Genomic DNA, 55005 nt, shown 5'->3' with positions numbered 1-55005 from the left:
AGGACGACGGATGCCGCGCGCGGCCAGGCCGCGGACGTCGAGCTGTTCACGGCCGCCCGTCAGCAGCTCGTCGAGCGCGAAGAGGCCGCGGAGCCCGAGACCGCCGCTCCCTCCGAAGCCGCCGAGGAGCGCTCGACCTTCGAGATCGCCGTCGAGCGGATGATGGGCCGCGGGCCCGCCGCGCACCAGGTGTGGCTGCCGCCGCTGTCCGACCCCGCGACCCTCGATCAGCTCATGCCCGACCTGGTCGTCGACCCACAGCTGGGGCTGGTCTCGCCCGGGTGGCGGGCGGCGGGCGCCCTCACCGTGCCGCTCGGCATCGTCGACGTCCCACTCGAGCAGCGACGCGAGCGGCTCACCGTGTCGCTCGGCGGTGCGGCAGGACACGTCGCGATCGTGGGCGGACCGCTGAGCGGCAAGTCGACGATGGCGCGCACGCTGGTGTCGGCCCTGGCGCTGACGGGCACGCCGCGCGAGCTGCAGTTCTTCGTGCTCGACTTCGGCGGCGGCAGCTTCATCGGCATGCAGAAGCACCCGCACCTGTCCGGTATCGCGATGCGCACCGAAGCCGAGTCCGTGCGACGCACCGTCGCCGAGGTCGAGTCCGTCCTGGACGCCCGCGAGCAGTACTTCCGCCAGAACGGCGTGGACTCGATCGACACGTACCGCGCTCGTCGCGCGCAGGGCCTCGTCGACGACGGCTACGGCGACGTGTTCCTGGTCGTGGACGGCTGGGCGACGCTCCGGGCCGAGTACGAGGCGCTGGAGACGCGGGTGCAGACGATCGCCGCGCGCGGCCTGAGCTTCGGCGTGCACGTCGTGATCACCGCGAACCGCTGGCTCGAGATCCGGGCGAGCCTGAAGGACCTCGTGCAGACCCGCCTCGAGCTGCGGCTCGGCGATCCGAGCGACTCCGAGATCGACCGCAAGCAGGCCGTCAACGTCGCCGCGAACGCGCCGGGCCGCGGCCTCAGCCCGAAGCGTCTGCAGATGCTCTCCGCGCTTCCGCGCATCGACGGGACGGGCGACGCCGCGGGTCTCGTCGACGGAGTCGACTCCATGATCGCCCGCGTGAGCGAGGCGTGGCAGGGGCCTGCAGGACCCAAGCTGCGCCTGCTGCCCGAGCTGCTGCCGCTCGAAGACCTGCGGGCAGCGGCCGGGGACGCGGCATCCGACCGCCTTCTCCTCGGAGTGGACGAGGCTCAGCTGGCGCCGTTCGGCATCCATCCGCGACAGGAGCCGCACCTGTTCCTGTACGGCGATGCGGGCATGGGCAAGTCGTCGTTCCTGCGCGGGATCGTGCAGGAGATCACACGGCTCTACACCCCGACCGAAGCGAAGATCTTCGTGGTCGACTACCGCCGGTCGTTGCTCGGAGAGATCCCGAGCGACTACCTGGGGGCCTATCTCACGTCGCACGAACCCGCCACGAACGGGCTGGCCGAGCTGGCGGCCTTCTTCTCCGGACGCATCCCCGGTCCCGACGTCACGCCCGAGCAGCTGCGGCAGCGCAGTTGGTGGAAGGGCGCCGAGGGGTTCATCATCGTCGACGACTACGACCTCGTCGCCACCAGCCAGGGCAATCCGCTCGCGGTGATCCAGCCGCTGCTGGCGCAGGCCGCCGACCTGGGGCTGCACGTCATCCTCACCCGCCGCACCGGCGGCGCGAGCCGTGCCGCCTACGACCCGATCATCCAGCGGTTCACCGACCTGGGCGTGACCGGCATCCTGCTGGGGGGCAACCCCGAGGAGGGCGCGCTGATCGGGCGGGTCAAGCCCGTGCCGTCGGTGCCGGGTCGGGCTCAGGTCGTCAGTCGTGAGCGCGGCCTCGTCGCCGCTCAGCTCGCCTACGCCGCGCCGATCCCGCACTGACCCCGGAGGTACGAATGTCCGACCAGCTCCCCGAGGACGACGGCCCCGATTTCGTCTCGATCATCCGCGAGGCCGTCACCGCCGATCCGCAGAACCTCGGGCTGCGCGTGGATCTGGTCGAGCTGCTCCTCGAGTCTCAGCCCGAGGTCGCGGCCGTCGAGATCGAGACGCTCAGTCATTACGGCGCCAATCAGCAGACGGTCATGGTGCTGCGGGCGCGCGCCGCGGCGGCTCTGCTGCGGCGCCGGAACGCCTCACCCGGGGCGGACGCGGGGGGAGGGGCGGTCCCGACGCCGGATGCCCCGCCCGCCGCCCCCGCGCCTCCCACGGCTCCGCCGCCGTCGTCCACGCCCGAAGCCCCGTCCGGCGCGCCCGCGGCCGCCGGCCCGCCCGCGCTCGGCGGTCCGTCGGCCGCCGAGGATCCGCGCGCCCGCATCGGCGGTGCGGTTCCCGGCGCGGAGGAGCAGCCGGTCTGGGACGTCGAACGGCCGACGATCCGGCTCGCGGACGTCGCCGGAATGGCCGAAGTGAAGCAGCATCTCGATGCGTCGTTCCTCGCCCCGATGCGCAATCCCGAGCTCGCGCGCATGTTCGGCAAGCAGCCTCGCGGCAGCCTGCTCATGTACGGCCCGCCCGGCTGCGGTAAGACGTTCATCGCCCGCGCGATCGCCGGTGAGCTCGGCGCGAGCTTCGTGCACGCGACTCTCGCCGACATCATGGGCGAGTACCGCGGGCAGGCCGAGAAGGCGATCCAGCAGCTCTTCGCGACGGCTCGGGCCGCGCGGCCGTGCGTCATCTTCTTCGACGAGTTCGACGCGATCGGCGGTCGGCGGACGTCGGGCAATTCCTTCGCGCAGGGTCTGCGGATGATCACGAGCCAGCTCCTCGAGGAGTTCGACGGTGTGGATGCCTCGAACGACGGCGTCTACGTGCTGGCGGCCACGAATCGCCCCTGGGACATCGACACGGCGCTCCGCCGCCCCGGGCGGCTCGATCGCACCGTGCTCATCCTTCCGCCGGACGCGCCCGCGCGCGAAGCGATCGTGCAGACGGGCCTGCGCGACAAGCCCGCGGCAGCCATCGACGCCGCGAGCATCGCGCAGCGGACCGAGGAGTTCTCCGGCGCCGATCTGTCGTACGTCGTCGAGACGGCCATCGAGCAGGCGTTCATGGAATCCCTGCAGTCGGGGGTGCCGCGCATGATCCGCACGTACGACCTCGAGGCCGCGGCATCCCGGATCGTCCCCTCGACGCGATCGTGGTTCGAGCAGATCAAGCCCGTGCTGGAGTACGGGGTCGACGACGGCACCTTCTCGCAGCTGCGCACGTATCTGAAGAAGCACCGGATCTGACGTGGTCGACAGCGCGGCGCACGAGCGGGCGGAGGCGTACATCGCCGCCCGACAGCTCGATCGTGCGCGCGACGAGCTGAACGCCGCGCTCCGGCAGGATCCGAACGACGGCGATGCGCTGATCATGCTGTCGCAGGTCGCGACGTTCTCGGGCGACCTCGCGGGGGCGGAGGAGATGGCGCGCCTGGCCTGCGCGATCCCCGAGCACCGCGCGTACGGCCTCGTCGCCTTCGCCCGCGTGGTCGGTGTTCGCGGCCCCGAGCGGGCACCCGAGGCGCTCGCGGCCGCCACCGAGGCGGTGAACCTCGAGCCGCAGATCTGGCAGATGCGGGTGGCGCTGGCCAGCGCGCTCGCCGACACCCGCGACTACGAGAACGCGCGGGTGCAGGCCGAAGCGGCCGTGCAGCTGGCCGGGGCCGACCCGGGGGAGCGCGCCGGGGCGCTCGTCGGGCTCGCCCGTGTGTTCGCGGCCACGCCGGGCGGCCAGCCGCGCGCGTACGCCGTGGCGACCGAAGCAGCGGCGCTGGATCCCACGAACCCGCGCATCCAGCAGCTGCTCACCGAGACCGAGTTCGGTTCGGGCAAACGCGCGGACGCCCTCGCCTCGGCGCTCGCGATCCTGCGCCAGAGCCCGACCGCCGTGCTCCCGCCGGTCATCGCGCAGTTCTCGCTCTATCTGCTGATCCGTCGTGCGGTGGGGTTCCTGCTGCTCACGTCGATCGGGGTCGCGATCGTGTTCCTCGGCTTCTTCGGCGAGGCGCTCGGCCAGTCCGCCGCCGCCCGGCTCGGCGGCGGTGCCGGTCTCGCCGCGTACGTGGCCGTGCTGCTGACGACGCTCGGTCCCCTCACCGATCCGAGCATCCGGCGGCCGGTCTGGCGCTTCGGCAAGAGACGCGCGAGCGTGTGGATCGCGCTGGTGCTCGTGGTGTCCGCGCTGCTCTGCTACGGCGTGCTGGCGCTGATTCTCGGCTCGTTCGCGGGGGTCGCGTTCCCGTTCGCCCTCATGCTGATCGCCTGGATCGCGCACCTCTTCGCCGCGTTCGGGCTGAGCGTGCCCGACCTCGAGAGCGTGCTCAGGCGGAGCTGACGGCGTCGCGGTCCCGAGCTAGGCCTTCGAGGCCTTGGCGGCCGCCTTCATCGCCTGCTTGTGCTCGCGCACCTTGAGCAGCGAATCCGGCGAAACGATGTCGGCGACGGATCGGAAGGATCCTTCTTCGCCGTAGGGGGCGGATGCCTCACGCCACCCCTCGCCGGTGAATCCGCACTGCTTGCCGAGAAGCGCGAGGAAGATCTTCGCCTTCTGCTCCCCGAACCCGGGGAGTGCCATGAGACGCTTGCGCACCTCCGCGCCGGTGGGGTCGCCCGAGGTCCACAGGGCCGCGGCATCCGACCCCCAGTCCTTCTCGATCGCGGCGCTCAGCGCCTGGACGCGCCCGGCCATCGACGAGGGATACCGGTGCACCGCCGGCGTCTCGGAGAACACCGTCGAGAGCGCGTCGGGATCGTAGCCGGCGAGGGTGGCGGCGTCGATCGCGCCCACCCGCTCGCGGATCTTCAGAGGTCCGGCGAATGCCGTCTCCATCGCCACCTGCTGATCCAGCAGCATGCCGATCAGAAGCGCCAGAGGATCCTCGGTGAGCAGTTCGTCGGCCGCTTCGTCGCCGGTGATGTGCAGGCTCATAGCTCCATCGTCGCACTTCGGCGTCGACACGGCAGGCCGACGGCCGGCCCCGGGTCAGACGGCGCGCTGGTCCACGACAGCCGCCGCCGCACGCGCGGCGTCAGCGTCGACATCGAGCCCGAACAGCGCCGAGATCGCCGCGAACACGTCATCGCCGCGTCCCTCTTCGGCCAGCTGATGCGCACGGACCGTCGGGGTGTGCATGAGCACGCCCGCGAGATGGCGGAGCGCCTGCTCCACGCTGCCGTCGTCGCCCCGCCCGCGGGCGCGGGCGATCTCGGCTTCGAGCACCGTGGACACGTGAGCGCGCAGGGCCACCACCGCGGGGGCGACGCTGCGCCGCTCGCCGGTCACGGCGAAGCGCGCGGCGGCGTCGGCCACGACGCGACGCGCGTCATCCGTCGCCTGTAGCTCCTCGACGGGCGCGTGGAGTCGGATCGTCTCGAGGTCGAGCAGGTCTGTGTCGGGGAGGCCGGCGACGTCGGGGTCGACGTTGCGGGGCAGTCCGAGGTCGATCACCAGACGGCGGCCGGCGCGCGTGGCTCCGGCGATCGCGAGCGGGGGGTCGGGTGCGCCGCCGGCCTGGAGGACCGCGGCCGAGAGCACGGGCCGTTCGACACTGGTGCACGTGATCACGAGGTCGGCGAGCGAAGCAGCGTCGGCGTAGTCGGCAGCGGCCACCGGGCGCAGTCCGTGGCGGGCGGCGAAGGCCGCCTCGCGGCCGGAGGGGGAGGCCACCGAGATGTCGGCGGCGCCGTGGTCGCGGAGCGCCGCCACGGTGGCGGCGGCGTAAGAACCGGTGCCGACGAGAAGCACCCTCAGCGTCGACCAGTCGGTGATGCGGCTGTCGGCCAGGTCGAGCGCGAGCCGCACGAGCGACCGCCCCGCCCGGGTGAGCGCCGTGGAGTTCTTCACGCCGCGCTGCGTCTCGGAGGCGCGCTGGAACAGTCGCTCGAGCTCGCGGGACGTCGTGCCCTGGGCGCGGGCCTCGAGCAGCGCCCGGCGAACTTGACCGGCGATCTCGCCCTCGCCCACGACGACGGACTCGAGACCGGATGCCACGGCGAACAGGTGCTCGGCCACCGCGCCACCCTCGATCACCTCGTACGACCCGTCGAGGTCGGTGGCGCTCACTCCCGTGGCCGACGTGATCGCGAGCAGGGTCGCCTCGACGCCGACCGCGCCCGCAGCGGTGACCGGCTCGTCCATCTCGACGTAGGCCTCGAACCGGTTGCACGTCGCCACGACGACGGCACCCTGCACGCAGTCGTCGTGCGCGGAGATGAGCGGGGCGATCGAAGCGGTGCGGGTGCTGAGCCGTTCGAGAAGCTCGAAGGAGGCGGTCTTGTGACTCGCCGTGACGCAGATCAGCACTGTGCAAGGATATCCCGCTGCGGCGCGGCCCCGCCCGAGGTCGCTTCACGTCGTGATTGTTCGCCGCGGCGGGTGGGAGAATGGACGGATGCCTGGTCCCGCCGATTCCCCGTTGATCCGCGCGCTGCGCGGCGAGCGTCAGGACCGACCTCCCGTCTGGTTCATGAGGCAGGCCGGACGATCGCTCCCGGAGTACCGCGAGCTGCGCGTCGGCACGCGCATGCTGGACGCGTGCCTGGACCCCGCGCTTGCGGCCGAGATCACGCTCCAGCCCGTGCGCCGCCACCACGTCGACGCCGCGGTGTTCTTCAGCGACATCGTCGTGCCGCTGAAGCTGGCGGGCGTCGCGGTCGAGATCGAGCCCGGCCGCGGACCCGTGTTCGCCGATCCGATCCGCACGGCCTCCGACGTGAAGCGACTCATCCGCACGCCTCCGGCGGCGATCACCGACGCGTCCGGGCCGATCCGCGAGGCCGTCGGCATCGTCGCCGCCGAACTCGGCGACACCCCGATCATCGGCTTCGCGGGTGCGCCGTTCACCCTCGCGGCCTACCTCATCGAGGGTGGACCGTCCAAGGAGCACCTCCGCGCCCGAGCGATGATGCACGCCGATCCGGCGTCCTGGCATCTGCTCGCGACGTGGCTGGCCGAGGTCGCCGAGGTCTTCCTCGACGCGCAGGTGACGGGCGGAGCATCCGCGGTGCAGCTCTTCGATTCCTGGGCTGGGTCGCTCTCGCCCGCCGACTACCGCGAATTCGTCGCGCCGCACTCCCGGCAGGCGCTCGGCGCACGCACCGGCGACGGGTCGAGCGAACTCACGGTGCCGCGCATCCATTTCGGCATCGGCACGGGTCCGATCCTCGACGACATGCGCCTGGACGGCTTGGCCGACGCGGTCGGCGTCGACTGGCGACTGCCGCTCGATGAGGCAGCGGCCGTCCTCGGCCCCGACACGACCGTGCAGGGCAACATCGATCCTGCTCTGCTGCAGGCGCCGTGGCCGGTCCTCGCCGCGCACGTGACCGACGTCATCGAGCGCGGGCGGGCGGCGCGGGCGCACATCCTCAACCTCGGCCACGGGGTCCCCCCTGAGACCGACCCCGAGGTGCTGACGCGCATCGTGGCGCTCGCGCACGGGGAGGACGTGGCGTGACGTCCGAAAGCGCGGCGGGGGCTTCGCCTCAGCCCCGGTCGATCAGCGACCTCGCCGCCCAGGCGCGCGACAGCCACGTCGTCGTGGTCGGGGGCGGAATGGCGGGCCTCGTCGTTGCGATGGAGTGCGCGAAGGTCGGAATTCCGGTGACCGTACTCGAAGCATCTGATCGCGTCGGGGGGGTGCTGCGCACGGCTGAGGTCGCCGGCATCCTGGTCGACGCCGGCGCCGAGAGCTACGCCACCCGTGGCGGAACGGTCCGCGCATTGGTCGGGGAGCTCGGCATGGCCGACGCCGTCGTCGCTCCGAACGCCGGGCGGGCCTGGGTCGCGGGTGTGCCGGGAGTGGGCGCCGCGCCGCTGCCGGCCGGGGGTGTGCTCGGCATCCCCGAGAATCCGTTCGCGCCGGACGTCCGTCGCGTGATCGGGTGGAGCGGCGCGTGGCGCGCCTACGTCGACCGTCTGCGACCGCCCCTGACGATCGGTCGCGAGCAGAGTCTGGGTGCGCTGGTGCGCTCCCGCATGGGCGTCCGGGTCGTCGATCGTCTCGTGGCCCCCGTCACCGCCGGGGTGTACTCGTCGCGTCCCGACGAGATCGACGTCGACCTCGCGGCCCCGGGTCTGAGCGCGGCCCTCACCCGCACCGGCTCGCTCTCTGGCGCGGTCGCCCAGCTCACGGCAGCCCGTGTGTCGCCGGCGACCGATGCCGCGCAGCCCGCGGTGATCACCGGCCCGGATGCCGCGAAGGCGCCGGGTGGCGCCGTCGAGGGCATCGCGGGGGGGATGGCGAGGCTTCCCGCCGCGATCCGCGCGCGCATCGAAGAACTCGGCGGACGTGTCGAGACCCGCAGCCCGGTCTCGGCGATCACGCGCGCGGACGGCGGGTGGGCGATCACGGTCAGGACGGCCGCCGCCGACGTGGCCGACGCGTCCGGCCCGGCCGATGAGTCCGGAGCCGCAGGGCCGGGCGACCGCGTCCTCACCGCGACGGCGGTCGTGGTCGCCGCACCGGAGCGCGTGGCGCGCGACCTCCTGGCTCCGCTCGTGCCCGGGCTCGAGCCCGGCGGGACCGGAGCCGACGAACCCACCGACGCCCCGGTGATCGAGCTGATCACGCTCGTGCTCGACGCCCCGGCGCTGGACGCACGGCCCCGCGGCACCGGCGTGCTCACGGTGCCCGGCTCGTTCCGGGCGAAGGCGCTGACGCACTCCACGGCGAAGTGGGCATGGGTGGCCGAGGCGGCGCACGGCGCGCACATCGTGCGCGTCTCCTTCGGCACGCAGGGGGAGCGGCCCGCGACCTCGGGGATGGACGACGCGGATGCCGCGGCTCTCGCGCTGGCCGAGGCATCCGCTCTGCTGGGTGTCCCCCTCACCAGGGCGCAGCTGCGCGGTGCGCACCGCGAGCGGTACACGCAGTCGCAGCCGGCGTCGGTGATCGGACGTGCCGCACGCAGCGCCGCCGCCCGGTCCGCGATCCACGGGGTGCCGGGGCTTGCCGCCACCGGGGCGTGGCTCGCCGGGACGGGACTGGCGCAGGTCGTGCCCGACGCCGTCCGCGAGGCGGAGCGCGTGCGCCGCGGAGCGCTGTTCGGCGCCGTCCCGGCGGAGGACTGACCGCTGCCACCCCGGTTGTCAAGCGCGGATGCCCGATTCGGCATACAGGGCTACCCTGGGGAGCAGACCAGCAGTGTCATCCAGCGTGAGGAGACCCCATGAGGGGCAAACTAGGACTCGTCGTCGGTATCGGTGTGGGCTACGTGCTCGGCACCCGGGCCGGTCGTGAGCGGTACGAGCAGATCAAGACCCAGGCGGAGAAGGTCTGGAACCTCGAGCCCGTCCAGAAGCAGGTCGGCAAGGCGACGGACTTCGCGAAGTCGAGCGTCATGGCCCTCCCGAGCACGATCTGGGACAGCGCCGTCAAGGTGACCAACGCCGTCAAGGGCAAGGACACAGCCGGTGAGAAGCTCGATGCGGCGATCCGCACGGGCAAGAGCTCGGTCAACCGCGTCTCGAAGGCCGCCGACACGTCGGCAGGAGCGGTGAAGGATGCCGCGGACCACGCCATCGACGACATCGCCGACGCCGCCGGGCGAAACGGGAAGTGACATGACGACGCCTCGTGGATTCCGCGATCGCGCCGACGACAGCCTGCTGACCCTGGTCGGGGAGATCCCCGAGCTGGTCCGCAACCTGATCGTCGCCGAGATCGACGGGGCGAAAGGGTGGCTCAAGCGCACCGCGAAGGACGCCGGGATCGGTGCCGGGTGGTTCGTCGGCGCCTTGTTCGTGCTGTTCTGGTCGATCCCGGTGCTGCTGGCGTTCATCATCGCCGGGCTCTCATCGTGGTGGCCGGTGTGGCTGTCGGCGGTCGTGGTCTTCGGCGTCATGATCCTCGTCGTGGCGGTGCTCGCCCTGCTCGGCCTTCTGCGGTTCCGCAAGGTGGGCAAGGACAAGAACCCGGTCGAATCGATCAGCGAAGACATCAGAGAGGTGCGCAATGAGCTCGTCTAACGCCCCGGTGCCCGTGCCGCGCACGGCCGTCGCGCTGGGGATCGCAGATCCCGTCGAGCAGGCGCGTGCCGAGCTGAAGGCGGCGCTGGCCGCGATCGAGGTCAAGGCGAACGTGCCGCAGCGCGTCGCCGACGTCGCCGACCTGCGCATCGGCCAGGCCCGCGACTTCTCCCGCAAGAACCCCACGGCCACGGCCGCGATCGTCGTCGCCGGTGCCGCAGCGGTCGGCACGATCGTCTGGGCCCTCGTGCGCGCGTACACGCGCTGAATCCGAGTTCATCCACGAATCCACGTCGTCCGAGGACGGCGTGCGAGCCGCGCCCGACGTGGCGGGGGAGACTGTATTCATGGCTTCCGACGCAGAGATGACCTCGACCGCTTACACGCTGTGGGCGGTGTTCCGCAGAGACCCCGCCCGGGCAGTCGGCGAATCCGACGAGACCGAACTCGCCGACATCGTCCGGCTGATCGAGGACGGCGGCGTCACGGTACGCGGGTTCTACGACGTCAGCGGCCTTCGCGCCGACGCCGACCTCATGGTCTGGCTGTACGGCGCGAACGCCGACGATCTGCAGCGCGACCTTCGGCGTCTGCGCCGCACCGAGCTCCTGCGGCATCTCCTGCCGGTCTGGAACGCGATGGGCGTCCACCGCGACGCGGAGTTCAACCGCTCCCACGTGCCGGGTTTCCTGCGCGGCATCGCACCCAAGACGTGGCTGTGCGTGTACCCGTTCGTGCGCAGCTACGAGTGGTACCTCCTTCCCGAGGAGGAGCGTCGCCGCATGCTCGCCGAGCACGGGCGTCAGGGTGCGGCCTTCACCGGGGTGACGGCCAACACCGTCGCGAGTTTCGCGCTCGGCGACTACGAATGGATCCTTCCGCTCGAGTCCGAGGACCTCACCGACCTCGTCGACATGATGCGCGACCTGCGCTACACCGACGCGCGTCGTCATGTGCGCGAAGAGGTCCCGTTCTACACCGGCCGCCGCCTGGAGCTCCGCGAGGTCGCCGAGGTGCTGCAGTGATGGACGCGGGGGTCACCGCATCCCTCGCCGCGGCACCCCGTCCAGGGACGGACGCGCCCCGCGCGGTGCGCTCATGACCGGCGTCGCGCTCCGGCTCGGCACCCGGCGCAGCGCCCTCGCCCTGGCGCAGTCGCAGCAGGTGGCCGACGCGCTGGCCGCGGCATCCGGTCGTCCGGTGCACCTGGTCCCGATCGTCTCGGAGGGTGACGTCACCCGTGCCTCGCTCGCGTCGCTGGGCGGCACCGGGGTGTTCGCCACTCGACTCCGCGAAGCACTGCTGGCGGGGGAGTGCGATCTGCTCGTGCACTCGCTCAAAGACCTGCCGACCGCACAGCCCGATGGTCTGGTGATCGCCGCGACCCCGGTGCGCGCCGACGCTCGCGACGTCGTCGTGACGAAGAACGGCACGCCGCTGCAGTCGCTCTCGTCGGGCGCGACGGTGGGAACCGGCTCTCCGCGCCGTGTGGCGCAGGTGCGACGACGGAACCCGCGCGTGGACGTGCGCGACCTGCGCGGCAACGTGGATTCCCGCCTGGGGCGCGTGCGCGACGGTGAGCTCGACGCCGTGGTGCTGGCCGCGGCGGGCCTGGCCCGTCTCGACCCCGACGACGGCGGACTGCAGCGCGAGGCGCTGGGCCTGACGGAGTGGCCGACGGCCCCCGGCCAGGGCGCGCTCGCGATCGAGACGCGCGAGGACGCGGAGGCCGACCTCCGCGCCGCGATCGCGCTGCTGGAGGACGACGCCACGCGCATCGCGGTCACCGCCGAACGGGCGGTTCTCGCGACGCTCGAGGCCGGATGCCACGCGCCGGTCGGGGTCTACGCCGACATCGCCGACGGCGACCTGCGCATCCGTGCCGTCGTCTACGAACTCGACGGTTCGCACCGCATCGCGCTGGACCGAACGATCCGATTGACGCCGGGGTATGCTCGAGACAAGGGCAGCGGCAATGGTGCGGATGCTGCCGACGACGCGAACCCGATCGCTCGTGCTGCGCGCGCCGGGTCTGAAGTCGCTCGTCGGCTGCTCGAACGCGGGGCGGCCGACGTGGTAACACGAGAGTCGACCCAATGAACACTTCCCCTATCGCCACGACACCCAAGCCGCTCGCCGGCTGGCGGGTGCTTGTGCCGCGCGGCGGTCCATGGGGCGACAGCGTCGCCGCCACCCTCCGATCCCGGGGCGCCACCCCGGTGGTCGCCCCTCTCATCAACTTCGCCCCCACGAACGACCAGGCCGCCCTCGACGAGGCGCTGGCCGATCTCGCGGCCGGGGCGTTCCAGTGGCTCACCGTCACGAGCGCCACGACCGCTGACGTCCTGTACGCCTACCGGGCGACCGTCCCCCCGCACACGCGGCTCGCGGCGGTCGGCGAGACCACGGCCGCCGCCCTGCAGTCGATGGGCTACCGGGTCGATCTGATCCCCGAGCAGGACAACTCCGCGGCGGGCATGGCGGAACAGCTCATCGCCATCGAGCCCGAGCCGCGCGACATCCTGACGCTCCGCAGCGAGATCGCCAAGCCGGTGCTCACGCGCATGCTGATCGAGGCGGGGCACCGCGTGCGCAGCGTCGTGGCGTACCGGACCGTCGGGGTGCCGGTCACCGACAAGATCGCCGAGGACGTGCGCAGCGGCCGCATCAACGCGATCCTCGTGACGAGCGGATCGGTCGCGGAGCAGGTGCAGGAGCAGTTCCCCGAGATCCCCGAGTCGACCGTGATCGCGGCCATCGGCCCGCGCACCGCGAAAGACGCCAAGCGCGCGGGTCTGCCGGTCGATGTGGTGGCCGACCGCCAGACCGTCGACTCGCTCATCGAAGCCGTGTCGCACTTCGCGCTGCCCCACGCGTCCGACGAGTTCTCCCGGTGAGCTTCCCCGTCCACCGGCCGCGTCGGCTTCGGCAGACCCCTGCGCTGCGCGCGCTCATGCGTGAGACGCGCATCGCCCCCGCCCAGCTCGTCCTGCCCCTGTTCGTCCGCGAGGGGATCTCCGATCCGGCGCCGATCTCGTCGATGCCCGGCGTCGTGCAGCACACGGTCGACTCGCTCAAGGCTGCGGTGACGGACGCCGCGGCCGCCGGAATCTGCGGGGTCATGCTGTTCGGCGTGCCCGCCGTGCGCGACGCCCGGGGATCGGGGGCGGACGATCCCCGCGGCATCCTGAACATCGCGACGCGGGCCGTGGCCGACGAGATCGGCGACGCGCTCGTGGTGCAGACCGACCTCTGCCTCGACGAGTTCACCGATCACGGTCACTGCGGCGTGCTCACGGCCGGCGGCGCGGTCGACAACGACGCGACCCTCGAGCGCTATGCGGCGATGGCGCTCGCGCAGGCCAGGGCGGGCTCGGCGATGCTCGGGCTCTCCGGCATGATGGACGGCCAGACCGGGCACGTGCGGGCGGCGCTCGATGCCGAAGGCTTCAGCGACACGATGATCCTGGCCTACTCGGCGAAATACGCGGGGGCGTTCTACGGCCCCTTCCGCGAAGCCGTCGACTCCCAGCTCCAGGGCGATCGCCGCACGTATCAGCTCGACCCCGGCAACGCGCGCGAAGGTCTCCGCGAGGCGCTCCTCGATGTCGAGGAGGGCGCCGACGTCGTCATGGTCAAGCCGGCGCTGCCGTACCTCGATGTGCTGGCCGATGTGCGCGCCGCCGTCGACGTCCCGGTCTGGGCCTACCAGGTGTCGGGAGAGTTCGCGATGGTGGAAGCGGCTGCGGCGAACGGATGGATCGATCGCCGCGGCGCGATCCTCGAGTCGCTTCTGGCGATCCGCCGTGCCGGTGCCGACGCCGTGCTGAGCTACTGGGCGGTCGAGGCCGCCGGCTGGCTGCGCGAGTAGCAGACGCGGACGATGCCGATCTTCTGCCGCGGTGGGCAGAGGCGCAGACTGAATCCCGAACATCGAAGGAGCCGAGCCACGTGACCGATCGCAACGACGAACTGTTCGCCGAAGCGCGCGGGGTGATCCCCGGCGGCGTCAACTCGCCCGTGCGCGCCTACGGGTCGGTGGGCGGGTCGCCGCGGTTCCTCGCCTCCGCGCGCGGACCGTACGTGACCGATGTCGCGGGCCGGGAGTACGTCGACCTCGTCGCCTCGTGGGGCCCTGCGCTGCTCGGGCACGCGCGCCCCGAGATCGTCGCGGCCGTGCAGGACGCGGCATCCCGCGGCCTGTCCTTCGGCGCCCCGACCGAGGGTGAAGTGCAGCTGGCCGAGCTCATCGCCGGCCGGGTGGCCGTGGGCGAAGCGCGGCCGATCGAACGCGTCCGGCTGGTGTCGACCGGCACGGAGGCGACGATGACCGCGATCCGCCTCGCACGCGGCTTCACCGGCCGCGACCTGCTGGTCAAATTCGCCGGGCACTACCATGGACACTCCGACGGCCTGCTGGCGGCCGCCGGCTCGGGCGTCGCGACGCTCGCACTGCCCGACTCCGCGGGTGTGCCCGCACCGGTCGCCGCTCAGACGCTGGTCATCGGGTACAACGACCTCGACGCCGTCCGTGAGGTCTTCGCGGTGCACGGCGACCGCATCGCCGCGGTCATCACCGAGGCCGCCGCCGCGAACATGGGTGTCGTGGCGCCGCTCCCCGGCTTCAACGCCGCGCTCGCCGACATCGCGCACGAGCACGGTGCCCTCCTGATCAGTGATGAGGTGCTCACGGGGTTCCGCGTGCACCCGGCCGGCTACTGGGGCCTCCAGCACGAGGCGGGGGAGCGCTACACCCCCGACCTGTTCACGTTCGGCAAGGTCGTCGGCGGCGGAATGCCGCTGGCAGCCCTCGGTGGTCGCGGCGACGTCATGGACTTCCTCGCCCCGGTGGGGCCGGTCTATCAGGCCGGCACGCTGTCGGGCAATCCGCTCTCGGTCGCGGCCGGTCTGGCCACTCTCCGGCTTGCGACGCCCGAGGTGTACGCGAAAGTGGATGCCGCGGCATCCGTCGTCGCCTCCGCACTGTCGGACGCGCTGTCGGCGGAGGGCGTCGTGCATTCGGTCCCCCGTGCCGGCTCGCTGTTCGGGGTGGCGTTCCTGCCGTCATCGCCGCGCACGTACGCTGAGGCCCTGACGCAGGAGTCGTGGCGGTATCCGCCGTTCTTCCACGCGATGCTCGACGCGGGGGTCTCGCTGCCGCCGAGCGTGTTCGAGGCGTGGTTCCTGACGGCCGCGCACGACGAGCGGGCTCTGTCTCGGGTGCTGGACGCGCTTCCCGCCGCGGCTCGCGCCGCAGCGGCTGCCGTCGCTCCCTGACCGTCCCGGGAGCGCCCTCCCGACGGACCGCAGCGCCCGTCGGCCCGGCCTAGGCTGGAGGGATGAGTTCTTCGCCGCGCGTCGTCGTCCTCGCCGGCGGGGTCGGCGGTGCCAAGTTCACGCTCGGTGTGCGCGCGGCCCTCGCCCGGCGCGGCGCCCCCGAGGCCACGGTGGTCGTCAACACCGGTGACGACCTCTGGCTGAGCGGGGTGAGGCTGCAGCCCGACGTCGATTCGATCGTCTACGCCCTCGCCGGGGAGAACGACACACAGCGCGGCTGGGGACGGGCGGGCGACACCGAACGCGTCAACCATGAGCTCCAGGCCTGGGGCGCGGGCTGGCCGTGGTTCACACTGGGCGATCTCGACCTCGGGACGCACCTGGCGCGCACCGGCTGGCTGCGCGACGGCCTGACCCCGACGCAGGTCATCGGCCGGATGTCGCGGCGATGGCCGCTCGGCGTGCATCTCCTCCCCATGACCGACACCGAGGCCGACACGATCGTCGTACTGCGCGACGGCAGACGGATGCACTTCCAGGAGTGGTGGACGCGCCACCGGGCCGCGCTCGAGCCCGCCGCGTTCGAGAACCCCGGCATCGGCGACGCCGCACCCGCCCCGGGTGTCGCCGAGGCGATCGCCGGCGCCGACGTCGTGCTGCTCGCTCCCTCCAACCCCGTCGTCTCTCTCGGTCCGATCCTCGCGGTCCCGGGTATGCGTGCGGCGCTCGCCTCCACCTCCGCGCCCGTCGTCGGTGTGGCACCGATCATCGGCGGCCGGGTCGTCCGCGGCATGGCCGACGTCTGCCTCGCGGCGATCGGCGTCGAGACCTCCGCGTCGGCCGTGGCGGCGCACTACGGCGCGCGCGCCGACGGCGGCCTGCTGGACGCGTGGCTCCTGGCCGAGGAGGACGGCGCACTGGCCCCCGAGGTCGCCGGGCGGGGCATCCGGCCGATCGTCACTCCGCTGTGGATGACGGATGCCGCGGCCTCCGCCGACATCGTCGACGCTGCGCTCGACGCGGTCGGCGTCTGACGTGCCCGAGCTGACCGCGGTCGCGTGGCTGCTGCTGGCGATCGCAGCCTTCACCGTCGGGGTGTCCAAGACCGCACTGCCGGGCGCGACGATCCTGTCAGTGGCGATCTTCGCGGCCCTTCTGCCGGCGCGGCAGTCCACCGGTGCACTGCTGCTGCTGCTGATCGTGGCCGACGTGTTCGCCGTCCTCACCTATCGTCGCCACGCGAACTGGCCGGTGCTGCTGCGACTCGCCCCCGCGGTGCTGGTCGGTGTGGTGTTGGGCGTCGTGTTCCTCGCGTTCACGCCCGATCAGTGGGTGAAGCGCATCATCGGCGTGATCCTCCTCGTGCTCATCGCGATCACGCTGTTCCGGCGCCGCGTGCAGGCGCGCGTGCAGGAGCAGGCGCAGATCGGCGGCCGGCAGCGGGTCGCCGCGGCCACGTACGGCACGCTCGGCGGCTTCACCACGATGGTCGCCAACGCCGGTGGCCCCGTGATGTCGATGTACTTCCTCGCGGCGCGATTCGAAGTGAAGGAGTTCCTCGGCACCGCCGCGTGGTTCTTCGCCCTCGTCAACCTCACGAAGGTGCCGTTCTCGGTCGGCCTCGGCCTGATCACCGTCCCCGAGGTGCTCATGGACCTCGCACTCGTGCCCGCGGTGGTGGCGGGCGCGCTGCTCGGCCGGTGGCTCGCCGGTCGTATCGACCAGAAGCTCTTCGAGCGGCTGGTGATCATCCTGACGATCGTCGGCGCGGTCTACCTGCTGGTCTGATCCGTGCGCGGCCCGCTCAGGACGCGATCTCCTGCCGGAACGCGGCGAGACCCTCGGGCGCGATGTCGAATCCGAGCGCGGCGCCGGGATTGACGACCAGACCCTCGCTCACCGGGATCGTCCGCAGGAGGTCCTCACCCGAGAAGGCGACCACGAACGGTGCGAGTTCACCGAGCGTCGAGGCCGCATCCGGCGACGTGAAGGCGGCCAGCATCCGCGTCTCGCCGTTCTGGTAGTACACCGGGCGCATCCCCGCGCGATCCGGCCCCGGGTCGGCTCCGCTGGGTACGTAGATCGTCGAGGCGGCCAGCGTCCAGAGCACGGACTGCATGGTCAGCGCGCGGTCGCGCGCCTTCGCGATCGCTCGGTCGAGGAGGGGCACGTCGGTCGTGGTCATGCGGACACCTGTTCCGGGAAGCGTTCGTGGGCCTGTGCAGGGGTGACGGGATGCAGTGAGTGGCTGTCGCCGACCCACCAGGTCTCGCAGACCCGGCAGCGGTAGAGCAGATCGGTGGGAGTCGTCGCGATGACGAAGGTCGGCTCCCCGCCGGAGGAGAAGCCCTCGTGGCAGACCGGGCATCCGAGTTCGAAGGTCATCAGTAGCGCCTCACCACGACCCACGAACCGTCCTCGAGGTGTGTCAGCACCGCGCCGCCCGGGACCGCGTTGCCACCCGGCACCAGCGTCTCCCGCGTCTGATTGAGAAGGTACGACCCGTTGCCGGTGTTGACGGCGGTGTGACCATACGTCGAGCCGAGGTTGGTCGGGTCTTCGTAGAAGTGCGGCCACCCGCCGGAATCGGCGAGGGTCGGCCGTCGGAGCACGGCGGGGTCCACGGGGAAATGCACGGCATAGACGTCGCCGCCGTTGAGGTGGGCGTTCTGCACGGTGGGCGCCATGCCCGTCTCCCGCGCCGCCTGCGCGACCGAGCCGATCTGCGCGGCATCCTCTGTGGGCATCGCCCAGACGTCGGAGTTCGGCCCACCCAATGTGGCACCCGATCGGTCGTAGAGCGGGGCGATCTGATCGCCGAAGACCGAGCTGTGGTACCCGTTGTCGATCATGATCTGCAGTTCGTCGTCCGAGAGCGGATGACCGATCGATGCCGGCGGCCCCGGTGCGTCGTGCGGTACGGCCACGTCCGTCCCGGGCGTCCGCGGAGCCGACGGCGGTCCACCGCGCAGCACGCTCGCGAACAGCTCGTCGGCCTGAGAAAGCAGCACCTTCAGCTCGTCGAGCAGCTTCGACAGCGACTTCACCGATCGGATGAGCGTCGTGACCTTCGAACCGACGGTCGCCGCCAGGGACGACACGCGCGTCGTGACCTGCGACACGATCCAGGGCGTCGCCAGACCAAGGGAGAAGACGGCTTCGGCAGCCCACGAGATCGCCGATCCGACCAGCTGCGAGATCACGTCGCGGACGAGATCGTGCACGACCTGCACGATCGTCGAGGCGATGCTCAGGCCGGTCGACATCGCGCCCGCCCAGCTCGCGGCGCCGGTGATGTGCCCCGCCGCATCCTGCTGGAATCGGCGGTAGGCGTCCATCGCCTCGCCGTGGAGGTCATCGACATCGGCGAGCACCCGCGTCAGCTCATCGCCGGACGCCTGCAGCTGCGCCTGGATGTTCGCCCACGTCTGCGCGAAGGCGGCCACCTCGCCGGCGTCCCCCGTCAGATCGTTGAACCAGCCTTTCAAGGGTTCGAAGTGGTCGATCAGCCAGCCGAGCCCGGCTCCGATGAGCGAGCCGAGGGGATCCATCACGGTCGCCGCCGTGTCGAGCGCGACGCCGAGAGCGGCGACACCGCCCTCCACCCAGCTGCCCGAGTCGATGGCGGCGGCAAGCTGCGTGCCCGAGTCGAGCAGGCCGGCACCCGAGAACGGGGTGGCCGTGTCGATCGGTGCCGCGACGAGGGGATTGTCGGTCATGCGCGCGCACCGGGCTGGAGAAGGAACATCGCGTTCAGCCTAATGCGGGCGTGGTCGAAGCAGTCGACGGTACGGTCCGCATCGCCTACACGGCCCTCCGCGCGCCGCCGAGTGCGCGGGCCGTCCGCTCGCCGAGGCCGGTGAGCGCCGCCTCGTCGAGCTGATCGGCGGTGTCGACGTCGCGACGAAGGGTCGAGGCATCCGGCACCTGCAGCGGGACGCACCCGAGCTTGACGTGCCGCGCGAAGGAGTCCTGGCCGAACGCCGACGTCCACGGCACACCCGGACGGGCGGTCACCAGGGTCGACCCCGTGCCCTCCGCGTCGGCGACGACACCATGATCGACCGCGGAGGCCGCCACCAGCGCGGCGCCGAGGTCCTCGGACCGGAGCGCCGGGAGGTCTCCGAGGAGCGCCGCGCGAGGCATCCGTTCGCCCGCCGCCGCGGCACCCGCAGCCACCGCTTCGTCGATCCCGCGAGCATCGCCCTCGGCGACGAACCGCAGCCCGGGGATGTCGGCGGCGAGCAGGGGCAACGAGGCGTCCTCTGTGACGACGAGCACCTGCGCCACCTCGGCGCATGCGGCCGCCGCCGCGATCGTGTCGAGGGCGATCGCGCGGGCGAGGGTGATGCGGCCGATCTCGTCGAGACCGTCCACGCGCAGCCGCGACTTGCCGCGGTCGGCCGGCTTCACGGGGATGACGACGGCCCAGCTGACGCCGGTCACTCCCCGAAGCGCGCGCGCAGGCGCGGCAGGATCTCGGCGCCGTACATCCGGAGGAACTCCTCCTGGTCGTGGCCGGGGTCGTGGAACACCAGATGGCGGAAACCGAGGTCGACGTACTGGGCGATGCGCTCCACGTGCTCGTCGGGATCGGTCGAGACGATGAAGCGCTTGGCGACGCGCTCGATCGGCAGTTCGTCGGCCAGTCGCTGCATCTCGATCGGGTCGTGCACGCCCATCTTCTCGTCGGCTGACAGTGCGAGCGGTGCCCAGAACCGGGTCTTCTCGAGGGCGACCTCCTGGTCGGGGTGGTACGAGACCTTCACTTCCATGAGGGTGTCGATCGACCCCTCGGCGCGTCCGGCCTTCGACAGGCCTTCGGCCAGCGCGGGGAGCAGCGTGTCGGTGTAGAGCGCAGGGTCCTTCCCGCTCGTGGTGATGAAGCCGTCGGCGATGCGACCGGCCAGACGGGTCGCCGCCGGGCCCGCGGCGCCGATGTAGATCGGCACCTTCGAGTCGGCGGGCGGCCGGTCGTAGATCGTCGCATCCTTGACCGAGTAGTACGTGCCGTCGAACGTGACGCGTTCGTCGTCCCACAGCTTCTCGATGAGGGTGATCGCCTCTTTGAGACGCTGGAAGCGCTCGGGCGGGTCCGGCCATTCGAGACCGAGCGTCACCTCGTTGAGCGCCTCACCGGTTCCGACGCCGAGGATGACGCGGTTCGGGTAGAGGACGCCCAGCGTCGCGAACATCTGGGCGACGACGCCCGGATGGTAGCGGAAGGTCGGTGTCAGCACCGATGTGCCCATGATGATCTTCGACGTGCGGGCACCGAGCGCGCCGAGCCACGGCACGGCCGCCGGGGCGTGGCCGCCGTCGTGCATCCACGGCTGCAGGTGGTCGGAGACGAACACCGAGTCGAAGCCCATCTCCTCGGCGAGTACGCCGAACTCCAGCAGCTCGGTGGGTCCGAACTGCTCGGCCGAGGCCTTGTAGCCGAATCGCAGCGGTACGGTCATGTCTGTTCTCCCGTTCGTGTGGATGTTCCGTCGTGCAGGGTGCCGCTGACGGTGGCGGCCGCGAATTCGGACCCGTCCGCGCGCGCCAGCCGCGCACGGAAGGCATCGACCGTGCCCGGCCACAGCAGGGTGAGTCGACCGGATCGCTCGTCGACGTACCAGTTGCGGCATCCGCCGGTCATCCACGGGGTCTCGCGCGCGGCACGCGCGATCTCTGCGGAGTAGGCGGCCTCGGCCTCGGGGCGCACGCGCAGCACGGCGCGGTCCTCGCCGCGGAGAGCCAGCGCCCGCACCGTGTACGCCGCCTGCTCCTCGACCATGAGCACGGACGAATTGTGTCCGAGCGACGCATTGGGTCCGTTCAGGACGAACAGATTCGGGAAGCCGGTCACCACGGTCGACCCGAACGACGTCATCCCCTCGGCCCAGTGCTGGTCGAGCGTCCGCCCGTCCTCGCCGTGCACGAGGGCGGCGTAGGGCTGCTGCGTCGAGGCGAACCCGGTCGCGAGCACGAGGACGTCGGCGTCGTACCGCGCGCCGCTCGACGCGACGAGCGCCGATCCTTCCACGGCCGCGAGAGCCGAGGGCTCGAGTGTCACCGCATCGGAGGCGACCGCCGGGTAGAACTCGTCGGAGAGCAGCACGCGCTTGCACCCGAAGGCGTAGTCCGGAGTCAGCGCGGCGCGCAGTGCGGGGTCGCCGATCTGACCGGCCAGGTGCTGTTCGGCCGTTCGCCGGGCGATGACGGATGCCGCGGCATCGCCTGATCGCGACGCGAACCGGGCCTCGCCCTCGGTGTACAGCTCAGCCCGCAGTCGATCGAGCTCCTCCGGGTGCGCGGTGAATGCCGCGCGCTCCGCCTCCGAGTAGGGGCGTGCGCCGCGGGGGACGATCCAGGCGGGTGTCCGCTGGAAGAGGGTGACGTGGGCGGCGGTCCGGGCGAGCTCGGGAACCAGCTGGATCGCGCTCGCGCCGGTGCCGACGACCGCCACGCGGGCGCCCTCGAGGTCGACGGAGTGGTCCCAGCGCGAGGAGTGGAACAGCGGGCCGTCGAAGCCTGCGAGCCCGTCGATCTCGGGGACCACCGGTTCGGTCAGCCGTCCGCACGCGAGCACGAGCACGTCCGCGTGGAGTTCTCCCGGCTCGGCGCCGCCGGTCTCGAGCCGCCAGACGCCGTCCTCCCAGCGCGCCGAGCGCAGCGAGGTCTGCAGGCGCAGCCGCTCGCCGAGATGCTCGCGGTCGGCGACGTCCTCGAGGTATCGGTGGATCTCGTCTCCCCGCGCATACACGCCCGACCAGTCGGGGTTGGGGTGCGCGGCGAAGCCGTACAGGTGGCTGGGTACATCGCACGCGACACCGGGATACGTGTTGTCGCGCCAGGTGCCGCCGACGGATGCCGCGCGCTCGAGCACCACGAAGGAGTCACGGCCGGCACGCCGCAGGGCCATCGCCATCCCGAGTCCGGCGAACCCGGCGCCGATGACGGCGACCTCGACCCGTTCGGTCATCGGCGGTGCTCCGCGTCGGGGGTCGGCTCCCGGTAGTCGGTCGTCCGCAGGCGGAACGGCCGGAACAGGCCCGCGGCGAGGCGCGCGGCATCCGACGCAGGCAGCTCCTGTCCGTGCTCGACGCCCGCATCGGGTCGCACGCGTCCGTCGAGGAGCGCACCACCGAGGTCGTCGCCTCCGGCGCGCAGCAGCTCGGCGGCCTGGCTACGGCCGACGCGGGTCCAGGGGATCTGAATGTGCGGGATGCTCCCGGACAGCAGGAGGCGCGAGACCGCGACCATCGCGCGGTGCTCGTCGAGCGGGGCGCGTCCGGGAACGAGCGGCACGCCGCCCGCAGGCCCGGGGAGCGGGATCGGCACGAACTCGGTGAAGCCTCGCGTCTCGTCCTGGATCGACCGCAGCAGGCGCAGATGGGCGATGCGCTCCGCGGCGGTCTCCACGTGTCCGTAGAAGAGCACCGACGTCGATCGCAGACCGGCGCGGTGCGCGGCGATGATCCCCTCGATCCAGCGGTCGATCTCCAGATCGTCGGGTGCGATCCGTCGGCGCACCCGCTCGCTGAGGACCTTGACCCCGGTGCCGGGCATCGTGTCGACGCCCGCATCCCGGAGCGCGTGCAGCGTCTCCACCAGATCGGCGCCGGTGCGATCGGCGAGATCGCGCACGTCCTGCGGCCGGTACGCGTGCACGTGCAGACGCGGCGCGGCCTCGGAGATCGCGCGGATGATGTCGATGTAGGCCGAGGGGTCTTCGGACGCCGCCACCCGCCCCTGCACGCAGATCTCGGTCGCTCCCAGCTCGGCGGCGTCGGCGGCGATCGCACGCACATCGTCGAGGTCGAACGTCCCCTCGGACAGACCCGCCCCCACCGTGCGGAACCCCGACGAGGTGAGATTGCGGTTGACGACCAGACTGACCGCCTCGCCGACGGTGTAGCGGCGCACGTCGTCCCCGGCCGCGGTGAGTGCGGCGAGATCGTCTCCCGTCGCGCGCAGCAGCGCGGCCCAGTCGCCGTCGTCCAGCGCCGCCGGGTCGGCGGCAGCGGCCTCCGCGAGACCGGCGACTCCGGAGTCGCGTGCAGAACTCCTCACATTCGCCGCCGTCCCCCGCGAATCGGTCGCATCCGTCGGGGCGCCGACGGTTTCCGAGGAGTTCCGCGCGGCGGTGTCGCGACCGGTCGGGTGCACGTCGCGCGCGAGTCCCGTCGAGGGGTCGGCCAGAGCGGCCACGGCGTCATGCAGACCCGGATCGATCCAGGTCGCGGCATCCTGCACGTACTCGGGCTGCGCGGTCAGTCGCTCGTGCAGCGTGAAGCCCATCGCCGCGGTGCGCTCGGCGAGCTCCGACAGATGCGGCCAGGGGCGCTCGGGATTCACATGGTCCGCGGTCAGCGGCGACACCCCGCCCCAGTCGTCGGCGCCCGCCTGCACCAGCAGGTCGAATTCGGCCGGATCCGAGAGGTTGGGCGGCACCTGGATCCGCATGAGGGGGCCCATCACGAGCCGGGCGACGGCGACGGCTGCGACGTACTCGAGGACCGAGGCATCCGGCGCGGACTGCATCGCCGTGCGGGGCTTCGCGCGGAAGTTCTGCACGATCACCTCCTGCACGTGGCCCTGCGTGCGACCCGCATGCACGACAGCGTGTCGCACGTGCGCGTCGCGGATCGCGACGAGCGACTCGGCACGGTCGCGCTGCGTCTCGCCGATCCCCACGAGGATGCCCGTCGTGAACGGCACGCGGGCGCGCCCGGCGTCGTCGATGACAGCCAGCCGCAGGGCGGGGTCCTTGTCGGGTGAGCCGTAGTGCACCTCGCCGGGCTCCTCGAAGAGCCGCCGCGACGTCGTCTCGAGCATCATCCCCATCGACGGAGCGACGTGCCGCATCGCCGTGAGCTCGTCGAAGGTCATCACGCCGGGATTCGCGTGCGCCAGCATCCCGGTCTCCGCGGTGATGAGGCGCGACATCGCCGCCACGTACTCGAGTGTCGAGGCGTAGCCGTGCTCGTCGAGCCACGCGCGCGCTTCCGGCCAGCGGTCCTCGGGGCGATCGCCGAGCGTCAGCAGCGCCTCCTTGCAGTCCATCGCGGCCGCCTGGCGCGCGACCATCAGCACTTGTTCGGGCGACATGAACGCCGGCTTGTGCAGCTTGAGCAGCTGGCCGGGGGTGTCCACGAACACGCAGTAGTGGCAGCGATCGCGGCACAGGGTGGTGAGCGGGAGGAACGCCTTGCGCGAGTAGGTGATGACCGCGGAACGCCCGGATGCCTCGAGCCCCGCATCGCGCAGAGCTCCGGCACGCCGCAGCAGGCGGTCGAAGTCCGCGCCGGTCGCGGACAGCAGCGCCTCGGCGTCGACCGCGTCGATCGGGACACCGGCGTCGAGGCGATCCCAGACCGGACGCAGGTCAGCCACGGGCGCCCTGCGGTCGGGATCGGTGAGAGTCATCGATCCAGTCTTGCACCGTCGTCGAGCCGACGGCGCACACGATCGTTGCCGGTCCGTAAGCAAACCTCCAGGTGGAGAGCAGGCGCCGCTGGCAGACTGGGGGCATGGTGACCCTCCTGCTCGACTCCGCGCACCTCGAAGTCGTGCTGTCGCGGATCGAGCGGACACTCGCATTCCGCAAGGGGAATGTCATGGTCGACCGCGCGCAGATCGAGAAGGTGCAGCTCACCGACGACGCGTGGACGTGGCTGCGCGGGGTGCCCAGCCCCGGCACGCACGTGCGCGGCACGATCGCGATGGGCAGCTGGAAGGCCTCGGGCAGCACGGACTTCGCCCTCATCCGCCGCCACAACCCCGGTGTCGTGATCGACCTGCGGGGTCACGACGAGTTCCAGCGCATCGTGCTGTCTACCCGTCACGGACTCGCGCTCGTGCAGGCGCTCCGACGGGACGCCGGCGCCGAGGCCGCCGACGTCGCGGACATCGCCGCCGATGCGCCCGCCCCGACGCCGGTGTCGAAACGCCGACGGCGCGCCCCACGGCCGGCACCCGCCGTCTGATCCCGACTGTCGCACGCGAGCTGCGCTCGGCGGCGGATCAGGCCACGTCGCGGCGCCAGCTGATCAGGGCGCCCAGCACCAGCAGCACGACGGCGTAGGCGAGCAGGACGAGCCCGCCGCCCCACCACGAGAGGCCGTCGTCGCCCGACACGGTGGTTCCGCCGAAGATACTGGCCCCCACGAGGGCGTCGCTCGCGGCGCCCGGCAGCAGCCGCGTGATGTCGGCCAGACCGTCGACGAACGATGCGGCGACCCGGCCGATCGGCTCGATGAACTGCGTGAACACCAGCACGCCGACGATCGCGCCGACCTGGTTGCGCACGAGGGCGCCGACCCCGATGCCCACGAGCACCCACAGGACGAAGGCAAGGACCATCCGTCCGAGCAGCGCCCAGGTGTCACTCGAGGAGAGGTCGGTGTCGAGCCCGTATCCGGCGAGGAAGCCGGCGGCGGGTGCCACCGAGGCCACGATGCCGATGACGGCGTACAGGACGCCGAGCACCACGCCGATGAGGATCTTCGCCCACAGGACCGTGGTGCGCTGCGGTGTCGCGAGGAACGTCGGCGTGAGGGTCTTGTGCCGGAACTCGGCCGTGACCATGAGCGTTCCGATCAGGAGCGGGAACACGTAGCCGACCGATGCGGCGGTGCTGTACAGCGTCGCCGAGATCCCCTCGATGGGCGCCTGGGGGCCTTCGCCGCCGAGCGCGCCGGTGGCCGAGGCCGAGAGGACGAACCCCAGGGCGGATGCGGTGAAGGCGACGTAGACGAACAGGACGATGGCGAGGATCCACCACATCGACGTCGAGAACTGCTTCGTGGATTCTGCGCGGGTCGCGCCGGCGAGGCTCATCGGCCCGTCCCCTCGTCGTCGGTCGGCGCTTCGTCCTGGTGTGCCGCGACAGCCGGCTGCGGGGCACTCGTTCCGGCACCGGCCTGGGCGCTCGCCCCGGTTCCGGCACTCCCGTGCACCCGCGTCCCGTCGACCAGCTCGAGGAAGACCTCTTCGAGAGCCGGCCCGCGGCGGTGCAGCGACGACAGCGCGATCCCGGCGCCGGCGGCGACCTCACCCACACGCACGGTGTCGGCGTGCCGCACGGTGAGCCCCGAGCGCAGCACTTCGAAGGCGAGGCCCGCGCGTTCGAGGGCGCCGATCAAGGCGTCTCGGTCGGGGGCGTCGACGACGGTGGAGTACTCCGACGGATCGATGAGGTCATCGAGCGAGCCCTGGAAGACGAGTCGCCCGCGGGCGATGACCAGCAGGGCATCCACGGTCTGCTGCACCTCCGACAGCAGATGAGACGAGATCAGCACGGTGCGCCCCTGCCGGGCGAGATCGCGGAGGAAGCCACGGATCCATTTGATGCCCTCGGGGTCCAGGCCGTTGGTCGGCTCGTCGAGCACCAGCACACCGGGGTCGCCGAGCAGCGCGTAGGCCAGCCCCAGTCGCTGGCGCATCCCGAGCGAGAACCCGCCGACCTTGCGGCCCGCGGCGTCGGCGAGGCCGACCGCGCCGAGCGCCTCGTCCACGCGGGACGTCGGCAGATCGGCCGCCTGCGCGTAGACCTTGAGATGATTCGCCGCCGATCGCCCGGGGTGGAAGCTGGAGGCCTCGAGCACCGCGCCGACCGTCTGCAGGGGGTGCGCCAGCGAACGGTAGGCGCTTCCGCCGATCGTGGCGGTGCCCTCGTCAGCGCGGATCAGGCCCAGCAGCGTCCGCAGGGTCGTGGTCTTGCCCGCGCCGTTGGGGCCGAGGAATCCCGTCACCATTCCGGGTTCCACCCGTGCCGAGAAGCCGGCGACGGCCGCGACGGACCCGAACCGTTTCGTCAGGTTCGAGAATTCGAGCACCTGTCCGTCGGGCATTGAGACCTCTCCTCGTTGCGGGGCGTTTGTCCCATTGTCCCGGAAAGTGGCGATCAGCCGGAATCGAGCGGCGGCGCGACCCGGGCTGCTCGAGGGTGCGACGGTAACGTGTCGAGGGTGAGCGACCCCCTCGACCCGACCGAACCGCGCGTCCTGCGCCGCACAGACGCGGGCGTCGGCCGGCTGACCCTCAACCGACCGCGCGCGATCAACGCCCTCGACTTCGGGATGATCGAGCTGATGGCCGCCGCCCTCGATGCGTGGGAGCACGACCCCGACATCGACATCGTGGTGCTCGACGGGGCCGGCGATCGCGGCCTGTGCGCGGGGGGCGACGTCCGCGGCCTCTACGAGCAGATCACCGGGGGCCGCACCGAGGAGACGTCGGTGTTCTTCCGCGCCGAGTACGCCCTGAACGCCCGCATCGCGGAGTATCCCAAGCCCATCGTCGCGATCGCCGACGGCATCACCATGGGCGGCGGGATCGGGCTCGCCGGCCACGCCTCGGTGCGCGTCGTCACCGAACGCTCCCGTCTCGCCATGCCCGAGACCCGCATCGGATTCACCCCGGACGTCGGCGGCACCTGGCTGCTCGCCCACGCGCCGGGTCGCGTGGGCGAGTACCTCGCGCTCACGGGATCGACGATGGATGCCTCGGACGCGATCTACGCCGGGGTGGCAGACCACCTCGTGCCGTCGGCGAACCTGACCGACCTGCGCGAAGCGCTCAGCTCGCGCGCAGACCCCGCGACGCCGACCGAGCTGGTCCTGCTGTTCGACGAGACCCCGGCTCCCTCGCGTCTCGAGGGCGCGCGAGCGTGGATCGACGACGCGTTCGCGGCGGACACCGTCGGCGAGATCGTGCAGCGGCTGCGCGCGCGCGCCGAGCCCGAGGCATCCGCGACCGCCGACCTGCTCGGCGAGCTCGCGCCCACCGCGCTCGCCGTGACGCTGGAGGCCGTGCGCAGGGCGCGCGCCCTGCCCGACCTCCGCGCCGATCTCGCCCAGGAGTACGGTCTCGTACTGTGGTTCGCCACGACGCACCCCGACCTCGTCGAGGGCATCCGCGCGCAGCTCGTCGACAAGGACCGCTCCCCGCGTTGGCAGCCGTCGACGATCGCGGAACTCGCCCCGGATGCCGCGGCCGACGCCTTCGCGTACGAGCCGAAGATCGCCCTCTGGGGCTGATGAGGACGCGCCTCTAGGCTGTCGCCATGTCCCCCAGACCGGACGCTTCGACCCGCTCCGATCGGCGCGCCGCGCGGCGGTACTCCCGTGGCGTCGCGCTGGACTGGTTCTTCTTCGTCTTCGCCGGGCTCGCCGCGATCTGGCTCGCCTATCTGAGCTTCAGCGAGACGTTCGTGCTGGGGTGGTGGGGGATCATCGCGGCGATCGTGTTCTGGGTGCTGCTGGCGTATCTCGTGCTGCCGCGACTGCACCGCATCCTCACGACGATCTACGTGCCGGACTACTTCATCGGACGAACCCGCACGAGCGACGGTCTGCTGGGCGACCCGGTCAATCTGGCACTGATGGGGTCGGCCGATCAGATCGAGCAATCGCTCGTGGACGCCGGCTGGACGAAGGCCGACCCGGTCACGCTCCGCTCGTCCTGGCGGATCATCGCGTCGACGATCACCCGCCGGAGCTATCACGAGGCGCCGGTCAGTCCGCTGTTCCTCTTCGGGCGGCAGCAGGACTTCGCCTATCAGCAGGAGGTCGACGGCAATCCCGCTCAGCGTCACCACGTGCGGTTCTGGCAGAGCCCGGAGGGATGGCTCCTGCCGGGTGGACACCGGGTCGAGTGGCTCGCCGCCGGGACGTTCGACACGAACGTCGGGCTCTCGCTGTTCACGCTTCAGGTGACGCACAAGATCGACGCCGACACCGACATCGAGCGCAACCACATCGTGCAGACCGTGACGGCGGCCGATCCGAGGGTGACGGTGGAGGTGCTCGCGGACTTCTCCACCGGCTACCACGCGCGCAACGGCGGCGGCGACAGCATCCGCACCGACGGTGATCTGCCGATCATCGACGTGCGAGCCGTCACCGTGCGGACGGCGTCGGAACCGGCTGCGCGCGCGTGGGAGGTGACGTCGTGAGCGAGCCGTCCAAGCGCGCCGCCTACGAGCCCGCAGCCGACCTGGCGAAGCCCCTGCCCGTCGCGCCGGCGATGAAGCGACCCGCGAGCATCGTCGCCGGCGCGGTGATCGTGCTGCTGAGGGTGCTGTCGGGCGCGGCCGTCCTCGGTGCCGTGATGCTCGACGGCACCCCGTGGGCCTCGTGGCTGTCGGTGCTGTCCGGAGGGGAGCGGGTGAGCGCCGACGACCTCAGCGCCGGCGTGCAGATCTATGTGGTGGTCACGGCGGTGGTGCTGCTCGTCCAGCTCACGCTGAGCGTGCTGATCCTGCGCGGGCAGAACCTGGCGCGCGTACTCGTCATGTGCGTCTCCGTCGTCTCGATCTCGGCGGCCTTCGTCGGATGGTGGTCGGAGGGCCAGGAGATCACGCTTGCCGGCACCCTGATCTCCCTGGCGCTCGACATCCTCATCCTGCTCGCGCTGTCGAGCCGCAGCGCGGCGACCTACGCCCGCCGGAACGAGCACCGTGCACCCTGAGCGCCCCACAACCTGAGAGCCGCACACCGGAACGGGAGATACCCTGTAACCCGCCGATTCGAGGGGAGGGCGCGTGTTCGACAGCCCACTGTCCGCTTCGGCGTACGAGATCCTCGGTGTCGCGCCCGACGTCGACGACGACGCGCTCCGCAAGGCCTACCGCCTGCGGCTGCGTCAGTCGCACCCCGACACGGGCGGGGACGCGGCGCTGTTCGTGCAGGTGCAGCGCGCGTGGGACCTCGTGGGCTCGACCGATGCCCGCGCGGCCTACGACCGCGGCCACGGATTCGGGACGCAGGTGGCGGAGCCCCAGTGGTCCGGATGGCATGCCCAGCCTGCGCCCGCCGACACGCGCCCGCGCGCCCGCACGCATGGGCAGCCCGGGGGGTGGCGGCGTGAGCGCTACCTCGGGCTCATCCGCGAATGGGTGGGGCGCGGCGTGGAGATCGACGACCCGTACGACCCCGCCCTGGTGCGCTCCGCGCCCCACGCGGTGCGACGACTCCTGGCCGATGCCCTCGCCGAGGAAGAGACGGCGCGCATCGTCGCCGACCTCGGGATGGGCTACACGGTCTGGCACGATGTCGACGCCAGCGGCCGGCGCGGCACGTCGGACGACAAGCTCGACCATGTGGTGCTCGGACCGAGCGGTCTCTACGGCGTGCTCTCGGAGGACTTCGGATCGCCCGTGCGACTGCGACGCGGCGAGCTCATCGGCGACGGTGTCGCCGATACCCCCATCGCCGAGCTCATCGCGCGGATGCGCGTCATCGCCCGAGCGGCGGGGGTGCGCTTCAGCGGCGCGATCGTCGTGCTCCCCGACGATGACGTCGTGATGGCCATCGAGGAGGTCGGCAAGGTGCGCGGCATCCCGGTCGTCGTCGCCGGTCGCGGCGCGCTGTCGACCGTCCTGCGGCGCGGCATCACCGGCGCGCGTTCGATCGGCGGCAACGAGGTGTTCGACGTGCGCACCCGTCTCCAGCAGACGGTCCGGTTCGTCTGACCCTGTTCAGCCGTTGAGGCCGAAGAGGTCGAGCGGGTGCGTGAGACGCCACCACGCCGACGGGGGCTCGATGTCGCCCGCGAGCTGGATGTCGACCTGAGCGGTGTCCACGGGGCCGGCCACTTCCAGCGACCCCACCGTGTCGCCGTCGTCGCGGTGATCGCCCAGCGCGTACGTCGTCTGCACCGTGGCGACGCCGCCGTTCCAGAGGACGACGTCGGCGTCGCTCGACACGACGATGTCGGCCTTCTCGCCCCATCGCGTGGTGACCGTCCCCACGACCGTGCCGGCGGTCACCGAAGGGCGCAGCTGCAGCTCCTGCTCGAGGGCGGTGTAGAGAGCCCGGGATGCCGCGACCCGCGTCTCGTCATCGGGCTGATCCAGCATCGACACGTACAGGCGCACCGGGGTGGCTCCGATCGTGATCTGCTTCGCGGACAGGACGTTGAATCCGTCGAGGGATCCGGTCTTGATGCCCAGCACCCCGGGGTCGGCCAGCAGCCCGTTGGTGTTCTCGACGATGCCGGCGCCGGGAAGGTCGACGGAACGGGTCGCGACGATCTCGGCGATGACGGGATTGGCCAGGGCCTTCTCGCCCAGCTTCAGCAGGGCGGACGGTGAAGCGAGGTTGTCGTACTCGATGCCGGTCGGCTCCACGACCGTGATGCCCGGCACGCCGTGCGCGCTGAGCCAGGTGTTCGCCGCCTTGGCGAACACGACGTCGCTCGGCCACAGGTTGCCGGCGAGCCGGTCGGCGTAGTTCCCCGCCGAGCCCATCAGCATCCCCTGCAGCATCTGGTATTCGCTCAGCGTCCCGCCGACCGGCACGTTCAATGCCGATTCGTTGTTGGAGAGGTAGCTCCAGTAGGCGGCGCGGTCGGCGGAGGTGAAGGCGAAATCCGGTCCCTGTTCCCCCTGCGCGAGCGGCATCTCCTCGAGTACGAGAAGGGCGGTGACGACCTTGGTGATGCTCGCCATCGGCACGGCGTCCTCCGCCGAGGCGAGCGTTCCGATGCCCGAGATCTCAACGGCGGCGCTGCCCTCGGCCGGCCAGGGCAGCGCCGCAGCGGGCGCGGCGACGGGCTGCACTTCGATCGCGGCGACCGTCGGCGCCACCGCGTGCAGCGGCCAGAGCAGGGTCGTCGCGGCGTACAGCGCGAGTAGCGCGAGGATGATCGCGGTCGGGATGACGGTGCCGGGACGGAAGGGCTTCCGGCGAGGCGCGTTCGCGAGGAGGTCGGGCTGGACGGCGGGCATGCCGGGGCTGGTGGTCGGGGCGACGGATGCGTCATCGACCCAGCCGAGCGCCACCGGGCCGGTCCCCGCGTCCTCCCGACGTCGATCGCGACGGAGGGGGGCGACCTCGAGTGCCGGCGCGGGAGCGTCTTCGATGGTCACGAGCCCAAAATACCTTGTCGATCGCCGCGGTATACTCAACGCCACAACCACGGGAGTCCGGTGAGCCGGGCTGAGAGGAAGCGATCCACGCTTCGACCGTCGAACCTGATCCGGATCATGCCGGCGCAGGGAGGAGTTCACATGGGTGTTCACACGTCCCGTATCGTCTGGCGCTGGCGCGTCGTCGACATCGTCGTGGCCAGCGTCATCGGTGTCGCCGCGGGGGTGATCTTCTGGCTGTGGGGTCTCGCGTGGCCGGGGCTCGACACGGCGCTCGCGTTCACGCCCGGGCTGTCGGGTCTGCTCGCGGGCGGGTGGCTGTTCGCCGGCGTGCTCGGCGGTCTCGTGATCCGCAAGCCGGGCGCGGCGCTGTACACCGAGATCGTGGCGGGAGTGGTCTCGATGGCCCTCGGCACGCAGTGGGCGTTCCTCACCTTCGTGTGGGCGGTGGTCGAGGGTCTCGGTGCAGAGCTGGGCTTCGCGCTGCTGCTCTACACGAACTGGCGGCTGCTCGGGGCCCTCACCTCCGGCTTCCTCGCCGGTGTGTCCGTCGCCATCATGGACACGTCCTTCTCGTCGGTCGCCGCACTGTCGGCCGAGGCACGCGCGGTGTACTTCGTCTCGGCGGTGGTCTCGGGCATCCTGATCGCCGGTGTGCTGTCGTGGGTGATCGTCCGCGCGCTCGCTGCGACCGGGGCGCTGGACCGATTCGCGGTCGGCCGCGAGGTGCGGGCGCGCGAGGTGGCTGCCCCCGACGCGGCGTGACGGGCGGGTTGCCCGTCGTCGCCCGCGGATGGGGGTGGCGCCACGGCGGTCGGCGCCGGTGGGCGGTCTCGGGGCTCGATCTGCGGATCGATCCGGGGGAGCGCGTGCTGCTCCTGGGCGCGAGCGGGTCGGGGAAGAGCACCATTCTGCAGGGCCTCGCCGGAGTGCTCGGCGACGAGGAGGACGGCGACAGCACCGGCGACCTGACGATCGGCGGCGTCCCGGCGGCGAGTGCCCGCGGCAGAGCGGGGCTCGTGCTGCAGGATCCGGATGCCCAGGTGGTCCTCGCGCGCGTCGGCGACGACGTCGCCTTCGCGTGCGAGAACCTCGGCGTCCCCCGCGACGAGATCTGGGCCCGCGTCGACGCGGCACTGCAGGCCGTCGGCCTGCACGTCGGGCGGGACCACCCCACGTCACGTCTGTCGGGCGGGCAGAAGCAGCGGCTCGCACTCGCGGGCATCGTCGCGATGCGCCCGGGTCTGCTGCTGCTGGACGAGCCGACCGCCAACCTCGACCCCGCCGGCGCCGAGGACGTGCGCGACGCCGTGCTCGCGGTGTCGGCCGCTTCGGGGGCGACCCTGGTCGTGGTCGAGCATCGTGTGGACCTCTGGGCCGCCCACGTCGACCGGGTCGTCGTCCTCGGCCCCGAGGGGCTGCTCGCGGACGGCCCTCCTGCCGCGGTCTTCGCATCCTTCGCCACGGTGCTGACGGACGCCGGCGTGTGGGTGCCGGGCGTCCCGCCCGGGCACCGCCGCCGGCCCCGTACCGACGACGCGCCCACGCTGCTCACCGCGACGGGACTCGCGGTGGGTCGACGACCGTTCGGTTCGAAGACGTCCGGGGTCGCGGCATCCGGAATCGATCTCTCCCTCGCCGGCGGTCGCACGCTCGCGATCACCGGACCCAACGGGGCGGGCAAATCCACACTGGCGATGACGGTCGCCGGTCTGCTCCCGCGCGTCGCGGGCGGGCTGGTCGCGGCGCCCGCGCTGCGCGGCGACCGTGGACCCGACCCCGAGCGTTGGCGGGCCCGTGATCTGCTCACCCGCATCGGCACGGTGTTCCAGGAACCCGAGCATCAGCTGCTCACCCGGCGGGTGCGCGACGAGCTCGCGGTGGGGCCGCGGGCCCTGGGGCTGTCGGATGCCGCGACCCGCGCACGCGTGGACCCGCTGCTCGAGCGGCTGAGGCTGTCGCACCTCGCGGACGTCAATCCGTTCACCCTGTCGGGAGGTGAGAAGCGCCGGCTGACGGTCGCGACGGCGCTGGCCACGAGGCCGCTCGTGCTCGTGCTCGACGAGCCGACGTACGGCCAGGACGCGCGCACGTGGCGCGAGCTCGCCGACCTCATCGACGACGTCCGCGCCGACGGGACGGCCGTCGCGATCGTGACGCACGACCGCGCGCTCGTGGAGGCGCTCGCCGACGACGAGCTCGTCCTCGGACCGGCCGGGGAGGGTGGCGCGTGAGCCTGCTGTCGGACGAGCTGAGGGACAGCCGGCTCGGGGCCGTCAACCCGATCGCCAAGCTCGTGGCCGCGGCCGTGCTCACCCTCACCCTGCTCCTCTCGATCGACCCGGTGTCCGCGGCCGTGACGCTCGTCCTCACCCTCGCGCTGCTGCCGTTCACGGGAGTGGCCGTGCGGCCACTGTGGCTCCGGAGCTGGCCGATCGTCGTCGGCGCGGCGATCGCCGCGGGTGCGACCGTGCTCTACGGCCGACCCGCCGGCGAGGTGTACCTGGAGTGGGGGCTGCTGCGCGTCAGCGACGGGTCGATCGACCTCGCGCTCGCGATCTTCCTGAGGGTCCTCGCGATCGCGGTGCCCGGGATCGTGCTGTTCTCCACGACCGACCCGACCGACCTCGCCGACGGGCTCGGGCAGATGCTGCGGCTGCCGCCGCGCTTCGTACTGGGCGCGCTCGCCGGGTTGCGGCTGGTCGGTCTGCTCGTGGAGGACTGGCGCGAACTGTCGCTCGCCCGCCGCGCACGAGGGATCGCCGACACCGGGCGGCTGCGCCGGTTCGCCGGGCAGGCGTTCGCTCTGTTCGTGCTCGCCATCCGGCGCGGCACCAAACTCGCCACCGCCATGGAGGCACGCGGGTTCGGCGCCGACGTGCCGCGCACCTGGGCGCGACCCTCTCGCCTGCACGCCCGGGACGGAGTCGTCGTGGCGATCTCGGTGGCGATCGCCGCGGCATCCGTCATCGCCGCCGTGCTCGCGGGGACCTGGACGTTCGTGCTCGGGATGTGAGGCGGGTGGGTGGCGTCCGGCACGCGAACTCCGCAGATCGGCGCGCAGGGCGCGGAATCTGGGGACGGATGCCGCGCCCGTGTCGCCCGTCGGATGCGTGCGCTATCGTCCGAGGCATGAGCGGACTCGTCCCCTACCTGCACTTCTCCGGCTCCGCGCGGGAGGCGCTGACGGCGTACCACGGGATCTTCGGCGGTGACCTGACACTGCACACGCTCGCCGACTTCGGTCGCACGGACGGCCCGCCCGAGGCGATCGCCCACGGCATCCTCAGCGGGCCCGTCGACCTGTTCGGCGCCGACGCGGGTCCGGACGACGACCCGCTCGTGCTGCAGGGCGTGCTCTTCTCGCTCCTCGGAGCGGCAGACCCCGACACGCTCGCGGTCTGGTTCGATGCGCTCGCCGACGGCGGGTCGGTGAAGGATCCGCTGCAGGCCCGCCCGTGGGGGGCACACGACGGCCAGGTCGTCGATCGCTTCGGCGTCACCTGGCTGATCGGCTACGAGTGACGGAGGGGCTCGCCGGCCTCACCGAGCTGATGAGCGCCGAGGGCGAGCTCTTCGACCCGGACCACGAGGCGAAGCGGGCCGCGCGGAGGGCACGTCGACGCCGTGGCTGGATCGTCGTGGTCCTCGTGCTGGCGCTGCTCCTCGCCGCCGGGGGCGGCTATGTCGCGTGGGCCCTGACGGTGCCGACCGCGGCGCCCACGGTCGTGTCGCAGACGCCCGCGGTCCCCGTCACCGCGCCGGCCGTCATCGCACTCCCGGCCGAAGGTGCGTCGGCGCTCCACGTGTCCGGCGGGCAGGAGTATCTCGGCGATGCGGGAATCCGGTTCGCGAGCGGCACGGAGGAGGCGCGTCCGATCGCGAGTATCAGCAAGCTGATCACGGCGATGGTCATCCTCGACGCGTACCCGCTCGGGGTGGGCGATCCGGGACCGGAGATCACGTTCTCGAAAGCCGACCACGACCTGTACGACGAGTACTACCTGCGGGGAGCGACGATCGCGGCGATGCCGACAGGCAGCACGATGTCGCTGCACGACGCCCTGGCCACCATCCTGATCCCCTCGGCGAGCAACTACGCGGAGGCCGTGTCGACGTGGGCGTTCGGCTCTCAGGGTGCGTACCTCGACGCGACGGCCGCGTGGCTGGAGAAGAACGGGCTGACCGGCACGACGATCGTCGAGCCGACGGGGAACAGCCCGCGCAACACCAGCACTCCGACCGACCTCATCGCCCTCGGCACGCTGGCCGCCGCCGACCCGGTGATCGCCGAGATCGCCGCGACGCCGTCGCTCACTCTCCCCGGTCCCGGGACGATGTCCAGCACGAACGACCTCCTCGGCACGAACGGCGTCACGGGGCTCAAGACGGGCAATCTGGGCGAGGGGAGCTACAGCCTGCTGTACACGGCGTCGATCGACGCCGGACCCGCCGGCTCGCTCAGCCTCACGGGCGTCGTGCTCGGCGGATCGTCGCGCGCGTCCGTCGACCGGGACGTGGTGGCCCTGATCGACAGCATCCGGGCGGGCTTCCACGACGTGCCGCTCGCCACGGCGGGCCAGGACGTGGGCTCGTACTCGACGCCGTGGGGTTCCACGGCGCGCATCGTCGTGGGGGAGGATGCATCGATCTTCACGTGGTCCGATACGCCCATCACCGTGTCGATGCAGACGACGACGCCCGTGGAGTACCGGGACGGCGAGGTCGTCGGACTGATCACCTGGACGGCCGGACCCCACACGGCCACGGCGACCATCGAGCTCGAGGGCGGAATCGACCCGCCGACCGAGTGGTGGCGCCTGACCCACCCGGAGGAGCTCGGCGCCGGGGAGGCGGCGGCGGACTTCGGATGAAACTGAGTTCCGGTTAGGCTGAGACGGAATTCCTCAGCCCCGTTCGAAGGAGAACGCATGCTCCCCCCTCCGGCCGCCGGCGCGTCACCCCGAGCCTCCCGACGAGCGGGCTCGCTCGACGGGTCCGCCGCTCTCGTCACCGGCGGTGCCAGCGGCCTGGGTCTCGCGACCGCGCGTCGCCTCGCGGCGGCCGGCGCCGTCGTCACGATCGTCGACCTGCCGGGCTCGGCCGGCGCCGACGTCGCCGCCGAACTCGGGGGCATCTTCGCGCCGGCGGACGTCACGAGCGTCGAAGAGGTCGCGGTCGCCGTCGACGCCGCATCCACGGCGGGCCCCCTGCGCGTGGTGATCAACTGCGCCGGCATCGCGCCCCCCGCGAAGGTGCTCGACCGCGAGGGCAATCCGTCGTCGCTCGACGACTTCGCACGCATCATCGCGATCAACCTCGTCGGCACGTTCAACGTCATCGGCCAGGCATCCGCCGTCATGGCCCGCACCGAACCCGATGCCGACTCGGGCGACCGCGGAGTGATCGTGAACACCGCCAGCGTCGCGGCCTTCGATGGACAGATCGGTCAGCCGGCGTACGCGGCCAGCAAGGGGGGCGTGCACGCGATGACGCTCCCGATCGCGCGCGAGCTCGCCCGCTACGGCATCCGCGTCTGCACGATCGCGCCCGGGATCATGGAGACGCCGATGCTCGCGGGGCTCCCACAGGCCGCGCAGGACTCGCTCGGTCAGCAGGTGCCCTACCCCGCTCGTCTCGGTCGCCCTGACGAGTACGCACAGCTGGCGATGAGTATCGTCGAGAACGGCTACCTCAACGGCGAGACCATTCGCCTGGACGGTGCCATCCGCATGGCCCCGAAGTAAGGATCGGCATGACCGAGATTCCCCCCGCCGCGCACGCGGAAGCCCTCCGTTACACCGTCGAGGACGGCCTGGCACGGCTCATCCTCAACCGTCCCGCCCGTCTCAACGCGTTCAACGCCGAGCTGGCGCACGCGTGGGCGGATGCCACGACCGACGCCGTGTCACGCGACGACGTGGGCGCGATCCTGATCGGGGCCGCCGGGCCCCACTTCTGCGCCGGCGGCGACGTCATCGCGATGGCGACCGAGATGCACGACGGCAGCGAGATCACCGACCTCGCGAAAGTCATCAACCGCGGCATCCGAGCCCTCACCGAGTCGTCCAAGCCCGTGGTGGCCGCCGCGCAGGGCACGACCGCCGGCGGCGGGCTCGGCATCCTGATGTGCAGCGACTACGCCGTGGTCGGCGAGAACTCCCGCATCGGCAGCCTGTACGCGAACATCGGACTCACCCCCGACCTGTCGGTGTCGGCGCAGCTGGCCCGCGCGGTCGGGGAGCGTCGTGCGCTGCAGCTCGTGCTGCAGGACCGTCTGCTGACCGCCGCCGAAGCCCGCGAATGGGGCCTCGTGGCCGAGGTCGTCGCCCCCGACGATGTCACCACCCGTGCCGAGAGGATCGCGCGCTTCTGGCTCGAGAACGCCACCGCCGCGTACGGTCAGGCCAAGCACCTCGTGCGCTCGGCGGCGCTCACCCCGTTCGCCGACCAGCTCGATGCCGAGGCGCACGCGATCGGCGCCGCCCTCGACACCGACGAGGCGCATGCCCGCATCGCGGCCTTCGCCGCGGCATCCGTTCGAAAGCCCGCCCCTCAGGAGACCGCATGACCGCCTCGACCCTCGCCGGAAAGACCATCCTCATGTCGGGAGGCAGCCGCGGCATCGGGCTCGCCATCGCCCTGCGCGCCGCGGCCGACGGCGCGAACATCGCCCTGCTGGCGAAGACCGACACCCCCCACCCGCGCCTGGAAGGCACGATCCACACCGCGGCGCAGCAGATTCGGGATGCCGGCGGTCAGGCGCTCGCGATCGTCGGCGATGTCCGCAACGACGACGACATCACCGAGGCCGTCCTGAAGACCCAGGGCGAATTCGGCGGCATCGACGTCGTCGTCAACAACGCTTCGGTCATCGATCTGTCGGGCTCGCTCGAGCTGTCGGCCAAGAAGTACGACCTCATGCAGGGCGTCAATGTGCGCGGCACCTTCATGCTCAGTCGCGCCGCGGTTCCGATGCTGCGCGACAGCGTCAACCCGCACATCCTGTCGCTGTCGCCCCCGCTCAACCTGAGTCCGAAATGGCTCGGCGCCCACACGGGCTACACGTTGGCGAAGTACGGGATGACGATGGCGACGCTCGGTCTCGCGGCGGAATTCGCCGACGACGGCATCGCGGCGAACACGTTGTGGCCGCGGACCACCATCGCGACCGCCGCCGTGCAGAACGTGCTCGGCGGCGACCGGCTCATGAAGGCGAGCCGCACGCCGGCCGTCTACGCCGACGCGGCGTACGAGGTCATGCTCAAGCCCGCACGCTCCTACACCGGGCAGACGCTGGTCGTCGAGGACGTTCTGGCAGATGCCGGTGTCACCGACTTCTCGGGGTACGCGGCCGTGCCCGGCACTCCCGACGAGGCGCTCTATCCCGACATCTTCCTCGACTGATCGCTAGCCCGGATCCGGCCCGGGCGTGCCCATCTCGATGCGCAAGGGGCCACCGGAGGGCCACCAGTAGGCGATGCTCTGCCCCGGCTGCATCCCCTCGGGTCGGTCGTCGGGGGCGATGTCCGCATACGCGACGATGACATTCACGCCGTCGGGCCCGAACGGCTCCACCACCGCGCACCGCGAGACCACATCGTCCTCGTGGACTGCTGCGACGCACGGGGCGCCGCCCTGGGCGCGGGCGAGCCACAGCTCCCGTCCGTAGTACTCGCCGAACCACATGGTCCACGCGAGCCCCTCGGGGATGGGGAAGCCCGGAGGGTCTCCGCGTCCGCCCTGATCGAAGTAGGCGACGGGCGCGCCGTCGACCGGCAGCTCGAGCAGGGTGCGTGCAGACGGATCGCTGTCGAGAGGCCCGACCGCCACGAGCGAGGGGGTCGGGGCGGCCACCGGGCGATCGCGTGCGACCCCGACCGTCGCCGCCAGCGCGCACGCCACCACCGCCACGGTGATCACCGCGGCGGTGTGCCACGCGCGACGTCGCGGTGCTGCGCGCATCGTCTCGGGCGCGATCGCGTCGGGCCCCGGCTCGGCCGCGTCGGGCTCCGCGGGTGGGACCTCGGCCGCGCGCGGTGGGATGGCGCCCGCAGCGACCACCTCTGCGGCGGTCTCTGCGGCGGTCTCGGCGGCGATCCGCGCGCGGCGGTCGACGCGCACCGCCTCCTCCAGCTGTGCGAGCCGCGCCAGCGCCGCATCGTCCACGGTGATGTCGGCGTCGGGCGCGTAGGCACGGCGCCGGAGGAGCGCGAGCTCGTCTTCGATGCCGTCGTCCGCGGGCACAGCAGCCCTCTCATCGCTGAATCAGGGCGTGATGCGACCTGTGATCAGAACGCTACGCGCTCTGGACCAGGCCGTGGCGGACGAACGCGGTCCACACTCCGTCGTCATGGACGCTCGTGGTGGTCTCGTCGGCGTGCGCCTTGACGACATCGTCGGCGTTGCCCATGGCGATCCCGACGCCCGCGACCTGCAGCATCTCGAGGTCGTTCGACCCGTCGCCGATCGCGATCGCGTCCGCGGCGGTGAGCCCGACCACGCCCACGAGCTCGACGAGGGCCGCGCCCTTGTTCATACCCCTCAGGCTCACTTCGCCCCCCGCGTGTCCGAGGTACGGAATCGTCCCGGTGACCACGTGGAACCGGTCGCCGAGCCCGTCACGGACCGTCGCGAACGTCCGATCGGAATCGCCGAAGAACGTGGCCTTCGCGATGCCCTCGAGGGGGACGGCACCGCGATAGGCGAACTTGTCCGCGAGCCGGATCATGTCGCTCGAGGCATCCGCGATGTCCCAGCCCCGCGCCGTGAACATCGGAGCCAGGCGTGACAGCACGCCCTCGCTCGGGTAGACCCCCTCATAGCCCTGCAGCGTGTACTCGACGTCGTTCTGGGCGAAGAACGCGATGAGTTCCCGGACGGCGTCTTCGGGCATGGTGTGGGCGGCGAGCAGCTCGCCGTCGCGCTCGATGAAGCCCCCGCCGGCCGAGATGACGCCGTCGAAGCCGATGTCGAGCACCTCCGGGGAGATCTCGGCGCGCGACCTGCCCGTGCAGATGTAGACCAGATGCCCGGCGGCCCTCGCCCCGCGGACCGCCGCGACGGCCGAGGGGGCGAGGTGTTGGTCGTGGTCGATCAGGGTGCCGTCGACGTCGAGGAAGGCGATGCGGCGAGAACTCATGGAACCAGACTCGCACCATTCGTGGGGAGGGGATGCAGGATCGGACCGGGCGGCTGTCAGTGTCTGCTCCCGGTCAGGAGCAGGATGCCGCCGAGCCCGATCATCAGCCCGCCGCCGGTGGCCGACAGCGTCTCGATGCGGCGCGGGGAACGTGCGAACCACTGGCGGGCGGCGGCGGCCGCGAGCACCCATGCGCTGTCGGAGACGACGGCGATCACCGAGAAGACCAGGCCGAGCTCCATCATCTGCAGCGGCACGGCTCCGGCGCCCACATCGACGAACTGCGGCAGCACGGCGACGAAGAACGCGATCGTCTTCGGGTTCGTGATGCCCACGACGAACCCCTGCCACAACTGGCGTCCGTGCGAGCGGGGGAGCGATGCCGCGTCCACCGCGGCGGCGGCGTCCTTGCGGTGGCGGATCGCCTGCACGCCGAGGAACATCAGGTACAGCGCACCGGCGACCTTGAGCACGGTGAACAGGACGTCGGAGCGGGCGACGACGGCGCCGACGCCGAGGGCAACCAGGGCCACGATCGGGATGAGCGCGAGCGTCACCCCGAGAACGCTGAGCAGACCGCCGATGCGGCCGAGCGCCAGCGTCCGCCCCACCGAGAACAGGACCGCGGGGCCGGGCACGAGGATCAGCACGAGTGCCGCGAGTGCGAATGCGAGGAGGTTGTCGAGGGGCACCACCCGCTCAGCGTAGTTCGCGGGCGCGCCCGGCCGACGCGCAGGTGCGGCCGGTACCCTGAGAGCATGACCGAGCCCTCTCCCGTGCGCGCCACGAAGCCCCGCCAGGTGCGCCCGGCCACCGAGGGCTGGAAGCAGAAGACCGACGAGACCGGCCGCCCGCTCCTGCAGTTCGCGAGCCCGAAGCGGGGCAAGCCGCCCGTTCATCTGGCCGACCTGACCGCCGACGAGCGCGTGGCGAAACTGAAGGAGCTCGGCTTCCCGGGCTTCCGCGCGACGCAGCTCGAGAAGCACTACTTCACGCATTTCACCAGCGACCCCGAGCGCATGACCGACCTGCCGGCCGATGGCCGCGAAGAACTCGTGCACGGGATGCTGCCGCCGCTGCTGACCGAGGTGCGACGACTCGAGACGGACAAGGGCGACACGATCAAGTTCCTCTGGAAGCTGCACGATGGCGCGCTGGTCGAGTCGGTGCTGATGCGATACCCCGGCCGGATCACGCTGTGCGTCTCCTCCCAGGCGGGATGCGGCATGAACTGCCCGTTCTGCGCGACCGGACAGGCAGGCCTCACGCGCAACATGTCGGCGGCCGAGATCATCGAGCAGATCGTGCGCGCGAATCGCCTCATCGCCGATGGCGGTCTCGGCGGCAAGAAGAAGGACGACCACTCCGCCGAGCGGGTCAGCAACATCGTCTTCATGGGGATGGGCGAGCCCCTCGCCAACTACGCGCGCGTGATGCACGCCGTCCGCGTGATGGTCGACAAGAAGCACGGGCTCGGCATGAGCGCGCGCGGCATCACCGTCTCGACGGTGGGACTCGTGCCCGCGATCCGCAAGCTCGCCGCCGAGGACGTGCCGGTCACGTTCGCGCTGTCGCTGCATGCGCCCGACGATCACCTGCGCGACGAGCTGATCCCCGTCAACTCGAAATGGAAGGTCGACGAGGCCCTGGATGCCGCGCGTGCCTACTTCGACGCCACCGGGCGTCGCGTCTCCATCGAGTACGCCCTCATCAAGGACATGAACGACCACGCGTGGCGCGCAGACCTGCTGGCGGTCAAGCTCAACGAGCGCGGCCGCGGATGGGTGCACGTCAATCCGATCCCGCTGAACCCGACCCCCGGCTCGATCTGGACGGCGTCCGACGTGAGTGTGCAGAACGAGTTCGTGCGCAGGCTCAACGACGCGGGCATCCCCACCACGCTGCGCGACACCCGCGGCAAGGAGATCGACGGCGCGTGCGGACAGCTGGTCGCGACCGAGGACGACGAGCGCGTCGCGGCGGCCACTCCCGTCGCCTGAGACTGCCCGCCGGCACGAACGAGTTGTTAGCGTTGACCAATGGTCAATTATCGATATCTCGGCAACAGTGGTTTCAAAGTCTCGGAGATCACGCTCGGAAACTGGATCACCCACGGCTCGCAGGTCGGCGACGACGCGGCGGTCGCCACGGTCCACAAGGCACTCGACCTCGGTATCACGACCTTCGACACCGCCGACGTCTACGCCAACACCGCCGCAGAGACGGTGCTCGGCAAGGCTCTCCAGGGTCAGCGCCGTGAGTCGCTGGAGATCTTCACCAAGGTCTACTTCCCGACCGGTCCCGGCGGCCCGAACGACACCGGACTGAGCCGCAAGCACATCATGGACTCGGTCAACGGGTCGCTCACCCGCCTCGGCACCGACTACATCGACCTCTATCAGGCGCACCGGTTCGACTACGAGACGCCGCTCGAGGAGACGTTCCAGGCGTTCGCCGACACCGTGCGGCAGGGCAAGGTCCTCTACATCGGCGTCTCGGAGTGGACGGCCGAGCAGCTGCGCGACGGGCACGCCCTCGCGAAGGAGCTCGGCATCCAGCTCATCTCGAACCAGCCGCAGTACTCGGCACTCTGGCGGGTCATCGAGGACAAGATCGTCCCCACCTCGGAAGAGCTCGGCATTTCGCAGGTCGTCTGGTCGCCGATGGCGCAGGGCGTGCTGAGCGGAAAGTACCTCCCGGGGCAGCCGGTCCCGGACGGCTCGCGCGCGACCGATGAGAAGAGCGGGGCCCAGTTCATCAAGCGCCTGCTCGAGGACGATGTGCTGACCGCGGTGCAGAAGCTCAAACCGATCGCCGAGGCGGCGGGTCTCTCGATGCCGCAGCTCGCCATCGCGTGGGTGCTGCAGAACCCCAACATCGCGGCGGCCCTGGTCGGGGCATCCCGTCCCGAGCAGCTCGAAGACACCGTCAAGGCCTCGGGGGTCACGCTCGACGCCGAGACGATGTCGGCGATCGACGAGACGCTGTCGGGCGTCGCGGTGACCGACGGCGAGCAGACCTACACGTCCTCGCCCAAGGCCCGCTTGACCTGATCGCGTACCGCAGGGCATGGCGCCGGAGTCGTTCGTCGACTCCGGCGCCTTCTGCGTGCCGGGGTGGGATCATGGGCGGATGCCCATCTGGAGCGCCGGCCTGCTGCTGTATCGCCTCCCCGTAGCGGACGACGCCGCGAACGACACCGCGTCCCGCACCGAGGTGCTGATCGCGCACATGGGCGGTCCGTTCTGGGCGTCCAAGGACGACGCCGCCTGGTCGATCCCGAAGGGCGAGTTCGACCCCGAGGGCGAGACGGCGCTCGAAGCCGCCCACCGTGAGTTCGTGGAGGAACTCGGAGTACAGCCGCCCGACGGCCCGTACGCCGAACTCGGCACCTTCGTGTACTCGTCGGGCAAGAAGGTCGTCGTCTTCATCGCGGACGGCGCGGGGTTCGAGGCATCCGGCTTCGCATTCGGCGAATTCGAGCTGGAGTGGCCGCCGCGATCCGGCCGCCGTGCCCGCTACCCGGAGGTGGACCGGGCCGAATGGACGTCGATGGATGCCGCGCGGTCGAGGCTCGTGAAGGGCCAGCGCCCCGCACTGGACGCGCTGGAGAAGCATCTCGCGGAGGCCGCGCAGCCCTGACCGGGCGCCGACGCATCGGCTGCGCGCGGTCGGCTCCGTACGAGCGGCGTCAGGGCGCGGAGGCGTCGGTCACGGGGGCGACCGTCACGTGTCCGCCCGGCATCAGGGTGTAGACGATCGGCGTTCCGGGCACGGCGGCCACATCGAACGCCGACGTCGTGAATCCCGCCGGCAGCGTGATCGACACGGACTCGGTGCGCGCCGGGTTGCTCCAGATGCAGCCGATCGCGGGCCGGGGCGTGTCGTCGATGATCATGCAGTACTGGCGATCGGTGGTCGATCCCCTCCAGACGCTGCGCCCGTAGAGGCTGCCGTACGGGCGGAGTTCGTCGCGGATGAGGCGCACCGCGATCGCCGACATGCCGGGCTCGGCGAGGAGTTCGCCCCGCAGATGGTCGAGGTACTCCGCGTAGCCTGCCGACGGCGACATCGGGACGGCCATCGCCCAGTCCTGGTCCTCCACGACCGGGATATCGCTCGACGCGGCGCCCCGCTCGAACGCCGCGAACCCGAGGACCAGCGCGGCACCGGCGGTGAGCGCGACCGACGCCGTGTGCCAGCGGCGCAACCCCCCGATGGAGCTTTCCGCTCCGACCCCGGTGCCCCTGACGGCGGCCGCGGCAGAGGCCCCGGTGATCGCCTGCTCACGGGCAAGGCGCGCGCGGTCTTCGAGTTCATCGAGCCGGGCGAGGGCTTGGGGATCCCGCACGATGTCGGAGGCCGGACCGTAGGCGCGCTCGCGGAGCGCCGCGAGCTCGCCGCGCTCATCGGAGGCGTACGCCGGATCTCCCACGGTAGAAGGCTAGAACGCCGAGGGGTGCCGTGGCTCCGATCGAACCGGATCCGCCTTTGTGTATACCGAAGGCGGGAGAAGATGGCGATCATTGCGTCTGTAGCGGGCTGATGTATACAATCGGGACCATGCGAGCCAGTGATCGTGCGTACCGCACCCTGCTCGATGAGATCCAGAACGGAACGCTGGCGCCCGGCACCGTCCTCGGCGAGGTCGAGCAGGCCACCCGCCTGGGCGTGAGCCGCACCCCGTTGCGCGAAGCGCTGGGGCGACTGGCCGCCGACGGACTGGTCGCGCAGCAGTCCGCGCGGGTCACCGTCGTCACCGGCGTGGATGCCGACGACATCCGCGAACTCTTCGACGTGCGGCGCGCGCTCGAAGAGATGGCGACGCGGAGAGCGGCCGAGATGGCCGATGCCGTAGCGATCCGCACGTTCGCCGAGCTGGCTGCGGCGTTCGGCGAGGCGCGCCTCGACGGCGACGCGGGCAGGGACGACTACTACGCACTGATCGCCCGTTTCGATGCCCAGCTCGACGCCGCCGTCGGCAACGACTACCTGACGTCGGCGCTGCGCACGATCCGCACGCACCTCGTGCGTGTGCGCCGGCTCGCGCGCGACAATCCCGACCGGCTCGCGGCATCCGTCGCCGAACACCGCCTGATCGCCGCCGCGATCGCCGCCCGCGACGGCGAGCTCGCCGCACACGCCACCCACATCCACCTGCACAACGCGCTGATCAGCATCCTCGAGTCCCTCGATGCGGCAGCGACCACCCACCGAGGAGCAGCATGACCGTCCTTCATCACGTGCGCGTGTACCGGAGCGAAGAACCGCTCGCGCGCGAAGACCAACTGGCCTGGAAGATCGCCGAGGTCGCGGCCGACCCCGTAGGCGTCGACGACGACGTCATCGACATGATCGTGAACCGGCTCATCGACAACGCCGCCGTGGCCGCGGCGTCACTGACCCGCGCACCGGTCAGCGCCGCCCGGCAGCAGGCGCTCGACCATGCCGTGTCGATCAGCGGCAAGGGCGGAACGATCTTCGGATGCGCCCTAACCCGCCGCTCGAGCCCCGAGTGGGCGGCGTGGGCGAACGGTGTGGCCGTGCGCGAGCTCGACTACCACGACACATTCCTCGCCGCGGAGTATTCGCACCCCGGCGACAACATCCCGCCGATCCTCGCCGTGGCGCAGCACACCGGCGCCGACGGGGAGGCGCTCATCCGCGGCATCGCGACGGGCTATGAAGTGCAGGTCGACCTGGTCCGCGCCATCTCGCTGCACAGGCACAAGATCGACCACGTCGCGCACCTCGGGCCCTCGGCCGCTGCCGGCATCGGCACGCTGCTCGGGCTGCCGGCCGAGACGATCTATCAAGCCGTCGGGCAGGCGCTGCACACGACGACCGCGACGCGGCAGTCGCGCAAGGGCGAGATCTCGACGTGGAAGGCGCACGCTCCGGCCTTCGCCGGCAAGATGGCGGTCGAAGCCGTCGATCGAGCAATGCGCGGCGAGACGAGCCCGTCGCCGATCTACGAGGGCGAGGACGGAGTCATCGCGTGGCTGCTCGACGGCGCCGACGCCGCGTACGATGTGCCGCTTCCCGCTCCGGGCGAGTCCAAGCGGGGCATCCTCGACACCTATACGAAGGAGCACTCCGCCGAGTATCAGGCACAGGCCTGGATCGACCTCGCACGGAAGCTCCACGACGAGCACCCCGGCGCGTTCACGCCCGACAACGTCGCCTCCATCGAGCTGCACACGAGTCATCACACGCACTACGTGATCGGATCCGGTGCGGGCGACCCGCAGAAGTACGACCCGGCCGCGTCGCGGGAAACGCTTGACCACTCCATCCCGTACATCTTCACGGTCGCCCTCCAGGACGGAGCCTGGCACCACGTCGACTCCTACGCTCCCGAGCGCGCGGGACGCGACGACACCGTGGCCCTGTGGCAGAAGGTCACGACCGCCGAGGACGCCGAGTGGACGCGCCGCTACCACTCGGAGGATCCCGTCGAGAAGGCGTTCGGCGGCAGGGTCGTCGTCCGCTTCGCCGACGGCGGCGAGCTCGTCGACGAGATCGCGGTTGCCGACGCCCACCCGCTCGGCGCTCGACCGTTCGCGCGGGAGGACTACATCCGCAAGTTCCGCCTGCTCGCCGAGCCCGTGCTGGAGCAGGGAGAGATCGAGCGGTTCCTCGAGCTCGTGCAGCGTCTTCCCGACCTGACGGCCGACGAGGTGCTGCAGCTTTCGATCGTGGCGAAGGCGGGCGTGCTGGCGATGGCGCCGGCCCCGAAGGGCCTGTTCTGATGTTGTACTCCTCCACGCCGGCGGCCGAGAAGAGGCGGATGCTCCGCGAGCGTCTCGCGAGCGGTGAGCTGCTGCGGTTTCCAGGAGCGTTCAACCCGCTGAGCGCCCGGCTCATCGCGCAGAAGGGGTTCGACGGCGTCTACATCTCGGGCGCAGTGCTCAGCGCCGACCTGGGGCTGCCCGACATCGGCCTGACCACTCTGACGGAGGTCGCCGGTCGCGGCCAGCAGATCGCGCGCATGACCGATCTGCCGGCCATCATCGACGCCGACACCGGGTTCGGCGAGCCGATGAACGTCGCCCGCACCATCCAGACCCTGGAGGACGCGGGTCTCGCGGGTACCCACATCGAGGATCAGATCAATCCGAAGCGCTGCGGCCACCTCGACGGGAAGGCCGTCGTGGACGAGGGCACGGCGATCAGGCGGATCCGCGCCGCGGTGGATGCCCGACGTGATCCGAACTTCCTGATCATGGCGCGCACCGACATCGCCGCGGTCGAGGGCCTGGACGCAGCCATCGACCGGGCGAAGGCGCTGGTCGATGCGGGTGCCGACGCGATCTTCCCCGAGGCGATGCGCACCCTCGGCGAGTTCGAGGCGATGCGTGCGGCGCTGGACGTGCCGATCCTGGCCAACATGACCGAGTTCGGCAAGAGCGAGCTGTTCACGACCGACCAGCTGCGGAGTGCGGGCGTGAACATCGTCATCTGGCCGGTGTCGCTGCTGCGCATCGCGATGGGGGCCGCCGGTCGCGCGCTCGACACTCTTGACGACGAGGGGCACCTCACCTCGACGCTCGGCGAGATGCAGCATCGCGCCGACCTCTACGACCTGATCGACTACGAGGGCTACAACCACTTCGACAGCAGCATCTTCACTTTCGACATCCAGAGATAGGCAGCACGATGACCGAACCCGACATCAAGAAGGGCCTCGCCGGAGTGACCGTGGACTACACGGCCGTCTCGAAGGTGAACCCCGATACCAACTCGCTGCTCTACCGCGGCTACCCCGTGCAGGAGCTCGCCGCGACGCAGTCGTTCGAGGCGGTCGCCTACCTCCTCTGGCACGGCGAACTGCCGGATGCCGCGCAGTTGGCCGAGCTCGAGCGCTTCGAGCGCGCCCACCGCACCCTCGACGAGAACGTCAAGCAGGTGATCGACCTCCTGCCGATGGACTCCCATCCGATGGACGTCGTGCGCAGCGCCGTCTCGGTGATCGGCGCCTCTGATCCTGCGGCGGGCGACAACTCCGCGGCATCCGATCTCGGCAAGAGCGAGCTGCTGCTGGCCAAGATCCCCGCGATCGTCGCCTACGACCAGCGTCGGCGTCGGGGGCAGGCCCTCGTCGATCCGAGGGACGATCTGGACTATTCGGCCAACTTCCTCTGGATGACGTTCGGAGAAGAACCCGACGATGTCGTCCGCGACGCGTTCACGGTGTCGATGATCCTGTACGCCGAGCACTCCTTCAATGCGTCGACGTTCACCGCCCGCGTGATCACGTCGACCACCGCAGACCTCTACTCGGCGGTCGTCGGAGCGATCGGCGCGCTCAAGGGCGCCCTGCACGGCGGGGCGAACGAGGCCGTCATGCATATCTTCGACGACATCGGAACGGCGGCGAATGTGGGGCCGTGGCTCGACACCGCCCTGGCGGAGAAGCGCAAGATCATGGGCTTCGGCCACCGTGTGTACAAGCGCGGGGACTCGCGTGTGCCGACGATGAAGGCGGCGCTCGACACCCTCGTGGAGCACTACGCGCCCGAGCGTCCCGAGGCGCGGGACCTCGCCGAGCTCTATGACACGCTCGAGTCGGACTTCGTCGGGCGGAAGGGCATCTATCCGAACCTCGACTATCCGTCGGGCCCGGCGTACCACCTGATGGGGTTCGACACCCTCACGTTCACGCCGCTCTTCGTGGCCGCGCGCGTGGTCGGGTGGACCGCGCACATCATGGAGCAGACCGCGTCCAACGCGCTGATCCGTCCGCTCTCGGCCTACAACGGTCCCGACGAGCGGCACGTCGACGGTTACGCCGATGATGCGGCGAACGAGACCTCGGACCGGCCCGCGGAGGCGGCCGACTGATGTCCGCCACGGCCGTCGTCGTCGATGTGGTGCGCACCCCGTCGGGGCGGGGGAAGCCCGGCGGCGCGTTGAGTGACGTGCACCCCGTCGATCTGGCGGCCGGCGTCCTCTCCGCTCTCCTCGAACGCAACGGGCTCGATTCAGCCATGATCGACGACGTGCTGCTGGGCTGCGTCAGCCAGGTCGGGGAGCAGAGCTCGAACATCGCGCGACAGGCTGTGCTCGCGGCGGGCTTCGACGAGTCCGTTCCGGCGACGAGTATCGACCGTCAGTGCGGATCGAGCCAGCAGGCGGTGCACTTCGCCGCGCAGGGCGTGATGGCCGGAGCGTACGACGTCGTGATCGCCGGGGGAGTGGAATCGATGAGCCGTGTGCCGCTCGGCACGTCGGCCTCCGTGGCCGGGTCGCCGATGTCGCCGAAGCTGCGCGCCCGCTACCCCGAAGGGTTTGTGAACCAGGGCGTGTCGGCCGAGCTGATCGCCCACCGGTGGGGGCTGTCGAGGTCGCAGCTGGACGCGTATGCCGCGGAATCGCACAGACGAGCAGCGGATGCCGCGGCCCGCGGGCTCTTCGATTCCCAGCTCGTGCCCGTGGGTGACGTGATCGCCGATGAGACGGTGCGTGCGAGCACGACGACCGGGACCCTCGCCGACCTCCGCCCCGCCTTCCGCACCGATGCGCTCGCCGCCCGCTTCCCCGAGCTGGAGTGGAACATCACGGCGGGAAGCTCTTCGCCCCTCACGGACGGCGCGTCGGCCGCGCTCATCATGACCGAGGCGAGGGCTGACGAGCTGGGGCTCCGGCCCCGCGCACGCTTCCGCTCCTTCGCCGTCGTGGGCGATGACCCGCTGTTCATGCTGACCGGGCCGATCCCCGCGACGAAGCGCGTCCTTGAGCGCGCGGGGCTCGGAATCGACGACCTCGACGCCTACGAGGTGAACGAGGCCTTCGCCTCGGTGCCCCTGGCGTGGGCGATCGAGCTCGGCGCCGATCCCGCCAGGCTCAACCCCTGGGGTGGCGCGATCGCCCTCGGCCACGCCCTCGGCTCGTCGGGGACACGTCTGCTCGGCGCGCTGTTGGCGCACCTCGAGGCGACCGGCGGTCGATACGGGCTGCAGACGATGTGCGAGGGCGGCGGGATGGCGAACGCGACCATCATCGAGCGGCTCTGAACGACTGATCGGGCGGTCGGCCTATCGCGCGGTCGGAGGGCCGGTGGTGCTGCGGCTCACGTCGCGATCGCCGGAGTCGATCAGGGAGCTCGTGAAGGCGAAGACGCCGAGCCACACCGCGATCGCGCCGACGAAAGACCCGACGGCGATCGAGAGCGCCGTGCGACCGTCGCGCGACGTCGGGAGGAAGCTCATGTCCCGAGCGTAACCACGTGGCCCGATCGGACCCGTTCCATCGCGCTCCGGCGGAGGTGCACGTGCATCGGTGTGCGGGCCGTCCGCCCGCGCCGCCCGCGGTGCCCAGTCCACGTGCGAGCAGTTGGCCACCCCGGCGAAGGCGCACCGAATGCTTTCATCGACGTATGTCGAATGGTCTGGTCTTCTCCTCCGACGCGATGGCGATGGACGTCGATCGCGTGCTCCGCTGGCTCTCCGAGGAGTCGTACTGGGCGAAGGGTCGCACTCGCACCACTCACGAGGCGGCGATGGCCGGCTCCCGCAATTACGGCGTGTTCGATGCGGAGACCGGTGAACAGCTCGGTTACGCGCGGGCCATCACCGACGGCGCGACGTTCGCATGGATCGCAGACGTGTTCGTCGACCCCACGGCGCGCGGCAGAGGTGTCGGGAAGCGCATCATGCAGGGCGTCATCGGCGACCTGGAACCGCTAGGGCTCAAGCGAACGGCCCTGTTCACCGCAGATGCGCACACCCTGTACGAGAAGTTCGGCTTCACGCAGCTGACCGATCCGGAGTCGTGGATGGTGCGGCGGGGGATCACGATGTGAGGTCGGGTAGCCCGAGGATCCCCCGCACGCACGCTACTCATCGCTCGGTCCGCGAAACTTCTTCGGCAGTCCTGCCATGACGAGTTCGTAGGACCGGTCGATCGCCTCACGAAGCTCATCGTCCGGGATACCGCCGCGGGTGCTCAGCCGATTCCACCCCCAACGTCCGATGTACGCCGAGACGTCGGCGTCCTTCGGATATCGGATCAGCCACTCGTCAGCCTCTTGACGGGTGGTGCCGGACTTGACTCCGACGGACGTCCCGTCCCCGAGGAAGGCGAAGATCTTGCCTCGCTCAGCCGGACCTATCTTGAAGACCACATCGCCGTCCCAAGGCTGATCTTCCCACGCACCCCATTTTGCGGAGCAGTACGCGTGCACGTCCTCGGGAGTCACGCGTCCAGTATGCCCATCGGTCAGCGCGGGACGTCAAGGTCGTCGAGCGTCCGCTGCCACGCGTCGTCGATCGGCGTCGCCTGAAGGCCGAGTTCGCGGGTGATCGACGAACTGTCGACGACGAAAGCACCGTGGAACTCGTATGCCATTTCCACCACTTCGCGCACAGTGCGGTTGATCAGGCCCAGGGCTCGGAGCGCCACCGTCGGGATGACTGTCACTCGGGCCGGAGTTCCGGCGACAGCGGCGAGCGCATCCACCATCTGGCGGGTGGTCCGGGGAGCGGGGTCATTCGGCAGATGCCAGACACGCCCGACCGACTGATGGTGGACTCCCAGGACTGCGAGTCCTTCGCCGATGTCGGGGATGAAGGTATAGGAGTGCACGGTGTCGGGGCTGTCGAAGAGGGCGGCGCGCCTACCGTTTCGCACTGCGGACACGACGGGGTCTCCGATGGGCGAGGCGTTTCCTGCTCCCGGGCCGAAGTAGTCGGAAGCGCGGCCGCTCGTGACTTCGACTCGACCCGCTCGATGCGCCGCCCAGAGGTCATCCGCCATGCGCTTGCGCACCCGACCCTTCCGGGTGTGCGGACGTTCCGGACTCGACTCGGTCAAAACCTCACCGCGCGGGTCTCCATAGGCGTAGACGTTGTCCATGTTGACGTAGCGGGCACGCGCCGCCATCGCGCCGGCGAGCACACCTATTTGAAGAAGCGGAAACTCCCTCTCCCACTGGTGGTACGCGGGGTTGAGCGTCTGATAGACCGCGTCTGCACCTGCGGCGGCGGAGATCGCGAAACGGGCGTCGCGCGCGTCACCGGCCGCGATCTCGACCAGGTCTCCGAGTGGCGACCGGCCCGATCGATTCACCATGCGCACCCGCAGACCGCGGCGGAGAAGGGCTTGGGCGGTGGATGTGCCGACCGGACCGGTTCCGAAGACCACGTGCATTCCGGTGGCCACGGTCAGGACGCCGCTCCGCCGGTCGAGGGGCCGACAGTTGCACGAGCGACTGACATCCTCGTCGACACGTGTTCGATCAACATCAGGAAGCCCCCGCTCAGCAGGGTCGCCACCAGGGCGCCCGTGGCACCGAACACGGCGAACTGCTCGTCGACACGGACGCCGGCGAGCGTCGTCACCGTCCAGCCCGATGTCCAGATCGTCACCGAGGCAGGAATCCACAGGAGTCGCGCCCAACCCAGTTGCCGCGGAAGCGCCAGCGCCTGCGCGGCACCCACGACGGCGCCCGAGAGGCTTCCGACCGTCGCCAAGGCGGGCAGCGTCGTTGCGAACCCGACAGTCAGGGTGCCGGCGGCGAGGCCGAGAGCCATTCCGGAGGACGTTGCAAGCGTCCAGCGCACCAGTGACAGGCGGCGCCACGAGGCAAAGGCTTGCGCCGCGCCGACGACGAGCCCCACAATCGCCCCGCCCAAGAGAGCGTCGCCGGTCGAGTCGACCCGCCCCACCGCGGCGCTGGCGGCAACTCCCGCCACAGGGAAGGCGACGAAAGAGGCGATCCAGGTGAGAGCGCGGGCTTTTCCGCGCTTGCGAGACGAGGGAAGGTCGAAATGAACCATGAGGCAACCTATCCATGAACGGTGTTCGGTATTACCACAATGTACAGTGTTCATAGATAGCGAACAAGAGGGGTTCCCGTGCCCGGACCACGACGAAGGCTCGACGAGCGACAGATCATCTCTCAGGCCTTCGCTGTGCTCGAACAATCGGGGTTCGATGGCTTGAGTGTGCGTGCGGTGACGGCCCGCCTGCAGATCAGCGCCGGTGCCCTCTACACATACTTCGGCGGCAAGCAACAGCTCCTCCGGGCGATGGTCGAGCAGCTCTTGGATGACCTCGAACCGCGCCGGTCGCTGGACGAGCCGACGTGGCAGGAAGGTTTGCGTTCGCTCGCACTGCGCACACGTGAACGACTGAACGCGACATCTGGTGCTGTCTCGCTGGTGATGAGCGGCCCGCTCGATGGTCCGCACGCGCTGGCCTACAACGAAGTTCTCCTTGCTCACTTCACTCGGGCCGGACTCGCGATCGAGGATGCCGCGCGTGCGGCGTACACCTTCCAGGTTTACGTCCTCGGATTCAGTGCGCTCCAGGCAGCCGACGCGACGACATCGTCGGGGGTGAGTGAGGTCGATCTCGAACGAGAGCGCGCGGAGTCACTGACGGCATGGGATGTATCGGCTTTTCCGCTCACGGCGAGGACGGGTGCGGTGGTGGCCGGATACAACGCCACGGGCCAGTTCCTGTGGGGAATCGACCGCGTCATCGCCGGTCTCGTTCCCGCGACGCGCGACGACGGCGACTGAAAGAGCGTCCTTTCGAGTGGCTAGTCATCAGATCGTGATCCATCCGCTCTCGTGCCACCCCGCCGCCATCGGGTCCCACACATGACGCCGTCACGAGGGTACTTTCGAGGTTATCCACCGGTTGGCGATTCGGCCGCTGATCTGGTTGTTTTTGGCGGTTCGGTGTCGGTGGTCGCCGGCAGAATGGGGGGTATGGAAGCACTCGCTGACACGCTGCGACAGGTCGAGTTGATGCTCGGTGCGGTGGTGGG

General features: G+C 70.9%; 58 protein-coding genes and 1 riboswitch (1 of these 59 only partly in view). Of the genes, 38 read left to right on the top strand and 20 right to left on the bottom strand.

The features are described from left to right. The 3 genes in view from eccCa to ACFXOO_RS11595 are tightly spaced (at most 14 nt apart) and all read left to right on the top strand, a layout consistent with a single transcriptional unit that may run on beyond the window. On the top strand, nt 1-1872 hold the 3' end of the coding sequence (gene eccCa / locus ACFXOO_RS11605; RefSeq protein WP_394563663.1) for a type VII secretion protein EccCa. The gene continues 2109 nt to the left of window position 1, outside the view; 1872 of the gene's 3981 nt are visible here — the last part of the coding sequence; the start codon falls outside the window, past its left edge; its stop codon occupies nt 1870-1872. 14 nt (nt 1873-1886) lie between these two features. Further along, the gene (locus ACFXOO_RS11600; RefSeq protein ID WP_394563661.1) at nt 1887-3224 is read left to right on the top strand and encodes an ATP-binding protein; all 1338 of its coding nucleotides are present in this window, start codon (nt 1887-1889) and stop codon (nt 3222-3224) included. Nucleotide 3225: 1 nt separating this feature from the next. After that, nucleotides 3226-4311: a tetratricopeptide repeat protein gene (locus ACFXOO_RS11595; RefSeq protein ID WP_394563660.1), complete on the top strand. Its 1086-nt coding sequence runs from the start codon at nt 3226-3228 to the stop codon at nt 4309-4311. Between the two features lie 18 nt (nt 4312-4329). On the opposite strand, the gene ACFXOO_RS11590 is transcribed toward ACFXOO_RS11595, so the two are convergent. Together ACFXOO_RS11590 and ACFXOO_RS11585 are read right to left on the bottom strand one after the other, a co-directional pair. After that, complete coding sequence (locus ACFXOO_RS11590) at nt 4330-4905, bottom strand: HhH-GPD-type base excision DNA repair protein (RefSeq protein ID WP_378853126.1); 576 nt, start codon at nt 4903-4905, stop codon at nt 4330-4332. 54 nt (nt 4906-4959) lie between these two features. Further along, nucleotides 4960-6279, bottom strand: a complete 1320-nt coding sequence (locus tag ACFXOO_RS11585) for a glutamyl-tRNA reductase (RefSeq protein WP_394563658.1) — start codon at nt 6277-6279, stop codon at nt 4960-4962. An 88-nt stretch (nt 6280-6367) separates the two neighbouring features. Here ACFXOO_RS11585 and hemE point away from each other — a divergent pair, with 88 nt between their 5' ends. The 12 genes from hemE to ACFXOO_RS11525 all read left to right on the top strand — a co-directional run bounded on the left by hemE (nt 6368) and on the right by ACFXOO_RS11525 (nt 17010). Beyond that, nucleotides 6368-7432 (top strand): uroporphyrinogen decarboxylase, encoded by a 1065-nt coding sequence (gene hemE, locus ACFXOO_RS11580; protein ID WP_394563656.1) that lies wholly within the window; start codon nt 6368-6370, stop codon nt 7430-7432. After that, a complete protein-coding gene (gene hemG, locus ACFXOO_RS11575) occupies nt 7429-9048 on the top strand; it encodes a protoporphyrinogen oxidase (RefSeq protein ID WP_394563655.1) in 1620 nt (539 codons plus the stop codon). Before hemE ends, hemG begins: the two co-directional genes overlap by 4 nt. Before the next feature lie 98 nt (nt 9049-9146). Beyond that, on the top strand, nt 9147-9539 hold the full coding sequence (locus tag ACFXOO_RS11570; protein ID WP_378843261.1) for a hypothetical protein: 393 nt from the start codon (nt 9147-9149) through the stop codon (nt 9537-9539). 1 nt (nt 9540) lies between these two features. Continuing rightward, entirely contained in the window at nt 9541-9945 is a 405-nt protein-coding gene (locus ACFXOO_RS11565) for a phage holin family protein (RefSeq protein ID WP_378843263.1), read from the top strand. Continuing rightward, nucleotides 9932-10213, top strand: a complete 282-nt coding sequence (locus ACFXOO_RS11560) for a hypothetical protein (RefSeq protein WP_378843265.1) — start codon at nt 9932-9934, stop codon at nt 10211-10213. Before ACFXOO_RS11565 ends, ACFXOO_RS11560 begins: the two co-directional genes overlap by 14 nt. A 79-nt stretch (nt 10214-10292) precedes the next feature. Continuing rightward, nucleotides 10293-10970: a hydrogen peroxide-dependent heme synthase gene (hemQ, locus tag ACFXOO_RS11555; protein ID WP_378853132.1), complete on the top strand. Its 678-nt coding sequence runs from the start codon at nt 10293-10295 to the stop codon at nt 10968-10970. A 73-nt stretch (nt 10971-11043) separates the two neighbouring features. Continuing rightward, on the top strand, nt 11044-12045 hold the full coding sequence (hemC, locus tag ACFXOO_RS11550; RefSeq protein WP_378853134.1) for a hydroxymethylbilane synthase: 1002 nt from the start codon (nt 11044-11046) through the stop codon (nt 12043-12045). Next, nucleotides 12042-12842 (top strand): uroporphyrinogen-III synthase, encoded by an 801-nt coding sequence (locus ACFXOO_RS11545; RefSeq protein ID WP_378843271.1) that lies wholly within the window; start codon nt 12042-12044, stop codon nt 12840-12842. The genes hemC and ACFXOO_RS11545 overlap by 4 nt, the downstream gene beginning before the upstream one ends. Next, nucleotides 12839-13816, top strand: coding sequence for a porphobilinogen synthase (hemB, locus tag ACFXOO_RS11540; RefSeq protein WP_394563652.1), 978 nt, complete (start codon nt 12839-12841; stop codon nt 13814-13816). The genes ACFXOO_RS11545 and hemB overlap by 4 nt, the downstream gene beginning before the upstream one ends. A gap of 80 nt (nt 13817-13896) precedes the next feature. Continuing rightward, entirely contained in the window at nt 13897-15222 is a 1326-nt protein-coding gene (locus ACFXOO_RS11535) for a glutamate-1-semialdehyde 2,1-aminomutase (protein WP_394563650.1), read from the top strand. A gap of 62 nt (nt 15223-15284) precedes the next feature. Further along, on the top strand, nt 15285-16256 hold the full coding sequence (gene cofD / locus ACFXOO_RS11530; RefSeq protein WP_394563649.1) for a 2-phospho-L-lactate transferase: 972 nt from the start codon (nt 15285-15287) through the stop codon (nt 16254-16256). Nucleotide 16257: 1 nt separating this feature from the next. Next, a complete protein-coding gene (locus ACFXOO_RS11525; RefSeq protein ID WP_378843279.1) occupies nt 16258-17010 on the top strand; it encodes a sulfite exporter TauE/SafE family protein in 753 nt (250 codons plus the stop codon). 16 nt (nt 17011-17026) lie between these two features. Here ACFXOO_RS11525 and ACFXOO_RS11520 read toward each other — a convergent pair whose 3' ends face one another. The 7 genes from ACFXOO_RS11520 to cofG form a co-directional block, all read right to left on the bottom strand. Then, nucleotides 17027-17407, bottom strand: a complete 381-nt coding sequence (locus ACFXOO_RS11520) for an SseB family protein (RefSeq protein WP_378853142.1) — start codon at nt 17405-17407, stop codon at nt 17027-17029. Beyond that, on the bottom strand, nt 17404-17607 hold the full coding sequence (locus ACFXOO_RS11515) for a hypothetical protein (RefSeq protein ID WP_378853144.1): 204 nt from the start codon (nt 17605-17607) through the stop codon (nt 17404-17406). Before ACFXOO_RS11515 ends, ACFXOO_RS11520 begins: the two co-directional genes overlap by 4 nt. After that, nucleotides 17607-18941 (bottom strand): WXG100 family type VII secretion target, encoded by a 1335-nt coding sequence (locus ACFXOO_RS11510; RefSeq protein WP_394563647.1) that lies wholly within the window; start codon nt 18939-18941, stop codon nt 17607-17609. The genes ACFXOO_RS11515 and ACFXOO_RS11510 overlap by 1 nt, the downstream gene beginning before the upstream one ends. An 85-nt stretch (nt 18942-19026) precedes the next feature. After that, a complete protein-coding gene (cofC, locus tag ACFXOO_RS11505; RefSeq protein WP_394563644.1) occupies nt 19027-19668 on the bottom strand; it encodes a 2-phospho-L-lactate guanylyltransferase in 642 nt (213 codons plus the stop codon). After that, nucleotides 19665-20684, bottom strand: coding sequence for a glucose-6-phosphate dehydrogenase (coenzyme-F420) (fgd, locus tag ACFXOO_RS11500; protein WP_378843289.1), 1020 nt, complete (start codon nt 20682-20684; stop codon nt 19665-19667). The genes cofC and fgd overlap by 4 nt, the downstream gene beginning before the upstream one ends. Next, a complete protein-coding gene (locus ACFXOO_RS11495; protein WP_394563642.1) occupies nt 20681-22192 on the bottom strand; it encodes a flavin-containing monooxygenase in 1512 nt (503 codons plus the stop codon). The genes fgd and ACFXOO_RS11495 overlap by 4 nt, the downstream gene beginning before the upstream one ends. Continuing rightward, nucleotides 22189-24639 carry a 7,8-didemethyl-8-hydroxy-5-deazariboflavin synthase CofG gene (cofG, locus tag ACFXOO_RS11490; RefSeq protein WP_394563641.1) on the bottom strand — a complete coding sequence of 817 codons (2451 nt, stop codon included), beginning with the start codon at nt 24637-24639 and terminating at the stop codon, nt 22189-22191. Before cofG ends, ACFXOO_RS11495 begins: the two co-directional genes overlap by 4 nt. A gap of 104 nt (nt 24640-24743) precedes the next feature. On the opposite strand from cofG, the gene ACFXOO_RS11485 reads away from it, so the two are divergent. Then, nucleotides 24744-25199, top strand: a complete 456-nt coding sequence (locus ACFXOO_RS11485) for a hypothetical protein (protein WP_378843294.1) — start codon at nt 24744-24746, stop codon at nt 25197-25199. A 37-nt stretch (nt 25200-25236) separates the two neighbouring features. On the opposite strand, the gene ACFXOO_RS11480 is transcribed toward ACFXOO_RS11485, so the two are convergent. After that, nucleotides 25237-26052: an ABC transporter permease gene (locus ACFXOO_RS11480; RefSeq protein ID WP_378843296.1), complete on the bottom strand. Its 816-nt coding sequence runs from the start codon at nt 26050-26052 to the stop codon at nt 25237-25239. After that, a complete protein-coding gene (locus ACFXOO_RS11475) occupies nt 26049-27065 on the bottom strand; it encodes an ATP-binding cassette domain-containing protein (RefSeq protein WP_378843298.1) in 1017 nt (338 codons plus the stop codon). The genes ACFXOO_RS11480 and ACFXOO_RS11475 overlap by 4 nt, the downstream gene beginning before the upstream one ends. A 117-nt stretch (nt 27066-27182) precedes the next feature. Between ACFXOO_RS11475 and ACFXOO_RS11470 the strand changes: the two genes are divergently transcribed. From ACFXOO_RS11470 to ACFXOO_RS11455, 4 genes are all read left to right on the top strand, one after another. Continuing rightward, nucleotides 27183-28253, top strand: coding sequence for an enoyl-CoA hydratase/isomerase family protein (locus ACFXOO_RS11470; RefSeq protein WP_394563639.1), 1071 nt, complete (start codon nt 27183-27185; stop codon nt 28251-28253). A 26-nt stretch (nt 28254-28279) separates the two neighbouring features. Beyond that, nucleotides 28280-29170, top strand: a complete 891-nt coding sequence (locus ACFXOO_RS11465) for an LssY C-terminal domain-containing protein (RefSeq protein ID WP_394563637.1) — start codon at nt 28280-28282, stop codon at nt 29168-29170. Continuing rightward, entirely contained in the window at nt 29167-29685 is a 519-nt protein-coding gene (locus ACFXOO_RS11460; RefSeq protein ID WP_378843304.1) for a hypothetical protein, read from the top strand. The genes ACFXOO_RS11465 and ACFXOO_RS11460 overlap by 4 nt, the downstream gene beginning before the upstream one ends. A 73-nt stretch (nt 29686-29758) precedes the next feature. Further along, a complete protein-coding gene (locus tag ACFXOO_RS11455) occupies nt 29759-30688 on the top strand; it encodes a DnaJ domain-containing protein (protein WP_394563635.1) in 930 nt (309 codons plus the stop codon). Nucleotides 30689-30694: 6 nt separating this feature from the next. Here the strand turns inward: ACFXOO_RS11455 and ACFXOO_RS11450 are convergent, their stop codons facing one another. Continuing rightward, nucleotides 30695-32086, bottom strand: a complete 1392-nt coding sequence (locus tag ACFXOO_RS11450) for a D-alanyl-D-alanine carboxypeptidase family protein (RefSeq protein ID WP_394563633.1) — start codon at nt 32084-32086, stop codon at nt 30695-30697. Nucleotides 32087-32125: 39 nt separating this feature from the next. Beyond that, nucleotides 32126-32235: riboswitch (TPP riboswitch) on the top strand. Here ACFXOO_RS11450 and ACFXOO_RS11445 point away from each other — a divergent pair. From ACFXOO_RS11445 to ACFXOO_RS11410, 8 genes are all read left to right on the top strand, one after another. Next, entirely contained in the window at nt 32228-32851 is a 624-nt protein-coding gene (locus tag ACFXOO_RS11445; protein WP_394563632.1) for an ECF transporter S component, read from the top strand. (Overlaps the previous riboswitch by 8 nt.) Before the next feature lie 8 nt (nt 32852-32859). Next, nucleotides 32860-34320 (top strand): ABC transporter ATP-binding protein, encoded by a 1461-nt coding sequence (locus ACFXOO_RS11440; protein WP_394563631.1) that lies wholly within the window; start codon nt 32860-32862, stop codon nt 34318-34320. Further along, on the top strand, nt 34317-35102 hold the full coding sequence (locus ACFXOO_RS11435; RefSeq protein WP_394563629.1) for an energy-coupling factor transporter transmembrane component T family protein: 786 nt from the start codon (nt 34317-34319) through the stop codon (nt 35100-35102). The genes ACFXOO_RS11440 and ACFXOO_RS11435 overlap by 4 nt, the downstream gene beginning before the upstream one ends. Before the next feature lie 116 nt (nt 35103-35218). Next, on the top strand, nt 35219-35611 hold the full coding sequence (locus ACFXOO_RS11430; protein ID WP_394563628.1) for a VOC family protein: 393 nt from the start codon (nt 35219-35221) through the stop codon (nt 35609-35611). Beyond that, nucleotides 35608-36960, top strand: a complete 1353-nt coding sequence (locus ACFXOO_RS11425) for a D-alanyl-D-alanine carboxypeptidase family protein (protein ID WP_394563626.1) — start codon at nt 35608-35610, stop codon at nt 36958-36960. The genes ACFXOO_RS11430 and ACFXOO_RS11425 overlap by 4 nt, the downstream gene beginning before the upstream one ends. A gap of 57 nt (nt 36961-37017) precedes the next feature. Next, a complete protein-coding gene (locus tag ACFXOO_RS11420; RefSeq protein WP_378843320.1) occupies nt 37018-37833 on the top strand; it encodes an SDR family NAD(P)-dependent oxidoreductase in 816 nt (271 codons plus the stop codon). Nucleotides 37834-37841: 8 nt separating this feature from the next. Next, nucleotides 37842-38657: an enoyl-CoA hydratase/isomerase family protein gene (locus ACFXOO_RS11415; RefSeq protein WP_394563625.1), complete on the top strand. Its 816-nt coding sequence runs from the start codon at nt 37842-37844 to the stop codon at nt 38655-38657. Next, nucleotides 38654-39493: an SDR family oxidoreductase gene (locus ACFXOO_RS11410; RefSeq protein WP_394563624.1), complete on the top strand. Its 840-nt coding sequence runs from the start codon at nt 38654-38656 to the stop codon at nt 39491-39493. Before ACFXOO_RS11415 ends, ACFXOO_RS11410 begins: the two co-directional genes overlap by 4 nt. Nucleotides 39494-39496: 3 nt before the next feature. Here the strand turns inward: ACFXOO_RS11410 and ACFXOO_RS11405 are convergent, their stop codons facing one another. The 3 genes from ACFXOO_RS11405 to ACFXOO_RS11395 are packed head-to-tail and all read right to left on the bottom strand — an operon-like array spanning nt 39497 to nt 41923. Then, nucleotides 39497-40333, bottom strand: a complete 837-nt coding sequence (locus ACFXOO_RS11405) for a hypothetical protein (RefSeq protein ID WP_394563623.1) — start codon at nt 40331-40333, stop codon at nt 39497-39499. 52 nt (nt 40334-40385) lie between these two features. Continuing rightward, a complete protein-coding gene (locus tag ACFXOO_RS11400) occupies nt 40386-41228 on the bottom strand; it encodes a Cof-type HAD-IIB family hydrolase (RefSeq protein ID WP_394563621.1) in 843 nt (280 codons plus the stop codon). Nucleotides 41229-41284: 56 nt separating this feature from the next. After that, the gene (locus tag ACFXOO_RS11395; RefSeq protein WP_378843330.1) at nt 41285-41923 is read right to left on the bottom strand and encodes a LysE family translocator; all 639 of its coding nucleotides are present in this window, start codon (nt 41921-41923) and stop codon (nt 41285-41287) included. Nucleotides 41924-41986: 63 nt separating this feature from the next. Here ACFXOO_RS11395 and rlmN point away from each other — a divergent pair, with 63 nt between their 5' ends. The 3 genes from rlmN (at nt 41987) to ACFXOO_RS11380 (ending at nt 44870) form a co-directional block, all read left to right on the top strand. After that, the gene (rlmN, locus tag ACFXOO_RS11390) at nt 41987-43228 is read left to right on the top strand and encodes a 23S rRNA (adenine(2503)-C(2))-methyltransferase RlmN (RefSeq protein ID WP_378843332.1); all 1242 of its coding nucleotides are present in this window, start codon (nt 41987-41989) and stop codon (nt 43226-43228) included. Nucleotides 43229-43267: 39 nt separating this feature from the next. Further along, nucleotides 43268-44281 carry an aldo/keto reductase family protein gene (locus ACFXOO_RS11385; RefSeq protein WP_378843334.1) on the top strand — a complete coding sequence of 338 codons (1014 nt, stop codon included), beginning with the start codon at nt 43268-43270 and terminating at the stop codon, nt 44279-44281. A gap of 79 nt (nt 44282-44360) precedes the next feature. Next, a complete protein-coding gene (locus tag ACFXOO_RS11380; protein ID WP_394563619.1) occupies nt 44361-44870 on the top strand; it encodes an NUDIX domain-containing protein in 510 nt (169 codons plus the stop codon). A 49-nt stretch (nt 44871-44919) separates the two neighbouring features. Here ACFXOO_RS11380 and ACFXOO_RS11375 read toward each other — a convergent pair whose 3' ends face one another. Continuing rightward, nucleotides 44920-45663, bottom strand: coding sequence for a hypothetical protein (locus tag ACFXOO_RS11375; RefSeq protein WP_394563617.1), 744 nt, complete (start codon nt 45661-45663; stop codon nt 44920-44922). 128 nt (nt 45664-45791) lie between these two features. Here ACFXOO_RS11375 and ACFXOO_RS11370 point away from each other — a divergent pair, with 128 nt between their 5' ends. Genes ACFXOO_RS11370 through ACFXOO_RS11350 form a run of 5 tightly spaced genes read left to right on the top strand, consistent with a single transcriptional unit; the run spans nt 45792 to nt 51244 of the window. Then, nucleotides 45792-46457 carry a GntR family transcriptional regulator gene (locus ACFXOO_RS11370; RefSeq protein ID WP_394563616.1) on the top strand — a complete coding sequence of 222 codons (666 nt, stop codon included), beginning with the start codon at nt 45792-45794 and terminating at the stop codon, nt 46455-46457. Then, the gene (locus tag ACFXOO_RS11365; RefSeq protein ID WP_378853178.1) at nt 46454-47980 is read left to right on the top strand and encodes an MmgE/PrpD family protein; all 1527 of its coding nucleotides are present in this window, start codon (nt 46454-46456) and stop codon (nt 47978-47980) included. The genes ACFXOO_RS11370 and ACFXOO_RS11365 overlap by 4 nt, the downstream gene beginning before the upstream one ends. Next, entirely contained in the window at nt 47980-48879 is a 900-nt protein-coding gene (gene prpB, locus ACFXOO_RS11360) for a methylisocitrate lyase (protein WP_394563613.1), read from the top strand. The genes ACFXOO_RS11365 and prpB overlap by 1 nt, the downstream gene beginning before the upstream one ends. 8 nt (nt 48880-48887) lie before the next feature. Continuing rightward, nucleotides 48888-50072 (top strand): bifunctional 2-methylcitrate synthase/citrate synthase, encoded by a 1185-nt coding sequence (locus ACFXOO_RS11355; RefSeq protein ID WP_378853182.1) that lies wholly within the window; start codon nt 48888-48890, stop codon nt 50070-50072. Beyond that, nucleotides 50072-51244 carry a thiolase family protein gene (locus ACFXOO_RS11350; RefSeq protein ID WP_394563611.1) on the top strand — a complete coding sequence of 391 codons (1173 nt, stop codon included), beginning with the start codon at nt 50072-50074 and terminating at the stop codon, nt 51242-51244. The genes ACFXOO_RS11355 and ACFXOO_RS11350 overlap by 1 nt, the downstream gene beginning before the upstream one ends. Nucleotides 51245-51265: 21 nt before the next feature. Here the strand turns inward: ACFXOO_RS11350 and ACFXOO_RS11345 are convergent, their stop codons facing one another. Further along, nucleotides 51266-51439, bottom strand: a complete 174-nt coding sequence (locus ACFXOO_RS11345) for a hypothetical protein (RefSeq protein ID WP_394563609.1) — start codon at nt 51437-51439, stop codon at nt 51266-51268. A gap of 167 nt (nt 51440-51606) precedes the next feature. Here ACFXOO_RS11345 and ACFXOO_RS11340 point away from each other — a divergent pair, with 167 nt between their 5' ends. Further along, nucleotides 51607-52032 carry a GNAT family N-acetyltransferase gene (locus ACFXOO_RS11340; protein WP_394563608.1) on the top strand — a complete coding sequence of 142 codons (426 nt, stop codon included), beginning with the start codon at nt 51607-51609 and terminating at the stop codon, nt 52030-52032. A 33-nt stretch (nt 52033-52065) separates the two neighbouring features. On the opposite strand, the gene ACFXOO_RS11335 is transcribed toward ACFXOO_RS11340, so the two are convergent. From ACFXOO_RS11335 to ACFXOO_RS11325, 3 genes are read right to left on the bottom strand one after another with little or no spacing between them, the layout of a single operon-like run. Beyond that, nucleotides 52066-52428 carry an MmcQ/YjbR family DNA-binding protein gene (locus tag ACFXOO_RS11335; RefSeq protein WP_378843354.1) on the bottom strand — a complete coding sequence of 121 codons (363 nt, stop codon included), beginning with the start codon at nt 52426-52428 and terminating at the stop codon, nt 52066-52068. Between the two features lie 20 nt (nt 52429-52448). Next, nucleotides 52449-53378 (bottom strand): NAD-dependent epimerase/dehydratase family protein, encoded by a 930-nt coding sequence (locus tag ACFXOO_RS11330; RefSeq protein WP_394563809.1) that lies wholly within the window; start codon nt 53376-53378, stop codon nt 52449-52451. A 14-nt stretch (nt 53379-53392) separates the two neighbouring features. Beyond that, on the bottom strand, nt 53393-54007 hold the full coding sequence (locus ACFXOO_RS11325) for a hypothetical protein (RefSeq protein WP_394563605.1): 615 nt from the start codon (nt 54005-54007) through the stop codon (nt 53393-53395). 78 nt (nt 54008-54085) lie between these two features. Between ACFXOO_RS11325 and ACFXOO_RS11320 the strand changes: the two genes are divergently transcribed. Beyond that, nucleotides 54086-54754 (top strand): TetR/AcrR family transcriptional regulator, encoded by a 669-nt coding sequence (locus ACFXOO_RS11320; RefSeq protein WP_394563603.1) that lies wholly within the window; start codon nt 54086-54088, stop codon nt 54752-54754. Nucleotides 54755-55005: the final 251 nt, after the last annotated feature.

Source organism: Microbacterium sp. P03, from assembly GCF_043556235.1.
Taxonomy (GTDB): Bacteria; Actinomycetota; Actinomycetes; order Actinomycetales; family Microbacteriaceae; genus Microbacterium.
This window is presented reverse-complemented; position numbering and strand designations above follow the sequence as displayed.

Excerpts from the sequence above, each read along its gene's own strand:
- ACFXOO_RS11565 (WP_378843263.1), top strand. The coding sequence starts at position 9,541 with ATGACGACGCCTCGTGGATTCCGCGATCGCGCCGACGACAGCCTGCTG.
- cofG (WP_394563641.1), bottom strand. The coding sequence starts at position 24,639 with ATGACTCTCACCGATCCCGACCGCAGGGCGCCCGTGGCTGACCTGCGT.
- ACFXOO_RS11515 (WP_378853144.1), bottom strand. The coding sequence starts at position 17,607 with ATGACCTTCGAACTCGGATGCCCGGTCTGCCACGAGGGCTTCTCCTCC.
- ACFXOO_RS11480 (WP_378843296.1), bottom strand. The coding sequence starts at position 26,052 with ATGAGCCTCGCCGGCGCGACCCGCGCAGAATCCACGAAGCAGTTCTCG.
- hemQ (WP_378853132.1), top strand. The coding sequence starts at position 10,293 with ATGGCTTCCGACGCAGAGATGACCTCGACCGCTTACACGCTGTGGGCG.
- ACFXOO_RS11520 (WP_378853142.1), bottom strand. The coding sequence starts at position 17,407 with ATGACCACGACCGACGTGCCCCTCCTCGACCGAGCGATCGCGAAGGCG.
- ACFXOO_RS11600 (WP_394563661.1), top strand. The coding sequence starts at position 1,887 with ATGTCCGACCAGCTCCCCGAGGACGACGGCCCCGATTTCGTCTCGATC.
- cofD (WP_394563649.1), top strand. The coding sequence starts at position 15,285 with ATGAGTTCTTCGCCGCGCGTCGTCGTCCTCGCCGGCGGGGTCGGCGGT.
- ACFXOO_RS11445 (WP_394563632.1), top strand. The coding sequence starts at position 32,228 with ATGGGTGTTCACACGTCCCGTATCGTCTGGCGCTGGCGCGTCGTCGAC.
- ACFXOO_RS11495 (WP_394563642.1), bottom strand. The coding sequence starts at position 22,192 with ATGACCGAACGGGTCGAGGTCGCCGTCATCGGCGCCGGGTTCGCCGGA.
- ACFXOO_RS11350 (WP_394563611.1), top strand. The coding sequence starts at position 50,072 with ATGTCCGCCACGGCCGTCGTCGTCGATGTGGTGCGCACCCCGTCGGGG.
- hemC (WP_378853134.1), top strand. The coding sequence starts at position 11,044 with ATGACCGGCGTCGCGCTCCGGCTCGGCACCCGGCGCAGCGCCCTCGCC.
- ACFXOO_RS11510 (WP_394563647.1), bottom strand. The coding sequence starts at position 18,941 with ATGACCGACAATCCCCTCGTCGCGGCACCGATCGACACGGCCACCCCG.
- hemE (WP_394563656.1), top strand. The coding sequence starts at position 6,368 with ATGCCTGGTCCCGCCGATTCCCCGTTGATCCGCGCGCTGCGCGGCGAG.
- ACFXOO_RS11345 (WP_394563609.1), bottom strand. The coding sequence starts at position 51,439 with ATGAGCTTCCTCCCGACGTCGCGCGACGGTCGCACGGCGCTCTCGATC.
- ACFXOO_RS11380 (WP_394563619.1), top strand. The coding sequence starts at position 44,361 with ATGCCCATCTGGAGCGCCGGCCTGCTGCTGTATCGCCTCCCCGTAGCG.
- ACFXOO_RS11465 (WP_394563637.1), top strand. The coding sequence starts at position 28,280 with ATGTCCCCCAGACCGGACGCTTCGACCCGCTCCGATCGGCGCGCCGCG.
- fgd (WP_378843289.1), bottom strand. The coding sequence starts at position 20,684 with ATGACCGTACCGCTGCGATTCGGCTACAAGGCCTCGGCCGAGCAGTTC.
- ACFXOO_RS11330 (WP_394563809.1), bottom strand. The coding sequence starts at position 53,378 with ATGCACGTGGTCTTCGGAACCGGTCCGGTCGGCACATCCACCGCCCAA.
- ACFXOO_RS11365 (WP_378853178.1), top strand. The coding sequence starts at position 46,454 with ATGACCGTCCTTCATCACGTGCGCGTGTACCGGAGCGAAGAACCGCTC.
- ACFXOO_RS11355 (WP_378853182.1), top strand. The coding sequence starts at position 48,888 with ATGACCGAACCCGACATCAAGAAGGGCCTCGCCGGAGTGACCGTGGAC.
- ACFXOO_RS11385 (WP_378843334.1), top strand. The coding sequence starts at position 43,268 with ATGGTCAATTATCGATATCTCGGCAACAGTGGTTTCAAAGTCTCGGAG.
- ACFXOO_RS11420 (WP_378843320.1), top strand. The coding sequence starts at position 37,018 with ATGCTCCCCCCTCCGGCCGCCGGCGCGTCACCCCGAGCCTCCCGACGA.
- ACFXOO_RS11545 (WP_378843271.1), top strand. The coding sequence starts at position 12,042 with ATGAACACTTCCCCTATCGCCACGACACCCAAGCCGCTCGCCGGCTGG.
- ACFXOO_RS11485 (WP_378843294.1), top strand. The coding sequence starts at position 24,744 with ATGGTGACCCTCCTGCTCGACTCCGCGCACCTCGAAGTCGTGCTGTCG.
- ACFXOO_RS11325 (WP_394563605.1), bottom strand. The coding sequence starts at position 54,007 with ATGGTTCATTTCGACCTTCCCTCGTCTCGCAAGCGCGGAAAAGCCCGC.
- ACFXOO_RS11370 (WP_394563616.1), top strand. The coding sequence starts at position 45,792 with ATGCGAGCCAGTGATCGTGCGTACCGCACCCTGCTCGATGAGATCCAG.
- ACFXOO_RS11415 (WP_394563625.1), top strand. The coding sequence starts at position 37,842 with ATGACCGAGATTCCCCCCGCCGCGCACGCGGAAGCCCTCCGTTACACC.
- prpB (WP_394563613.1), top strand. The coding sequence starts at position 47,980 with ATGTTGTACTCCTCCACGCCGGCGGCCGAGAAGAGGCGGATGCTCCGC.
- ACFXOO_RS11570 (WP_378843261.1), top strand. The coding sequence starts at position 9,147 with ATGAGGGGCAAACTAGGACTCGTCGTCGGTATCGGTGTGGGCTACGTG.
- ACFXOO_RS11590 (WP_378853126.1), bottom strand. The coding sequence starts at position 4,905 with ATGAGCCTGCACATCACCGGCGACGAAGCGGCCGACGAACTGCTCACC.
- ACFXOO_RS11475 (WP_378843298.1), bottom strand. The coding sequence starts at position 27,065 with ATGCCCGACGGACAGGTGCTCGAATTCTCGAACCTGACGAAACGGTTC.
- ACFXOO_RS11410 (WP_394563624.1), top strand. The coding sequence starts at position 38,654 with ATGACCGCCTCGACCCTCGCCGGAAAGACCATCCTCATGTCGGGAGGC.
- ACFXOO_RS11400 (WP_394563621.1), bottom strand. The coding sequence starts at position 41,228 with ATGAGTTCTCGCCGCATCGCCTTCCTCGACGTCGACGGCACCCTGATC.
- ACFXOO_RS11560 (WP_378843265.1), top strand. The coding sequence starts at position 9,932 with ATGAGCTCGTCTAACGCCCCGGTGCCCGTGCCGCGCACGGCCGTCGCG.
- rlmN (WP_378843332.1), top strand. The coding sequence starts at position 41,987 with ATGACCGAGCCCTCTCCCGTGCGCGCCACGAAGCCCCGCCAGGTGCGC.
- ACFXOO_RS11430 (WP_394563628.1), top strand. The coding sequence starts at position 35,219 with ATGAGCGGACTCGTCCCCTACCTGCACTTCTCCGGCTCCGCGCGGGAG.
- ACFXOO_RS11340 (WP_394563608.1), top strand. The coding sequence starts at position 51,607 with ATGTCGAATGGTCTGGTCTTCTCCTCCGACGCGATGGCGATGGACGTC.